Annotated in this window: 64 protein-coding genes and 1 tRNA gene (1 of these 65 cut by a window edge); 32 read left to right on the forward strand and 33 right to left on the reverse strand. The window is 43.4% G+C overall.

The annotated features are described in order from the left end of the window. A partial coding sequence (locus HZC34_03000) for a hypothetical protein (protein MBI5700799.1) occupies positions 1-3,575 on the reverse strand: 3,575 nt, incomplete at its 3' end. A gap of 119 nt (positions 3,576-3,694) precedes the next feature. Between HZC34_03000 and HZC34_03005 the strand changes: the two genes are divergently transcribed. From HZC34_03005 to mfd, 11 genes are all read left to right on the forward strand, one after another. Continuing rightward, the gene (locus HZC34_03005) at positions 3,695-4,012 is read left to right on the forward strand and encodes a nucleotidyltransferase domain-containing protein (protein MBI5700800.1); all 318 of its coding nucleotides are present in this window, start codon (positions 3,695-3,697) and stop codon (positions 4,010-4,012) included. Beyond that, complete coding sequence (locus HZC34_03010) at positions 4,013-4,408, forward strand: HEPN domain-containing protein (protein ID MBI5700801.1); 396 nt, start codon at positions 4,013-4,015, stop codon at positions 4,406-4,408. 260 nt (positions 4,409-4,668) lie between these two features. Then, complete coding sequence (locus HZC34_03015) at positions 4,669-4,995, forward strand: nucleotidyltransferase domain-containing protein (GenBank protein ID MBI5700802.1); 327 nt, start codon at positions 4,669-4,671, stop codon at positions 4,993-4,995. 1 nt (position 4,996) lies between these two features. Beyond that, positions 4,997-5,374 (forward strand): HEPN domain-containing protein, encoded by a 378-nt coding sequence (locus tag HZC34_03020; GenBank protein MBI5700803.1) that lies wholly within the window; start codon positions 4,997-4,999, stop codon positions 5,372-5,374. Positions 5,375-5,589: 215 nt separating this feature from the next. Beyond that, complete coding sequence (locus HZC34_03025; protein MBI5700804.1) at positions 5,590-6,294, forward strand: hypothetical protein; 705 nt, start codon at positions 5,590-5,592, stop codon at positions 6,292-6,294. Positions 6,295-6,327: 33 nt separating this feature from the next. Then, the gene (locus HZC34_03030; GenBank protein ID MBI5700805.1) at positions 6,328-7,212 is read left to right on the forward strand and encodes a hypothetical protein; all 885 of its coding nucleotides are present in this window, start codon (positions 6,328-6,330) and stop codon (positions 7,210-7,212) included. Next, positions 7,188-8,243, forward strand: a complete 1,056-nt coding sequence (locus tag HZC34_03035; GenBank protein MBI5700806.1) for a hypothetical protein — start codon at positions 7,188-7,190, stop codon at positions 8,241-8,243. The genes HZC34_03030 and HZC34_03035 overlap by 25 nt, the downstream gene beginning before the upstream one ends. Before the next feature lie 9 nt (positions 8,244-8,252). Next, the gene (locus HZC34_03040) at positions 8,253-8,909 is read left to right on the forward strand and encodes a hypothetical protein (protein ID MBI5700807.1); all 657 of its coding nucleotides are present in this window, start codon (positions 8,253-8,255) and stop codon (positions 8,907-8,909) included. Continuing rightward, positions 8,906-9,817 carry a hypothetical protein gene (locus tag HZC34_03045; protein ID MBI5700808.1) on the forward strand — a complete coding sequence of 304 codons (912 nt, stop codon included), beginning with the start codon at positions 8,906-8,908 and terminating at the stop codon, positions 9,815-9,817. The genes HZC34_03040 and HZC34_03045 overlap by 4 nt, the downstream gene beginning before the upstream one ends. Positions 9,818-9,821: 4 nt before the next feature. After that, a complete protein-coding gene (locus HZC34_03050; protein ID MBI5700809.1) occupies positions 9,822-10,388 on the forward strand; it encodes an aminoacyl-tRNA hydrolase in 567 nt (188 codons plus the stop codon). Beyond that, on the forward strand, positions 10,385-13,393 hold the full coding sequence (gene mfd / locus HZC34_03055; GenBank protein ID MBI5700810.1) for a transcription-repair coupling factor: 3,009 nt from the start codon (positions 10,385-10,387) through the stop codon (positions 13,391-13,393). The genes HZC34_03050 and mfd overlap by 4 nt, the downstream gene beginning before the upstream one ends. On the opposite strand, the gene HZC34_03060 is transcribed toward mfd, so the two are convergent. From HZC34_03060 to HZC34_03070, 3 genes are read right to left on the reverse strand one after another with little or no spacing between them, the layout of a single operon-like run. Further along, on the reverse strand, positions 13,383-13,700 hold the full coding sequence (locus HZC34_03060) for a hypothetical protein (protein ID MBI5700811.1): 318 nt from the start codon (positions 13,698-13,700) through the stop codon (positions 13,383-13,385). The genes mfd and HZC34_03060 overlap by 11 nt on opposite strands. Next, positions 13,697-14,182, reverse strand: coding sequence for a hypothetical protein (locus HZC34_03065; protein ID MBI5700812.1), 486 nt, complete (start codon positions 14,180-14,182; stop codon positions 13,697-13,699). The genes HZC34_03060 and HZC34_03065 overlap by 4 nt, the downstream gene beginning before the upstream one ends. Then, on the reverse strand, positions 14,175-14,387 hold the full coding sequence (locus HZC34_03070; GenBank protein ID MBI5700813.1) for a hypothetical protein: 213 nt from the start codon (positions 14,385-14,387) through the stop codon (positions 14,175-14,177). Before HZC34_03070 ends, HZC34_03065 begins: the two co-directional genes overlap by 8 nt. A gap of 129 nt (positions 14,388-14,516) precedes the next feature. Here HZC34_03070 and HZC34_03075 point away from each other — a divergent pair, with 129 nt between their 5' ends. The 7 genes from HZC34_03075 (at position 14,517) to HZC34_03105 (ending at position 24,441) form a co-directional block, all read left to right on the forward strand. After that, the gene (locus HZC34_03075; GenBank protein ID MBI5700814.1) at positions 14,517-17,141 is read left to right on the forward strand and encodes a hypothetical protein; all 2,625 of its coding nucleotides are present in this window, start codon (positions 14,517-14,519) and stop codon (positions 17,139-17,141) included. 78 nt (positions 17,142-17,219) lie between these two features. Continuing rightward, complete coding sequence (locus HZC34_03080) at positions 17,220-17,591, forward strand: nucleotide pyrophosphohydrolase (protein ID MBI5700815.1); 372 nt, start codon at positions 17,220-17,222, stop codon at positions 17,589-17,591. Continuing rightward, entirely contained in the window at positions 17,581-19,377 is a 1,797-nt protein-coding gene (locus HZC34_03085; protein MBI5700816.1) for an ATP-dependent metallopeptidase FtsH/Yme1/Tma family protein, read from the forward strand. Before HZC34_03080 ends, HZC34_03085 begins: the two co-directional genes overlap by 11 nt. 12 nt (positions 19,378-19,389) lie before the next feature. Continuing rightward, positions 19,390-20,250 (forward strand): glutamate formimidoyltransferase, encoded by an 861-nt coding sequence (gene ftcD / locus HZC34_03090; GenBank protein MBI5700817.1) that lies wholly within the window; start codon positions 19,390-19,392, stop codon positions 20,248-20,250. Positions 20,251-20,307: 57 nt separating this feature from the next. Continuing rightward, positions 20,308-20,907 carry a hypothetical protein gene (locus tag HZC34_03095; GenBank protein MBI5700818.1) on the forward strand — a complete coding sequence of 200 codons (600 nt, stop codon included), beginning with the start codon at positions 20,308-20,310 and terminating at the stop codon, positions 20,905-20,907. After that, complete coding sequence (locus HZC34_03100) at positions 20,907-21,683, forward strand: nucleotidyl transferase AbiEii/AbiGii toxin family protein (protein ID MBI5700819.1); 777 nt, start codon at positions 20,907-20,909, stop codon at positions 21,681-21,683. The genes HZC34_03095 and HZC34_03100 overlap by 1 nt, the downstream gene beginning before the upstream one ends. 25 nt (positions 21,684-21,708) lie before the next feature. Then, complete coding sequence (locus tag HZC34_03105; GenBank protein ID MBI5700820.1) at positions 21,709-24,441, forward strand: valine--tRNA ligase; 2,733 nt, start codon at positions 21,709-21,711, stop codon at positions 24,439-24,441. Here HZC34_03105 and HZC34_03110 read toward each other — a convergent pair whose 3' ends face one another. From HZC34_03110 to HZC34_03140, 7 genes are read right to left on the reverse strand one after another with little or no spacing between them, the layout of a single operon-like run. Continuing rightward, a complete protein-coding gene (locus HZC34_03110) occupies positions 24,442-25,245 on the reverse strand; it encodes a TIGR00282 family metallophosphoesterase (GenBank protein ID MBI5700821.1) in 804 nt (267 codons plus the stop codon). Positions 25,246-25,273: 28 nt separating this feature from the next. Then, a complete protein-coding gene (rny, locus tag HZC34_03115; protein MBI5700822.1) occupies positions 25,274-26,821 on the reverse strand; it encodes a ribonuclease Y in 1,548 nt (515 codons plus the stop codon). 33 nt (positions 26,822-26,854) lie between these two features. Next, on the reverse strand, positions 26,855-27,928 hold the full coding sequence (gene recA / locus HZC34_03120) for a recombinase RecA (GenBank protein ID MBI5700823.1): 1,074 nt from the start codon (positions 27,926-27,928) through the stop codon (positions 26,855-26,857). A gap of 44 nt (positions 27,929-27,972) precedes the next feature. Beyond that, positions 27,973-28,518, reverse strand: a complete 546-nt coding sequence (locus HZC34_03125) for a CinA family protein (GenBank protein MBI5700824.1) — start codon at positions 28,516-28,518, stop codon at positions 27,973-27,975. Further along, entirely contained in the window at positions 28,487-28,990 is a 504-nt protein-coding gene (pgsA, locus tag HZC34_03130) for a CDP-diacylglycerol--glycerol-3-phosphate 3-phosphatidyltransferase (GenBank protein ID MBI5700825.1), read from the reverse strand. The genes HZC34_03125 and pgsA overlap by 32 nt, the downstream gene beginning before the upstream one ends. Continuing rightward, positions 28,987-30,219 (reverse strand): 30S ribosomal protein S12 methylthiotransferase RimO, encoded by a 1,233-nt coding sequence (rimO, locus tag HZC34_03135; protein MBI5700826.1) that lies wholly within the window; start codon positions 30,217-30,219, stop codon positions 28,987-28,989. Before rimO ends, pgsA begins: the two co-directional genes overlap by 4 nt. Next, positions 30,216-30,707, reverse strand: coding sequence for a YajQ family cyclic di-GMP-binding protein (locus HZC34_03140; GenBank protein ID MBI5700827.1), 492 nt, complete (start codon positions 30,705-30,707; stop codon positions 30,216-30,218). Before HZC34_03140 ends, rimO begins: the two co-directional genes overlap by 4 nt. Positions 30,708-30,802: 95 nt before the next feature. Between HZC34_03140 and HZC34_03145 the strand changes: the two genes are divergently transcribed. Further along, the gene (locus tag HZC34_03145) at positions 30,803-31,942 is read left to right on the forward strand and encodes a 1-deoxy-D-xylulose-5-phosphate reductoisomerase (protein ID MBI5700828.1); all 1,140 of its coding nucleotides are present in this window, start codon (positions 30,803-30,805) and stop codon (positions 31,940-31,942) included. Here HZC34_03145 and HZC34_03150 read toward each other — a convergent pair whose 3' ends face one another. Then, positions 31,943-32,596 (reverse strand): hypothetical protein, encoded by a 654-nt coding sequence (locus HZC34_03150; GenBank protein MBI5700829.1) that lies wholly within the window; start codon positions 32,594-32,596, stop codon positions 31,943-31,945. Between the two features lie 88 nt (positions 32,597-32,684). Here HZC34_03150 and HZC34_03155 point away from each other — a divergent pair, with 88 nt between their 5' ends. Beyond that, positions 32,685-33,380 carry a DUF4163 domain-containing protein gene (locus HZC34_03155; protein MBI5700830.1) on the forward strand — a complete coding sequence of 232 codons (696 nt, stop codon included), beginning with the start codon at positions 32,685-32,687 and terminating at the stop codon, positions 33,378-33,380. Here HZC34_03155 and HZC34_03160 read toward each other — a convergent pair. Then, positions 33,377-33,913, reverse strand: a complete 537-nt coding sequence (locus tag HZC34_03160; GenBank protein ID MBI5700831.1) for a hypothetical protein — start codon at positions 33,911-33,913, stop codon at positions 33,377-33,379. The genes HZC34_03155 and HZC34_03160 overlap by 4 nt on opposite strands. A gap of 37 nt (positions 33,914-33,950) precedes the next feature. Between HZC34_03160 and HZC34_03165 the strand changes: the two genes are divergently transcribed. Then, the gene (locus HZC34_03165) at positions 33,951-35,576 is read left to right on the forward strand and encodes a 2,3-bisphosphoglycerate-independent phosphoglycerate mutase (protein ID MBI5700832.1); all 1,626 of its coding nucleotides are present in this window, start codon (positions 33,951-33,953) and stop codon (positions 35,574-35,576) included. 33 nt (positions 35,577-35,609) lie between these two features. Here HZC34_03165 and HZC34_03170 read toward each other — a convergent pair whose 3' ends face one another. From HZC34_03170 to HZC34_03195, 6 genes are all read right to left on the reverse strand, one after another. After that, positions 35,610-36,317 carry a hypothetical protein gene (locus HZC34_03170; GenBank protein MBI5700833.1) on the reverse strand — a complete coding sequence of 236 codons (708 nt, stop codon included), beginning with the start codon at positions 36,315-36,317 and terminating at the stop codon, positions 35,610-35,612. 40 nt (positions 36,318-36,357) lie between these two features. Then, on the reverse strand, positions 36,358-36,576 hold the full coding sequence (locus HZC34_03175; protein MBI5700834.1) for a helix-turn-helix transcriptional regulator: 219 nt from the start codon (positions 36,574-36,576) through the stop codon (positions 36,358-36,360). Between the two features lie 117 nt (positions 36,577-36,693). After that, positions 36,694-36,767, reverse strand: a tRNA-Gln gene (locus HZC34_03180). Continuing rightward, on the reverse strand, positions 36,753-37,277 hold the full coding sequence (locus tag HZC34_03185; GenBank protein ID MBI5700835.1) for a hypothetical protein: 525 nt from the start codon (positions 37,275-37,277) through the stop codon (positions 36,753-36,755). The genes HZC34_03180 and HZC34_03185 overlap by 15 nt, the downstream gene beginning before the upstream one ends. Positions 37,278-37,435: 158 nt before the next feature. Continuing rightward, entirely contained in the window at positions 37,436-38,350 is a 915-nt protein-coding gene (locus HZC34_03190) for a hypothetical protein (GenBank protein MBI5700836.1), read from the reverse strand. After that, a complete protein-coding gene (locus HZC34_03195; protein ID MBI5700837.1) occupies positions 38,347-39,612 on the reverse strand; it encodes an acetate kinase in 1,266 nt (421 codons plus the stop codon). Before HZC34_03195 ends, HZC34_03190 begins: the two co-directional genes overlap by 4 nt. A gap of 41 nt (positions 39,613-39,653) precedes the next feature. On the opposite strand from HZC34_03195, the gene HZC34_03200 reads away from it, so the two are divergent. After that, positions 39,654-40,607 (forward strand): aspartate carbamoyltransferase catalytic subunit, encoded by a 954-nt coding sequence (locus HZC34_03200; protein ID MBI5700838.1) that lies wholly within the window; start codon positions 39,654-39,656, stop codon positions 40,605-40,607. 49 nt (positions 40,608-40,656) lie between these two features. Here the strand turns inward: HZC34_03200 and HZC34_03205 are convergent, their stop codons facing one another. The 7 genes from HZC34_03205 to HZC34_03235 all read right to left on the reverse strand — a co-directional run bounded on the left by HZC34_03205 (position 40,657) and on the right by HZC34_03235 (position 43,320). Next, positions 40,657-41,088 carry a hypothetical protein gene (locus HZC34_03205; GenBank protein MBI5700839.1) on the reverse strand — a complete coding sequence of 144 codons (432 nt, stop codon included), beginning with the start codon at positions 41,086-41,088 and terminating at the stop codon, positions 40,657-40,659. After that, the gene (locus tag HZC34_03210; GenBank protein ID MBI5700840.1) at positions 41,069-41,356 is read right to left on the reverse strand and encodes a hypothetical protein; all 288 of its coding nucleotides are present in this window, start codon (positions 41,354-41,356) and stop codon (positions 41,069-41,071) included. The genes HZC34_03205 and HZC34_03210 overlap by 20 nt, the downstream gene beginning before the upstream one ends. Positions 41,357-41,778: 422 nt before the next feature. Then, positions 41,779-42,429 (reverse strand): endonuclease III, encoded by a 651-nt coding sequence (gene nth, locus HZC34_03215; GenBank protein MBI5700841.1) that lies wholly within the window; start codon positions 42,427-42,429, stop codon positions 41,779-41,781. A 4-nt stretch (positions 42,430-42,433) separates the two neighbouring features. Further along, complete coding sequence (locus HZC34_03220) at positions 42,434-42,616, reverse strand: ferredoxin (protein MBI5700842.1); 183 nt, start codon at positions 42,614-42,616, stop codon at positions 42,434-42,436. 13 nt (positions 42,617-42,629) lie between these two features. Continuing rightward, positions 42,630-42,872, reverse strand: a complete 243-nt coding sequence (locus HZC34_03225) for a glutaredoxin family protein (GenBank protein MBI5700843.1) — start codon at positions 42,870-42,872, stop codon at positions 42,630-42,632. A 9-nt stretch (positions 42,873-42,881) separates the two neighbouring features. Further along, on the reverse strand, positions 42,882-43,139 hold the full coding sequence (locus HZC34_03230; protein MBI5700844.1) for a hypothetical protein: 258 nt from the start codon (positions 43,137-43,139) through the stop codon (positions 42,882-42,884). After that, complete coding sequence (locus HZC34_03235) at positions 43,126-43,320, reverse strand: DUF1858 domain-containing protein (protein ID MBI5700845.1); 195 nt, start codon at positions 43,318-43,320, stop codon at positions 43,126-43,128. Before HZC34_03235 ends, HZC34_03230 begins: the two co-directional genes overlap by 14 nt. A 59-nt stretch (positions 43,321-43,379) precedes the next feature. Between HZC34_03235 and HZC34_03240 the strand changes: the two genes are divergently transcribed. The 7 genes from HZC34_03240 to hydE all read left to right on the forward strand — a co-directional run bounded on the left by HZC34_03240 (position 43,380) and on the right by hydE (position 49,429). Next, positions 43,380-44,417: a 4Fe-4S dicluster domain-containing protein gene (locus HZC34_03240; protein MBI5700846.1), complete on the forward strand. Its 1,038-nt coding sequence runs from the start codon at positions 43,380-43,382 to the stop codon at positions 44,415-44,417. Further along, entirely contained in the window at positions 44,414-45,250 is an 837-nt protein-coding gene (locus HZC34_03245) for an FAD/NAD(P)-binding protein (GenBank protein MBI5700847.1), read from the forward strand. Before HZC34_03240 ends, HZC34_03245 begins: the two co-directional genes overlap by 4 nt. Continuing rightward, the gene (locus HZC34_03250) at positions 45,247-46,002 is read left to right on the forward strand and encodes a cytochrome B (GenBank protein MBI5700848.1); all 756 of its coding nucleotides are present in this window, start codon (positions 45,247-45,249) and stop codon (positions 46,000-46,002) included. Before HZC34_03245 ends, HZC34_03250 begins: the two co-directional genes overlap by 4 nt. Then, on the forward strand, positions 45,989-47,311 hold the full coding sequence (locus HZC34_03255) for a Ni/Fe hydrogenase subunit alpha (protein MBI5700849.1): 1,323 nt from the start codon (positions 45,989-45,991) through the stop codon (positions 47,309-47,311). The genes HZC34_03250 and HZC34_03255 overlap by 14 nt, the downstream gene beginning before the upstream one ends. Further along, positions 47,298-47,783: a hydrogenase maturation peptidase HycI gene (hycI, locus tag HZC34_03260; GenBank protein MBI5700850.1), complete on the forward strand. Its 486-nt coding sequence runs from the start codon at positions 47,298-47,300 to the stop codon at positions 47,781-47,783. The genes HZC34_03255 and hycI overlap by 14 nt, the downstream gene beginning before the upstream one ends. A gap of 95 nt (positions 47,784-47,878) precedes the next feature. After that, positions 47,879-48,121: a hydrogenase maturation nickel metallochaperone HypA gene (locus tag HZC34_03265; GenBank protein MBI5700851.1), complete on the forward strand. Its 243-nt coding sequence runs from the start codon at positions 47,879-47,881 to the stop codon at positions 48,119-48,121. Positions 48,122-48,124: 3 nt separating this feature from the next. Next, positions 48,125-49,429: a [FeFe] hydrogenase H-cluster radical SAM maturase HydE gene (gene hydE / locus HZC34_03270; protein MBI5700852.1), complete on the forward strand. Its 1,305-nt coding sequence runs from the start codon at positions 48,125-48,127 to the stop codon at positions 49,427-49,429. Here the strand turns inward: hydE and ribD are convergent. Genes ribD through HZC34_03290 form a run of 4 tightly spaced genes read right to left on the reverse strand, consistent with a single transcriptional unit; the run spans position 49,422 to position 52,501 of the window. Next, the gene (ribD, locus tag HZC34_03275) at positions 49,422-50,537 is read right to left on the reverse strand and encodes a bifunctional diaminohydroxyphosphoribosylaminopyrimidine deaminase/5-amino-6-(5-phosphoribosylamino)uracil reductase RibD (protein MBI5700853.1); all 1,116 of its coding nucleotides are present in this window, start codon (positions 50,535-50,537) and stop codon (positions 49,422-49,424) included. The two genes, hydE and ribD, sit on opposite strands and share 8 nt — an antisense overlap. Next, positions 50,516-51,163 (reverse strand): ribulose-phosphate 3-epimerase, encoded by a 648-nt coding sequence (locus tag HZC34_03280; protein MBI5700854.1) that lies wholly within the window; start codon positions 51,161-51,163, stop codon positions 50,516-50,518. The genes ribD and HZC34_03280 overlap by 22 nt, the downstream gene beginning before the upstream one ends. Then, on the reverse strand, positions 51,160-51,543 hold the full coding sequence (locus tag HZC34_03285; protein MBI5700855.1) for a PASTA domain-containing protein: 384 nt from the start codon (positions 51,541-51,543) through the stop codon (positions 51,160-51,162). The genes HZC34_03280 and HZC34_03285 overlap by 4 nt, the downstream gene beginning before the upstream one ends. 1 nt (position 51,544) lies before the next feature. Beyond that, positions 51,545-52,501, reverse strand: a complete 957-nt coding sequence (locus HZC34_03290; protein ID MBI5700856.1) for a protein kinase — start codon at positions 52,499-52,501, stop codon at positions 51,545-51,547. Positions 52,502-52,582: 81 nt separating this feature from the next. Between HZC34_03290 and HZC34_03295 the strand changes: the two genes are divergently transcribed. From HZC34_03295 to HZC34_03305, 3 genes are all read left to right on the forward strand, one after another. Then, positions 52,583-54,331 (forward strand): alpha/beta fold hydrolase, encoded by a 1,749-nt coding sequence (locus HZC34_03295; protein ID MBI5700857.1) that lies wholly within the window; start codon positions 52,583-52,585, stop codon positions 54,329-54,331. A gap of 99 nt (positions 54,332-54,430) precedes the next feature. After that, positions 54,431-54,616 (forward strand): hypothetical protein, encoded by a 186-nt coding sequence (locus HZC34_03300; GenBank protein ID MBI5700858.1) that lies wholly within the window; start codon positions 54,431-54,433, stop codon positions 54,614-54,616. Between the two features lie 11 nt (positions 54,617-54,627). After that, positions 54,628-54,837, forward strand: coding sequence for a hypothetical protein (locus tag HZC34_03305; protein MBI5700859.1), 210 nt, complete (start codon positions 54,628-54,630; stop codon positions 54,835-54,837). Here the strand turns inward: HZC34_03305 and HZC34_03310 are convergent. The 3 genes in view from HZC34_03310 to galT are tightly spaced (at most 14 nt apart) and all read right to left on the reverse strand, a layout consistent with a single transcriptional unit that may run on beyond the window. Continuing rightward, positions 54,834-55,625 carry an NAD(+)/NADH kinase gene (locus HZC34_03310; protein MBI5700860.1) on the reverse strand — a complete coding sequence of 264 codons (792 nt, stop codon included), beginning with the start codon at positions 55,623-55,625 and terminating at the stop codon, positions 54,834-54,836. The two genes, HZC34_03305 and HZC34_03310, sit on opposite strands and share 4 nt — an antisense overlap. 2 nt (positions 55,626-55,627) lie before the next feature. Beyond that, on the reverse strand, positions 55,628-56,125 hold the full coding sequence (locus HZC34_03315) for a hypothetical protein (GenBank protein MBI5700861.1): 498 nt from the start codon (positions 56,123-56,125) through the stop codon (positions 55,628-55,630). Positions 56,126-56,139: 14 nt separating this feature from the next. Next, on the reverse strand, positions 56,140-56,347 hold the 3' portion of the coding sequence (gene galT / locus HZC34_03320) for a galactose-1-phosphate uridylyltransferase (protein MBI5700862.1). The gene runs 806 nt beyond the window's last position; only the last 208 of its 1,014 coding nucleotides appear in the window; the start codon falls outside the window, past its right edge; its stop codon occupies positions 56,140-56,142.

Below are 56,347 nucleotides of genomic sequence, written 5' to 3' on the forward strand. Positions count from 1 at the left end.
AATATCCCATCAACATAAACTTTGAAGTCATTTCCTTTTGCGGCTACCTTATAAACATGAAAGTCTGATGAGGTATCCATTTGATATTCTAACTTGGAAAACCCCTCCCAGATTTTATCATTCCGGATCATGAGATAAAATGCCTTAACTCCGTCAAAAGTACCTAGCGTTCTGTGTGCCGTAGATAATGACTCGTCTATTGCCCCGCCTTTAACTCTTCCTTCGGTAACCCATCCATTAGCATGAGAAAAACTTGTTGGTCTTTCGAAATAACCATCGTCATCTTTCCCCATTGTTGAAACATGCAGAACGCTGTTCAAGAACTCTTTCACTGCCCAACCAGCAGGTGCAGTCATTGTCCATCCCGCCGCTTCAGGCATTAGTCCAGACGATGCCTCATATTTGTATGTCCAAGCGCTGCTATCTTCTGCAACAGAGAGCGTCCCATTTGTGGCCACAGTATCGGTCTTTACCCCCCCCGTAAAATCAGTATCTGTAAATGTCCCCGGTATGCACTTTTTCTCTGTCGAAAATCCAACAGGCTGTCCTGCCGACTCATTGGCGCACGAATCCTTCGCCCTTATCCTCGTATAATATGTTTTTCCATAATCAAGTATTCCCGAGCCAATTGTGAATTTGTTCGCGCCCGTAAGATTGCACTGCGTAAATACAGCAGGCGCCGAGAAATTTGCCGCTGTATTCACATCAAGACACACATCCGCAACTTTCCCACCAGGATCTTTATCGATAGGCTGTGTCCACTCAATTGTCGGCGTAAGCGGCACCCAGGTTTGGCCGTCTTTTATGGATGTTATAGCCACCGGCTCCGGCGGATTGTCGCATTCCGGTATGAGTTTTGTCGTAAACGAGTAGACAGGCGACGCTTTTGTTTGGTTGCAAAGGTCTGATGCTACAACCTGCCACCAATATGAAACAGGCGCCTTTCCTTTCTCGCTGTAGCTTAATGTTTGGGCTGGCACGCCGTAAACGTTTGCGGAAACATTCATCTGGTTTATGATGGGCTTTGCGCAGTCCTGCGTATTGCATACCAATACCTGGTATGCCGCCTTGTCCCCCGGATCTTTGCTCGCATCCGACGGGTTCCATTTTAATAAAACGTTTGCGGGATCAATGTTTTGCGCTTTATCGGCAGGGGACGCAAGCGTAAAATCAGTCGGAGGGTTATTGCAGTATGCAGAGGCTTTTGTCGTAAAGCAAGCGGGGGCACTTTTTGTTTTGTTAGGCACAGGCTTGCAAGCATCGGAATCTTCGATCTGCGCACAATACGCCGTATTGTAGCTTAAGCCATTCACAAATTGCTTGTCGGATGAAAGCCCGCACTTTGTAAACGGCACATTGCTTGGATTATTCTTTTCATAAACATTCAAACAGGTCGAGACCGTGTCTCCGACGGTTGCAAAATCCTGGTCCCCGCCAATGCTCCATGTCATGGTCTGGTCGGTCGGAAGCCCCACTGCATTGTTATTCGGGCTTAATATGATCGATTGGACAGGCGGATTGTCGCACGCGCTTATTGTGCTAAATTGCAAAGGATCGCTCTGCGCCATGTTAGGCTTTGGAAGGCACGAGTCGTATGCTTTAACAATAACCTCGCATTTCATCTCGGGTGCAAGGCTTGAAGGATCGATCGAATATTCCCCTGCTTTAACTCCGCATTGGTTATTGACTATTGCGGCGCCGTTGCATGAAACGCTCAAACACATGTTTACGGAATCGCCCTGATCGATGTCGCCATTGTTGGCAATTTGGAATTTGGCATTCTTTGGGTCAACACTTTTTAGCTGGGCCATCGTCATAGTCGGCTTGTTTGGCGGATTGTCGCAAACAGGGGCAAGCTTGGTCGTAAACGAATACACAGGCAAATTGCCAGCCTTATTATTGCATGAGTCATAAGGCTCGACCGTCCAATAATAAGGAGTACTGTACTGCGCGTTCGCAAGGTCAACGCTCTTTTCTGTTTGAGTAATCCCGTTGATATCAACGATCGGATTTGATAGATCATTTTTTCCTGAAACAACCAGGCGGTATTTAATATTATCCTGCGGGTCAACATCCGTTGCGCCGTCCCATGAGAATTTAACCGCGAACGGGACGCCCGTCTGGCCGTCGCTTGGCAGGATCAAGTTCCCGGCGTTAGGCGAATGGTCGCAAGGGCCGGCGGGCTTTAATGTCTTAAAAGACACGACTCCACTGCAGGCTTCATTGCCTTTAGGCGCAGAACACATGTCTTTCGCGCAAACTTTTGCATAATATTGAGTGTTAAAAAGCAAAAGAGTCGAAGCCGGCACTTGGTATTCCGAAGCATCTCCTATGCAAGCATTGATCTCGGTTGATTTAAAAGTTTGGTCCTGCGAAACGTATACGCAGTAATTTAATTTATCTCCATATTTTACAATATCAAGATCGGTTGACGCGTTCCATGATATTTTAGGCGTGCCGGAAACATTTGTTTGCCCGTTAGGGTATGTAATCGATGGGGCAGTGGGGCCATTGTCGCAATAGCCGCTTGTCGTAAAGCTTGTTATATTTGATTTTAGAAGATTCGGTTCAGGACAGGCGTCTTGCGCGGTTGCTTGGAAATAGTATGTTTTATCTTTCCCAAGGGCATTCGGGTCGGATTGGTATTGAGCCGCGTCCAAACCGCATTTGCCTATTATTGGGTTTGCAAAAGTCTCGTTATCGGCAACTGATACGCAGTATGTAACTTTGTCGCCATAAACACTGTCAGGATCGCCGTTGTTTTCCCATTTGAATTGAATAGGCTTTGTGGGATCGAGCTTCTGGGCTTTGTCCTGCGGCAATAGAACCGAAAATTTATTCGGTGGATTTTTACAGATATTCAAACCGGCGTCGTATTCATCTTTTCCGCTGTCAATTTCATCTTTAGGATAAGTTGCGTCGACCTCCCCGTCGCCATCGGTATCTACTTCAATATATGTTTCTGTTTCAGGCGCAATGTCTATTTCAGGAATAATATCAGGCTTAATATCAAAGGTTTCTATTGCATCCGGGGTGTCTATCGCATCCTGGGTATCTTTTCCCCCTATTTCATCTTCCTTAAATACATCAATTACGGTTTCTATTATATCGGTAAACGCATCGCCCCTTCTTCTAGTCCCGTCATCTGTCCTGGGGAAGCTGTCGCCTGTCCTTGGGGAGCTGTCTTCTTTTGTTTCAGCCAACGAAAATGCGTCTGCTGTATCTTTTGGAGGATTAGCCCCGTTAAAAATTTCATTGGCAATATACCCGCATGCGGTAAGGCCGGAGGCCGTAGCCGCGGCGCCTTTTATGAACCCGTCAAAAAACGCGAAAACGCTTGATTGTTCCGCGCGGCCGAAGTTTGTCTTGACGGAAACGGGTCTTTTGACCTGTTTTCCTGTTGTCCTGTTTTCCTGTTGGTCTGTTGACCTGTTATCCTGTTGACCTGTTTCCTCGGCTTCGCATACCATAGCCCTTGCGTCGTACCATCCGCCCCTAGGCGCTTTGCTTTTCTCTTGGTACTGCGCTTTCCAATAATTTATGTCCAGATAGCTTGTCCAGCTTACTTCAACCATATTTATTTATCGTAAGGTGATTTGGGAAATTTCAGTTTGGGGAGGGGGATTTTAGCAAGTTCTATGGACTGGGCTTCCGGCTATTGTTTTTATTGTTATTCTTCGTGTATAATAACGGCATGAATATTAAAAATGATCCGCTTCTTAATAAATTTGTCGCAGAGTTAAAAGGGCGCTTTAAAAACAGGCTGAAAAAAACACTGCTTTTCGGTTCGCGGGCAAGAGGCAGTCATACGGCTGAATCCGATTATGATTGTATTTTGCTTTTGGATGATGTGCGGGCGGAGGATAAGGCATTTGTGGATGAGCTTGAATCAAAAATACTCCTTGAGGATTTCGTTTTAGTATCCGCTTTCTTAATGACAGAATATAAATTTGAATCCAAGAAATATGAACCTTTCATAATGAACGCCAAAAAAGAAGGCATCTTATTATAAATGGATGAAAAATTAAAGCCACAAATTAACGCGATGATGCAAAAATCCGAGGAAGCGTTAAAAGACGCCTCTGTTTTATTTGATCTTGGCAGTTATGGGGCGGCTGCTTCGCGGGCTTATTATGCCGTTTTTCATATGCTTCAAGCTGTTTTGTTGGTCAAAAATCTTTCATTTTCAAAACATTCAGGCGTTATCGGAGGGTTCTCTAGACATTTTATAAAAGAGGGCCTCTTTCCGCGTGAATATGCTGGGAAAATTAAAAATCTTTGGAAAAACAGGGAAATTGGGGATTATGAATATGAAACAAAAATTAGCAGCAAAGATGCCCGAGAGTCAATCGAGGAGGCAAACTTGATCGTAAATAGCCTTAAGAAATATATAGAAAGTAAATTTTAGCGGTTAAATTCAGGTCTGGAGCCTCAGCTGCGATCCCGTTTAGTTATTTGATTATTAATTAACCCCCCTTTTTCTTCGTCTCATGATTACCTCTGGCATGGGAATTGCCTATGGGGAGGGGAATTTTTGGGACGCATGGGAAAGGGCTATCAAGGGATCAGGTTTCGGGCATGAAAACGTAGGACTATCTTGGGATTTATGGCAAAAGGCAATTGCTTTTCAAGGATAATATTGGTAATATTCTTTAAAAAGAGGGGAAAATGGGACAATATCAAAATAGGCTTTTTTTCCTGAAAGATCTAAAAACTGATCTGCAGGAACTATATCATCAAAGATTCAAGGGGATGTTTTTATTCGGCTCGTACGCGCATGGGAATGAAAAACCCGAATCCGACGTGGATATCGGCGTAATTATCGATGATTACAGCGATGTTTGCGGTGAAATCGATGCAATGGGGGGGATCGCGTCTTCGCTTTCTTTGGAAAATAACATTGTTATTTCACTCCATCCTTTCCGAGAAAAAGACTGGATAAATAAAAAAACACCGCTAATTTTAAACCTGAAAAAAGAAGGGATCGCAATTTAACATGTCCGAAGAAATAAAAGCATTGCTTGAAAAAGCTGGCGAAAGCATCAAAGCGGCAAAATTGCTTCTAAGCGAAGAACATTGTGGCTTCGCATCAGGCAGGGGATATTATGCGATGTTTTACGTGGCCGAGGCTTTACTTTTATCGAAAGAACTGGCATTCTCAAAGCATGCCGGCGTTATTTCCGCGTTTGGAAAACACTTTATTAAGACGAACATTTTAGATCATAAGTTCCACCGTTATTTGCTTGATGCTTATGAATACCGTGAGATCGGGGATTACGAACCCCTTGAAAAGATTTCAAGAGCTACGGCTGAAGCGGTTATTTCCCATGCTGAAGAGCTGCTGGCAGCGGCAAAGAGCTATCTTAAGTTATAATCCCACAGCTATCCCTTTTTATTATTTGATCATCAATTAGGGTCATACCCCCTCTATTTCTCTCCCTTATGAATTTGAGGCGGGGTAATATGAAATGGGATGTGGGTCAGGAAGCGAGATCGCAATTATTTCCTGACTTCCGCACTTTCCCCTTAAACAGCTAATTTCCCTAGTGAAATGTTGCGATTTGGGTGTTGTAAAGTTAAAATTGAGGTATGTTTGTCAGGAAATTACGCAATCGCAGCGGATCAACCAGCGTTCAAATCATCTCAAAAGATAGCGGTAAGTATTGCGTCGTTGAAACCCTTGGCACATCTAAAGATTCTGATGAAATAAAAAAGCTGGTTATTGAGGCAAAAGATCGAATAGATCATCCGGCTGGCCAGTCTTCACTGTTTTCGATTTTATCAGAAACCGATATCGCTATTAAAAACTTTGTAGAAAACATAACAAATCTGCAGATTCGCACCATCGGCCCAGAACTCATCTTTGGAGCCTTGTTTGACCGTATTGGATTCGGGATTATCAAAGATAAATTGTTCCGCCACATTGTCCTTGCCCGTTTAGCATATCCAACCAGCAAACTTAAAACTGCCGATTACTTGTACCGATACCGTGGAATAATGGTAGAAGTAGAAGCGATTTATCGTTTTCTGGATAAGTTATGTGATAAAAACAAAGAAACAGTTGAGCGCGTGGCCTTTGAATACACCAAGCGGACGTTAAAAAATATTTCCGTTGTGTTTTACGATATGACTACTCTGTATTTTGTCAAATTATGCTGGGGTTGCTGGTTGGACAGAATGGCTATCCCATTGGCTACAATACACACTTTACAGTGTCATTTAAAAATATTTGGGTGTTGCAACGCGGAAGTCAGGGGTAAAACCCTCTCGGCCATCGATCGATCGATTAGTTGACAGCCTGCTTATAATCTATATAATGTAAGCACCTTGAAAAAGATAGTATTTATCCTGTTCTTTTTTCTGCTGTGCGCTTTTTCGCCGGCGGCGGCGGCGTCATCAAGCGCTAGCGCTTCGAACAGTTCCGAAGGGTTTTCTTCCTTGTCGGGACTTTTGACGAGCTCATCGTATAGCGGGTTTTCATCAGCCGGAGAGGATGTGAATGAAACGCTTACAAGCGCTTCCTACCATTCTTGGAGCGGCCTTGCCGCAATTATTTATGCGCCCTCAATTTCCAGTTCCGATGCCGCGGCTCCCCGCATCTCCAATATCAAGTTCAACGGCTTTACCATTAAAAACAATGATGATGTTAGCGCGAGCCCCGCGATCACGGCTGCGATCACCGATGAATCGGGCATAGACACGACAAAGACATCGATCGAAGTTGATGGTGTATTGGCTTCGGTTGGCTCCCTAGCTTCGCCAAATTCATTCAGTTCGGCGACCGGAAAATTGGCTTACAGCCCGTCGTTTGCCGATGGCCAGCATACATTTAAGATCTACGCGTATGATCTTGCCGGAAATTCTTCGTCATCCGAAGCGCTAACTTTTATTGTATCCGGAGGCGACCTTAAGATCGAAGGGAGCGTGGTCAATTATCCAAACCCATTTTCTCCTCCCGCGCAGGCCACAACGATAACTTACATGCTGAACAAAGACGCAGACGTTATGATTTACATTTTTAATATTATAGGCCAGCTTGTCAAAAAAATTGAAAAATCCTCCGGGTCCGAAGGGGCAAGAGCGGGATATAACCAGGTTTCTTGGGATGGGATATCGGATTTCAACGAAGTGCTTCCAAACGATGTGTATTTATGCAGGGTCGTTTCCGGCGGCAAGGTAATAGGAAAATGCAAAATAGCAATCTTAAAATAATATCATTAATTTTATTTGTCATTTGCCATTTGACATTTGTCATTTCGCCGCAAGTATTTGCGGGGGCATTGGATATTTCAAGGATCGGTTTCGGCGGAAGAAGTTTGGGCTTGGGCCGCGCCCAGGTTGCGGGCCGCGATATCGGGGCGGCTTTTATAAATCCGGCGACTCTTGCCGACTTCAATAATTTCAGGATGACCAGCATGTTCGTTAATTTAGCGGAAGAGGCAAATTACAGCATGATCGGAGCGGCTTTGCCCCTAAAAGAAGGGGCGTTTGGCTGTCTTGGGGTCGGATATATCGGGGCTACGGTATCAGGGATCATCACTACGACCTCTGAAGTCAGGAGCGCAGCCACTGGGACAACCGATTATAAAAATGGCTTATTTATCCTGTCATACGCCAGGGATATGGGCCCTGCGGTAAAATTCGGCGCGGCCGCAAAATTATTTAGCCGCAGTTTTGATGCTGTCCAAAATGCCGCGGCAACAGGCGCCGATATGGATATCGGGTTTCTTTTCCTCCCCCAAAATAATTTAATTGCCGGATTAACGCTGCAGAATATCCTTTCGACCGGGCTTGCTTGGAAAAACGGCACAAATGAAGATATTCCATCGTCTATCAAAATGGGGATAAATTTTAAACCAAGAAATAATATGACCTTGCTTTTGGATGTCGATTCGGAACGCGGGATACACTCGGGGCTTGAATGGAATCCCCGGGGATATTTGCTTCTTCGCGGAGGGATAGAATCTGTGCCGACTGGAACAAACGCTTCGGCCGTTAATTATTCATTAGGCGTCGGGCTTCAAGTGCGAGGATTCAGTTTTGACTATGCTTACTACATAGATTCTATCGTATCGACAAATTCTTCGCATTATTTTTCTATCTCGTACGATATGCCCCAAAGAACAATAGAGAGCAGGCATATTATGCCGGCGGCAAAGCCTGCTATGCCAGAGACCAGGCCTAAGATCGCATCAAAAACTTATCCCAAAAGGAAGCTCAATTATTCAAAAAGTGTGTTATAATTCCCATCAATGAGATATTTCTTATGCCTCCTGTCTATTGTTCTTCTAGCAACACAAGCGTTATCTATGGGGAACAGCCCCGCGGCTCCGGCTAAAAGCAGTTTGAATATGCTTGAAAATTTCGAGGACGGGAATTATGCGAAAGATCCGGAATGGTGGAATTTTGGGAATATTGACCTATCGATTATCGATAGGCCGGCGCAAGGGAAGCATTCCCTGTCGGTAAAAGGCCGCGCATCGGATTGGTATGTTGGCGGCATAGGAGTATATCTGCTTGCTCCGGATGCCGATTTTTCAAATTATTCCGGCTTGGAGTTTGATGTATTCGGCAGCGGAGAGAAGAGCGGGACAATAAAGATAGAGCTGTATGATGACGATAACGGCAATAACCAGATCGAGGCGGATCCGGGATCGTATGCCCCGCGTTATGACGATAAGTTCATATCCGAATTAAAAGTGGATTGGAGCGGCCATAAGCATATTGTTATTCCATTTTCCGAGTTTATCGACAACAATCCTGAAGCCGGCGATAACATTTGGAATCCCGCCAAGACAAAAACTTCGGGAGGACTCCTGCAGATGCAATTCATTTTCCTTGCCGCAAGCAAAACAGGCAATATCGGCCTGGTCCTTGATAATATCGGATTTTATAAAGGCACAAAATGAAGTTTTTTTTTAATAACCTGCGGCTAAATTCACCCTTCGCAGTAGCACTGCTACGGAGAACGGGCGCCGCGGTTCCCATAATTTTATTTATTTTTGCAATACCCGTATTCGCTGACATTACCCCATGGGCCGATGTTTGGACCAATGGCGCTTATTATTCGACTAATGGAGAGAACAGCAATTTCCGTGCGGTGCAATTGCGCTCTGAAGGGCGGTTCGGTTTTAATTTTGGCGAGAGTTCGCCCACAAAACCATATATTGTTTATTATGGATCTTACGGCCAAGACCCGAATTATTGGAATAATAATTTAGCAGTTGGCGGCGGCGTAAGATCTATGCCTTTTGTTTCTTTTGAAACTACAAGCTGGGCCCTCGAGTGGATAAGGGATACCAAAATTTATGCCGAGATATTAACGCTAAACTTCTTAAAGGGCAAGGCAACAGCCGAAGCGAATGGCGTTAAAACCAATGATTACCGCATAGGCATCGACATCTGGCACGAATGGAACCTCCAAAATGCCAAGGCAAAAGCGCCATGGGCCGAAATGTGGACGAGAATAGATTATAGGAATACGAATTTCTACGACCCAATGTCCGGATTAGATAAATTCCAGAACTTCCTTGGCTATTTCCAATTAAAAATAGGAAGACATTTGCCAGGAGGGGTCAGGCCGTATCTTGCATCCTATCTTACGATCTCCGGATTAAAAAAAGTCTGGCTTAATAATTTGTATTATGGGGCAGGGATCAGGATGGAGCCTTTCCGCGACCAGGAGAATTCGCCGGAACTATTAAGGAAATTCAAGATGTATATTGAAGGGTTAAATATTTCATATCTTGCAGAGCTTGATCCGACAAGGCCTGTAACCGACATGAGGTTCGGCATCGAATTCACGTACGGGCGATAATATTATGTATTTAATTGCAGGCCTTGGGAATCCCGGGCCCAAATATATAAATACAAGGCATAATATCGGCTTTATCGCCTTGGAAGCTTTATCTAAAGATCTAGGGTATAAAGAATTAAAATTCAAGCACAAATGCGATTCCTTCATTTTGGAAGCAAATTATTCGGGAAAGAAACTGATCCTCGCTGAACCCCAGACTTTTATGAATAATTCAGGGATCGCCGTTTCAAAATTGTTGAACTTTTATAAGATCGAGAAAGCTCATTTAATTGTTATATATGATGATCTCGATCTAGAGGTCGGGACTTTAAGGATAAAAGAAAGCGGGAGTTCCGGCGGGCATAAGGGAGTCGATTCGATAATCCAAAATATTGGCACTTCGGAATTTTCGAGGATAAGGATCGGCATAGGCCGCGATTCTCATTTTGCCGATATGGCTGATTATGTTTTAAGCCGAATACCAAATGAACAAAGTGAGATACTGTCTAATGCGGCCATTACAGCTTCCGATGCGGTGCAAGAAATTATTTCAAACGGCATCGCGTCCGCAATGAATAAGTATAATAGATGATCGCCTCTTTATTAAACAGCCTTCTTCAAGATCAGAATTTCATTCGTTCAGTTTCCAGTAAAAAATTTCAAGGTCTGGTATCCGGCGCTAAAGCTGCGGTCCTTTCGGCCCTATCGATAAAACACAAAAAGATATTTATTGTCACGCAATCTACCGAAGAATCCAATTGGTTAAAACAAGAGATCGCATTGTTCAACGATAAGGTCGGGATCGATATACTTCCTGCGCCCGATGCAATGCCCGGCGAATCAAGCGTGTCGCCTGAAATCATAGGCCAAAGGCTTTCTATTCTAAATAAATTATCCAAGCCCGATCAAAACATAACGATCGCGCCTCTTCGCGCTATCTTATATAAAACAACGGAAAAGATAGACAGGAAACTATCATTACGAAAAAATAGCCGATTAAATTCTGAAAAATTTATCGCAGAACTTATTTTGTTTGGATATAAAAGGCTTCCGGTCGTGGGAGAGCGTGGGGAGTTTTCGGTCAAGGGCGGGATCATCGATGTTTTTCCGACAAATGCCGAAAGCCCGATAAGGATCGAGCTATTTGGAGATGATATCGAATCGCTAAGAAGTTTTGACCCGGTATCACAGCGATCAAAAGCGCCAATTGATGAAGCTTTAATCCTTCAGAACGACGAAAAAAGGGAAAAATGCTTGTTTCAAATATTGCCTAAGGATATTTTGGTTGTTTTAGACGAAGAACCAATGCTAAAAGCAGCCACTGAACGATTCGAAAAAGATTCAGATCTGTTTTCCGAGGCAAAGCATGATATCTGTTCGTTTTCAGAAATTAGAAGCCAGATCGATAGTTATGAGAAAATAAATTTTACATCCTTTTTAGAGCCTGGTTTCGAACCTGTCTTTTCAGCGCCTGGAACATTCGCCGATAAGCTCGATGATATTTTGAAACTCAAAAAGAAAGTCATCGTAGTTACACAGCATGCGGCAAGGCTTCCAGAGACCCCATCAATTATTGGCCAATTGCGTGGCGGATTCGAATTCAACGATCACATTGTATTGACAGACAGGGAGCTTTTTAATATCGAACCGAGGAAGCCTAAGATACATTCAAAAAAGAACGAAGGCGTCGGCGAAGATATCCGGTCGGAGTTTAAAAACGGCGATTATATTGTCCATGAAGATTATGGGGTTGGCATTTATCGCGGCCTCCAGAAGATCGAAGAAGGGGAATTTGCTTTAATTGAATTTGCCGAGGGAGACAAACTTTATGTCCCATCAAATCTTATGGGGCGGGTCGAAAAGTATGTTTCAGAAGACAACTATAAGCCAAAGCTTTCAAGGATGGGAGGCAATTCATGGAAGGTTCTCAAGGCGAAAGTCAAAAGATCCGTCAAAGATCTTACTCGCGAACTATTATCTCTCTATGCAGAGAGGAGAAAAGCACAAAAAAATCCATATCCTCGAGACGATATCTGGCAAAAGGAATTGGAGGATAGTTTTCCTTATGAGGAGACCGATGACCAATTAAGATCGATCGCCGATGTTAAGCGCGATCTCGAGTCGGAAGCGCCTATGGACCGCCTTCTTTGCGGGGATGTGGGTTACGGGAAAACAGAAGTGGCCCTTCGAGCCATAGTAAAAGTCGCATCCTCGGGCAAACAAGTTGCCGTATTGGTCCCGACTACAATATTAGCCGAACAACACTTTCATTTTTTCAAAGATAGGCTTGCATCATTCCCATTTCGCATAGCTTCCCTTTCACGGTTCAGGAGCAAGCAAGAGCAGAAAGAGATCGTCGAAAAACTTAAAGCCGGAGAAGTCGATATTGTAGTTGGGACGCATAGATTGCTGTCGAAAGATATTGTTTTTAAGGACTTGGGTCTGCTTGTGATCGATGAAGAACATAGATTCGGGGTTTCGGCTAAAGAGAAACTTAAAAAGATCAAGAAAAATATCGATGTCTTAAGTATGACGGCAACGCCTATCCCGAGAACTTTATATTTTTCACTATCTGGCGCGCGCGACCTTAGCCTAATTCAGACGCCGCCTGCCGATAGGTCGCCTGTCAGGACGTATGTTGTAAATTTCAATCATTCTTTGGTCAGGGAAGCCATCTTGCGCGAATTGGACAGGGGCGGACAAATATTCTTCGTCCATAATTATATTGAAACAATAGATAACCTCGCTTTAATATTGAAGCAATTGATCCCGGAGCTTCGAGTAGCGGTAGCGCATGGGCAAATGCTCGAAGCGAAGCTCGAAAAGACCATGGAGGAGTTCCTAAACAGGGAACATGATGTATTGCTTTGTACATCGATCATTGAATCTGGGTTAGATATTCCAAATGTTAATACAATTATTATTGATAGGGCAGATCGGCTGGGGCTGGCACAGCTTTATCAATTAAGAGGAAGAGTTGGAAGATCGCCGGTCAGGGCTTATGCTTATTTTCTATATCATCAGGAAGAAGCCTCAACTCAAACCGCTCTTGCGAGACTTAAGGCTATACAAGAATTCACGTCACTTGGTTCCGGATATAAACTTGCGTTGAGAGACCTAGAAATTAGGGGATCAGGCAATCTTTTGGGGGCGCAGCAGCATGGCCATATGCTTGCGGTAGGCTTTGATCTCTACTGCGAGCTTTTGGAAGAAGCGGTCAAAGAAGTAAAGGGCATTAAAGAGCCGACTCCAAGACAGGTAATTATAGATATTAGGGAAGACGCCTATATCCCGCAAGATTATGTTGAGGATGAACAGCAAAGAGTTGCGCTATACAGGAGATTAAATCTTTTGAGCGGCAATAAAGAGGTGGATGATCTCAAAGATGAAATGCGCGATAGGTTCGGCAAGATCCCGATACAATTAACAAAATTATTCAAAATATTATATTTAAAGGTCAGGGCGCAGCAAGCAGGTATTCGGTCAATAAAAGGCGATGGGATAGCGCAGGTTCAATTCTCCGACGGGCGCGTAAAAAAATTCAGGCTTTCTTCCCAAGACAAAATAAAAGAGATCGGGGAGGCTCTTAATATCTGAATTTATTTTTCATGCCTTGAACGATCTTTTGGCTTCGAATTATTGCGATGGGCTTCTTTTCCAGGTCTTTTATTACAACCGCTTGGTCTGTTATCTCGACTTTCCCGTGCTTCACATCGTCTATTGTTGTTTTTGAAAGATACAGGGTTGCCAAAAGATCTGCAATTTCAGGGTTTAACTCATCGCCAAAGAAAGTTTTTGGTTCGATCTCTATTTCCGTATGGGCTCCCTTGATCCGCCCGTGCCTGCGGTAATTTTTCCAAACTTTTTTTAATTCATCTTCCAACAATTCCAAATGGCTTTTCATTTTGCGTCCCCTTTCAAGAGCTCCCTTTCTTCAATAGCTGATTTAACCAAATTTGGGTCTATTCCGCAAGCGGATAAAAATTTTACAAAATCCAATATTTCGATCGATGCTAGGTCTTCTTTTGTTTCAGGCAATTTTGGGCTGCACCCGTTCGGATTGTGCCAAACATCGGGAGCCGTTAGCGAGTCTGTTTTGCTTCCCTTGTCGAAAATTATATCCATGCTTTTTGTGCGCTGTATTTTTAAGAACAAGCTGTACAATGACGATTCAAGGGCCGGGTCTTTCGCCATTCTTGCAAGTTTTTCCTTATCGATGTGGACTGTATTGTCTTCGCTTGGGGTCAGCCTTCCTTGCAATTTTATTTCCTTGAATAACCCATAAACCGCGGTTGCTATCTGCTGGGGCTTCAATCCCAAGCTTGCGAGGTACTGTGGCAGTTGTTCCGATGTAACAGATAATAACCTTTCGTCTGTCTTAGGCATTTTCCGCCTCCGGGCTTATTGTAAATCTTATGCCGCCAAGCCCTCGAGAAGGTTCGAGCATTTGCGTTACTATCGCCCCCAGCGCATTGTCGGGAATTTTGGGGGTCCCGGCAAAAGGCGTACTGTTGGCGCTCTCTCTCACTTGCCGAGTGATATCTGTCGGCTTAAAGCCGATATCGATTGGTTTTGTTTGGATGTTGCTCATGGCTTACCCGCTTATTTATCGAAATCCACGGCCTAAAACTTGCATAAAATATTTATTAAATTGCCTGTTTACATTATAATAATAAAGGGTATAATCAATATTATTAAACAGCAGCCAGGAGGCGTAAATATGGTAAAAAAGTTATTGGTTCTGATGGTACTGTTCGGTTTTGCGGTCATTCAATGGGGATGCGGACAAGTTGCCCCCCCGGCATCAACCGCGACGGCTGTTCCGACAACAGTAACATTTAGCGGGGCGGCATCCGCGTCATCGTCCGACCTTGCAAAACTTGGCGCGACGACTTTAGGGATCGAAACGCTAGCTGAAAAAAATGACAGGATATCAAAATTAAAAGCAAAAGGTTTTGACGAAGGCAGTATAAGAGCCCTTGATCTTAGGCTCCTTGCCGGAGCCGATGTTACAACTGCGTTATATAAGATCAATGCCGATGGTTCATATACAAAGGTCGCTGACGGTGCTATGACCGATGGGACATATACATGTACCAATTCTGCTTATAGCACATCCGAAACGTATGTCATCAGGACCACAAAAACCTCGACTACCGCGAGCAAGGAGCTTTCTGTTGATGCAATAGTTGATGAAAAAGCCACTACTTCAAGCGTTACCGGAATGACCTCAACCCCGCAAACAACGCTGTTGGTAAAAATCATTGTTGAACAAGTTATAAAAGCTACCGGATCGGCAAAGATCGAGCAGGAAATTATTCAATATATAAGCACACTCGTAAAAAATAAGATAAGCTACCTTGTTACAGCGGAGGGTTTGTCTCTTACAACGGTTAAATCAACGACCGACACCGAAAATGAACTGCTAAAAAGCGCCGCGATAACGGCTTTTACAGATTCAGTTATTGAAGCCGCTATCAAAGCGGTCAAGTTCAATGCCGGATTGTCCAAAGGCGCGAGCAGCCTTGCGGACGCGAAGAAGATCATGAAAGAAATATTCACTCTCATAACAGGCAGTCCTACAGGCATCCCTGAAACCATCCTTAATTCGTTCGCGCAATCTTTTTATGAAGGCAAAACAAAAACAGTGGATCAGATCGCGGCCGCATGCAATAAAGCTGTTTTTCAGACAGACGGCACGGCGGTTACAGGCCTTTACACCGGAGCTTCCGTTGCAACTATGATCCAAACCACGCTGGAAGCTGTCTATGCCGCGAAGCCGGCAGCCTCTGTCGCGGCAAGCGAAGGGCCAAAGTTTGAAGTTAAAAACCAAAGCCCGATCGTCCAAGCTGTTTTCCCGGCATCTTCATGGGCAGGCAAATCGATCAGCGGCAGTACCGCATTAAATGTCCCGCAAATTGTCGCAATGATAGAAGCCTTGGGTAATGTTGCATTTGCCGTGAACTACAAGTTCAATCATCCTGCAGCAGCCGTAGAGATGGGATTTATGTCGGGTGTTGCCGATGAATTCTCGATAATGCATTCGGAGCTTCGCATAGAAAGCTGGGAAAATTGGCAGGGCTTCCATCCGACAAGTGAATCGGACAGGCCAACAGTTTCTGCGATCCTCACATCTTTTATGGAAGTCGGGAATATTATTAATCCTAAAGCCGCTACGACAAATATTACGGCGAAACTTATTTATCAAAAATCGACAGGGGGGACTCGCACGATAAATTACACTGCCCAATCAATGTTTGGGCCCAAAGCAGTTTCCGCTTTCGCCAGGCTAACGGCCAAGGAAGCCAAAATATTGGCAGCCCCTATAGGCCCGCCTCCAGGATTCAAGGTCTTCCAGATCTCTCCATGGGGAGGGACCCCTGGAGCCACTCCTGAAACGTATACCGACTATTTATTGGGAGGATTAGCTACAATAGAAGTTTATAACGGTTCGACATTGATCATTAGCAAGACAAATATTTTGCCTGCTGTTGACCTGACCAATGCTGTAATTGATTTCAAAAATCCTTATCCGAACATTTTCCAATCGAGCAATCCGCTTATTTCAATATTTGAAATAGGTTCAAAACCTGTTTGCTCATTCTCGTTCGGCGTCGGGATTCCGACGATCGCGTTCGATGGCTTGACCGCGGCTTACGCTATTGAGATCCGCGAAGTCGATGCAACAACAGGTATGCCAAAATTTGAATCCCAAGCGGTTTTTTCCAGCTGGCATAAGCAGGAATTCCTTAAGGGGACGCAAGGAGAGACCACAAGCCTTAAGATCCCTGTTGCTCTTAGTACGGCAGGGACATATACTATAATGGGAGCCGTTGTGGGCATTAATTCCGATGGTTGGCCGGTCATATCGGGTCCCTGGAGAAGCACTCTTTTCAAAGTCGGATCTGCGGCAACTGTTGCATCAAAAGTTGTAACGATCGAAGGGACGGTTACGCCTCCAACTACTCCAACCGCAGGAACAACTGTTAAGGTCGGATTATTTAAGATGGAATGGGATATGAATTTTGTAAGCGGCACGATCACTCCGAAAACAGTTGTAACAACCAACGGCGCTTATAGCATGACCATTAGTTATTCTGACCTTGCGACTGCCGGCAACGGAGGGTACGATACGATTGCTTGGGAAGACAGCAATGGGAATGGCAAGATAGATGGTTCTTTAGGTGAAAGGCCATTCTTCCCGGCAAAACATCTTGGGTATTTCGGAGGCACGTTGAATGCCATGGATAATACATTTAAGCCTTTGGGGGCTGTGACATCAACGCAGAACAATACAGGCTACGATATTAATATGGGATTTGCGTTCTGGGGACCGAAGCCATAAAATAAGCAAGAGTTATTCAAAAAGAGCCCTCCGAAGCTTTAGCGTAGGAGGGCTTTTTTATGATATAATTGTAATGAAATGAAGGATTTCGATAGGCTTGTTAAGGTCGTCCAAACCCTTCGCAAAAAGTGCCCCTGGGACAAAAAGCAAACACATAAATCACTTAAGCCGTACATGGTCGAAGAGACCAATGAAGCGATAGAGGCGATTGATGAAGGGGACCCCCGAAAACTTTGCGAAGAGCTCGGCGACCAGCTTTTGCATATTGTTATGCATGCGGAGATGGCGCGGGAAGAAAAAGCTTTTTCCATGGAAGACATAATAAACGGGATCTGCGCAAAAATGATGCGCCGCCATCCGCATGTTTTTTCGAAAGACAAAAAGTATAAGAATATCAGCGTAAAGAAAGTGTTAAAACTTTGGGAGGAGATCAAAAAAAATGAAAGATAATTTGCGGGGATTTATGTTCTGGGGATTGATCGCCCTTATCGGGATATTGATGTTCGCCCCGCTCTTCCCCAATCCAAACGCAAGCAAAGAGATAGCATTCTCGGAATTTTTAAACCTTGTGGACAAGGGAAAGATAAAGACAGTAACTGTTGCGGGAGACCTAATCGGTGCGACATTAAGCGACAAGGCCCAGGTAAAAACACATGCGCTGAATTATCCAAACCTCGTGCAATTGCTTCGCGACAAAAATATTGAGATCAAAGTCGAAGCTCCGGTCGAGAACAGCTGGGTGTTCGGGCTTTTGGCCCAAATTATCCTGCCTCTTTTGGTTTTTGGGTTCCTATGGTGGCTGCTTATGCGGCAGGCGCAATCGGCAAACAGCCAGGCGTTCTCGTTCGGCAAATCCCCAGCGCGGATAAATGAAGGCAAGTCGACCGTAACCTTTGTTGATGTCGCGGGCGTTGACGAAGCAAAAGAAGAACTTGTTGAGATCGTTGATTTCCTGAAATTTCCCGAGAAATTCCAAAAACTCGGAGCAAAGATACCCAAAGGACTCCTTCTAATGGGCGCGCCCGGGACCGGCAAGACTCTTTTAGCCAGGGCGATCGCTGGAGAAGCAAGCGTTCCGTTCTTTTCTATATCCGGGTCCGATTTTGTCGAAATGTTCGTCGGTGTCGGCGCGTCTCGCGTAAGGGCTGTTTTCCAGCAGGCAAAGAAACAAACCCCATCTATAATATTTATGGATGAGATCGACGCAGTCGGACGCCACAGGGGGGCGGGAGTAGGCGGAGGCCATGACGAAAGAGAGCAAACGCTCAACCAGCTTTTGGTTGAAATGGACGGCTTTGATCCAAAAACGAATATAATTGTTATCGCGGCAACGAATAGGCCGGATATCTTAGATCCAGCGCTTTTGAGGCCGGGACGGTTCGACAGGCAAGTTGTTCTCGATAAACCGGACCTGAAAGGCCGTGAAGACATATTAAAGATCCACGCAAAAGGCAAACCGTTCGCATCGGATGTCGACCTGAAAGTTGTAGCGCGCAGGACCCCTGGCTTTACTGGCGCCGATCTTGAAAATGTACTAAACGAAGCTGCGATACTTGCCGCTCGCGCCGATAAAACCGAAATATTCATGAAAGAAGTTGAAGAGGCGGTCGACCGTGTTATGGCGGGGCCGGAAAAGAAAAGCAGGATAATTTCAGATAAAGAAAAATTGATCATTGCCAATCACGAAGTAGGCCATGCGCTATTATCGAAACTTCTTCCAAACGCTGATCCTGTACACAAAATATCGATCCTTCCTCGAGGTCTCGCTCTTGGATATACCCTGGCTTTGCCGCTCGAAGACAAGTATCTGATCTCCAAAAACCAAGTACTTGACCAAATAACAGTTATGCTTGGCGGCAGGGTTGCCGAAGAAATGGTCTTTAATGAATCGACTTCCGGCGCATCAAATGACCTCGAAAGAGCGACGGAACTTGCAAAAAAAATGATCTGCGAATTCGGCATGAGCAAATTGGGGCCAAGGACTTTTGGCGGAAAAGACAGGCAAATATTTTTGGGCCGCGACATAGCCGAAATGAAAGATTATGGCGATGCGACAGCCGATGAGATCGATCATGAAATCGAATCGATCATTGGCTCATGCTTTGATCGAGCCAAAGATGTTATGTCCCATAATAGGGCGCATTTGGACAATATCGCAAAAAAACTGCTTGAAAAGGAAACGCTCGAAGGCGAAGCGCTGGATGAAGCTTTGAAAGAATTAACTCTTCCCGCATAAACCGAGGAAAACATGATATTAGAATGTGTTCCGAATATTTCCGAGGGGATAGAATTAGATGTTGTTTCTCAAATTTCCTCGGCGATCAAGAATATTAAAGTCAGGAATATCCACTCTGATCCCGATCATAATAGGTCTGTCTTGACCTTCTTTGGGACACCAGAAGAGGCCGTAGAAGCCGCGTTCCAAATGACTTTGCGCTCAATGCAGCTTTTAGACATCAATTCACATCAAGGAGGCCACCCTTTTATTGGAGTCGTTGACGTTATTCCATTTATTCCCTTTAAGGACGCAACAATGGAAGACGCAAAAACTGCGGCGCATAAGCTTGGGGAAAAACTTTGGAAAGAGCTAAAACTCCCAATTTATTATTATGGCGAAGCCGCTAAGATAAAAGAAAGAAAAGACCTCCCATATGTTCGGAAAGGCGGGTATGCGGTTTTAAGAGAAGAAATTTCAAGGCCAGAGCGAAAGCCTGATGTCGGAGAAGGGCTTCATGTGACGGCTGGAGCAACGGCAATAGGGGCTAGAGAGTTTTTGATAGCATATAATATTAATTTAAATACAAACGACTTAAGCATTGCGCAATCAATTGCAAAAAATATCAGGGAATCCCATGGGGGACTCAAAGGCGTGCGCGCATTGGGTCTCCCATTGGATAGCCGGGGGATCACACAGGTTTCCATGAATATTGTCGATCACAAAGAAACTTCTCTTGAAGAAGTTTATGAAAGCGTTGACGGATGGGCTAGGGAGTATAAAGTGGAAATAATTGGATCAGAGCTTGTAGGCATGATGCCAAAGGGCGCTTATAGCCGCGGGATCGAAAAAAAGTTAAAGATTACAAACTTTATATTGGAATTATTGATTTGACAAAAGCGAAGGCGCCTGTTATTATCGTTTCACAATGTTATTAAATATAATAATAAAATGAAATATAATGACTTTCGTAAAAATATAAAAGGGCCGCTTTTTACAAGCCAAGATATAAGGCTTGGCGGCGGCAGAGTCTTTTTGTACCAGCTCTCGCTTTGGCAGAAACAGGGCCACATCATCAAGCTTAAGAACGGCATATATGCTTTCAGCGAAAAGGTAAATGACCTGGCGCCGGAGGAAGTAGGAGGCGCGCTTTACGGCCCGAGCTATGTCAGCCTGGAAAAAGCCCTCTCAATATATGGTCTTATACCGGAAATGGTTTACTCTGTAACGATGGTAACCGCCAAGACCACGCGCAATTACAAAACAAAAATGGGGAATTTTATTTTTCGGCATGTTAAGCCTTCACTCTTTTTTGGCTATAGGCAGCTGCAAGGAAGGTCGCGCGCCTATCTGCTAGCTGATCCTGAAAAAGCCCTTCTTGACACTTTATACCTTAATTGCTTGAAGGATATTTCCGATCTTAAGTCGTTAAGATTAAATTGGCCGGCCGCCAGAAAGGCCATAAACAAAAAGATATTCAAACAGTATTTGTCAAAATATAGTTCTCAAGCAATGGCAAGGATCGGCGCCTTGGTCTTGGAGAGGATATAATGCTCGATTTTAAGCAGATCAAAGAATACTTTGACCAGCCGTTAGCCCGGCATAGCCAGAAAGGGATGCTGGTCGAATATCTGCAGTATGAAATTCTCGATTCGCTCTATAAGCAAGCGGGATCCGAGAAATTGAGCTTTATCGGCGGTACTGCCATAAGGATCATCCATAACAGCCAGCGATTTTCCGAAGATCTCGACTTCGACAATTTTGGCCTTAATTATCCGGCTTTTAAAGGTCTCATGGGGAAGGCCATGGCGGAAATGAGGGCCAAAGGCTTTGAGTTGGAAACAAAATATCTGCAAAAAGGCGATAATTACCATCTATATGTGAAATTTTCGCGGCTGCTTTTTTCTTTCGGTCTCTCTGGCCATGGAGAAGAAAAGATATTTGTTGCGATCGATGCGCAAAAAAAGAAAAAAACCTTTAAGCCCGATATCATCCTGCTCAATAAGTTCGGAGTTTTCCGCAACATAGCCGTAAATCCTCCTTCGATCTTATTGGCCCAAAAATTATTGGCCGTTTTATACCGCCGGAGGGCAAAAGGGCGGGATTTTTACGATGTTTCGTTCTTATCGGGGAAAGTTAAACCGGATTTTGCCTATATTGAAGCCCTGACAGGGCTTGATAAGAAGCATTTTACCGAAAAGGCCGTCAAACATTGTAAGAAATTGAATTTTAAAGATCTTGCTAAAGACGTAGAACCATTCCTTTTTGACCCAAGCCAAAAAGAGAGGGTGCTTCTTTTTTACGAGAGTTTGCCTGCAATTCTTTGATTGATATTATGATAATATTATTACCATGACAGAACTTTCAAAAACATATGATCCCCAAAAAGTAGAGCAGAAATGGTATAAATTCTGGGAAGAAAATGGTTTATTTAAACCAAATACTAAGGCTGAAGTGCCATTTACGATCGTAATCCCACCTCCAAACGTCACAGGCTCTCTACATATGGGGCATGCTTTAGATAATTCTATCCAAGATGTCCTTATTCGCTATAAAAGGATGAAAGGTTTTAAAACACTGTGGATCCCGGGAACTGATCATGCCGGCATCGCAACTCAAAACGTTGTTGAACGAGAACTAAAGAAAGAAGGGAAGCGCAAAGAAGACTTAGGACGCGAAAAATTCCTAAAAAAAGTATGGGAGTGGAAAAAAGAATACGGGAGCCGCATAACTTCGCAATTGAGAAGGCTTGGCGCATCTTGCGACTGGTCCCACGAACGATTTACCATGGACGAAGGGCTATCTCGAGCGGTCAAAAAACAATTCGTCCAATTATATAGCGAAGGGTTGATATATAGAGGCAAGAGAATTATTAACTGGTGCCCTCGATGCAAAACCGCGCTTTCCGATATTGAAGTCGAATACGAGAATAAGAAAGGCTCCCTTTGGTTTATCAAATACGGACCAATAACCGTCGCAACAACCCGTCCCGAAACAATACTTGGTGATACGGCGATCGCTGTTAGCCCAAAAGATGATCGTTATAAGCATTTATGGGGCCAAACAGTTGAGCTTCCGCTTGTTGGCCGAAAGATACCAATAATCAAAGATGACCTAGTTGAGCTCGAATTTGGCACGGGGGCTGTAAAAGTAACTCCTGCCCACGACCCAAATGACTACGAAATGGGGGAGCGCCATAATCTTCCGAAAATAAATATTTTAACCCCTGATGGAAAGATTACGCTCAAGGAATTCACGGAAGAGAGGGAGAAGCAGGGATTAGCAGGGTTGGAGGGTTTGGATCGGTTTAAGGCTCGTGAAAAAATAGTCGAGATGCTTAAAGAAAATGGATATCTGGAAAAGATCGAAGATTATCAAAATTCGGTTGGGCAATGCTACAGATGCAAAACTGTAATTGAACCATATCTTTCGGATCAATGGTTTGTAAAAGTAAAACCTTTAGCCGAAGCGGCTATTGCCGTTGTTGAAGAGAGCAAAATAAAATTCGTTCCCGATCGATGGACAAAAGTTTATCTTCAATGGATGACAAACCTTCGCGATTGGTGCGTTTCACGCCAATTATGGTGGGGGCACCAGATACCGGCATGGTACTGCGGCGGAATGACAAATGACAAATTACAAATGACAAATGGATGTAGTGAAATTATAGTTTCGGAAACAAAGCCGGATAAATGCCCGAAATGTGGCGGAACGAATTTAGTACAAGATCAAGATGTCTTTGATACATGGTTTTCATCGGCTCTTTGGCCTTTTTCAACGCTCGGGTGGCCCGACGAGACCGAAGATCTAAAAACACACTATCCGACCTCTGTTCTAGTGACCGGATATGACATTATTACTTTCTGGGTATCGAGAATGATCATGCAGGGGGTTCACTTTATGGGGAAAGCGCCATTTCATACTGTATTTATCCACGGATTGATTCGAGATATAACAGGCAAGAAGATGAGCAAATCTTTGGGGAATGTCATTGATCCAATAGACATAATAGACCATGCTGGAGCCGATGCTTTGCGATTTGCTTTGATCTCTTTGGTTTCGGGCGGCGGGCAGGACATCAAGCTTGCCGAAGAAAAAATAACCGAAGCCAGGAATTTCTCGAATAAGATATGGAATGTGGCTCGCTTCGCGGCGCTTAACTCACCCCCTTTATCCCCCTCTCTTAATAAGAGAGGGGGAAACCCGACGCAGAAGGGAGGGGGTGAGTTAGCCGATCAATGGATCCTTTCTAGATATAACAGAACGATCAAACAGGTTTCCGAATATATTGACAATCTCCAAGTAGGTGACGCGGCAAAGCTTCTATACGAATTTATATGGTCAGAGTTCTGCGACTGGTACATTGAAATTTCAAAAATCAGATTATACGGGACCGACGAGAATGCAAAAGCAACGGTTCAATCCGTTCTCTCATACATATTAGAGGGCACTTTGAAGCTATTGCATCCATTTATGCCGTTTGAAACGGAAGAGCTTTATCAACAAATAACTTCCAGTAATAAACATCCAACATCCAACATCCAACATCCAACTTCAAATGAAATGCCGGATCCGAAAGATTCAATAATGGTCCAGAAATATCCGGAATCGAATGAGAAGCTTATTAACGGCGATATCGAGAAACAGATGGATCTTGTTTTCGAATTCATTAGGACTATACGAAACCTAAGATCAACTTTTAATATTGTTCCCGGTGTTAAGATCAAAGTATTTATTGAGAAGGAACTAGGCGCAACAACCCAGTCATATATTAAAACACTCGCAAAGATCGCTGAATTTGAGATTTCAAACGCTTATCCAAAACATTCTATTATCTCAAAAGTTGAGGATATTGAATTTGCGATACCGATCGAAGGGCTGGTCGATTTTGCGAAAGAATCCGAAAGGCTCAAAAAAGAATACAATAAACTTGCCGTCGAGATCGAAAAAGTGAAAACCAGATTAAATGACGAAAACTTCAAGAAGAACACGACAGAAGGGTCAATTGCGAAAGAAAATCAAAAGTTAAAAGAATATGGCGAGAGAATTGGGCATCTTGAGTCATATGTAAGCACCCTGCAATAATTAAGCTTCTTTTAGCTTCAATGCATCAGTGATCTTAAAAATTCTCTTAATGTCCAATGCTTTTCCCGATTTCTTATCTATTGTGATAACAACCGCATTAAATAGTCCTGGGCCATAGGTGGTTGGTTCAAATTTTTCGGGCATTTGGGTAATGAACCTCTTGATTATTTGTTCTTTGCTCATTCCAATGATCGAGTCTTGCGCCCCGACCATCCCAACATCGGATATAAATGCAGTGCCGCCTTGCAATATCCGCTCATCTGCTGTCATCACATGCGTGTGGGTACCTACAACCGCTGATACGCGGGAATCCAAGAAATATCCCATCGCGCATTTTTCCGATGTTGCCTCTGCATGGATATCAACCAAAATTATATCTGTTTGCTTCTTAACTTCTGGGAGGATCTTTTCGACCGCCTGGAAAGGGCAATCCATGCATTGCAGGAAAACCCTGCCTAATAGGTTTATAATCCCGACTTTAATGCCGTCCCATTCAAGGACCAGGTGGTCAAGTCCCGGCGTCCCTTGCGGGAAATTGGCCGGCCTTACCATGCGGTCAAAGGTTGCGATCTTTGTTATAACTTCTTTTTTCTCAAAAATATGGTTGCCCATTGTAATAATGTCGATGCCGCTGTCGAGAAGTTCATTATATATTTTTTCGGTGATGCTGTAGCCATGTGCGGAATTTTCTCCGTTTGCAACGGTCAAGTCTATCGAGTATTCGGATTTTACGTCTGGGAGAACCTTTTTCAGTACTGCTCTGCCGTATGATCCGATAATATCGCCAATAAATAAGATATTTATTAATTGTGTCATTGTTAATTATTAATTGTTATTTGGCGACATCCGTTGACCTGGTTTCCCTAATGACTGTGACCTTTACTTCGCCCGGATATTCAAGCTCCGATTCGATCTTCCGCGCTATGTCATGGGCAAGTTTTGCCGACATCGCGTCATCGATCTTTTCAGGCTGGACGATCACCCTCACTTCGCGGCCCGCTTGGATCGCGAAACATTTTTCAACGCCGTCAAATGATTTTGCAACGGTTTCAAGCTTTTCTAAGCGTTTGACATAAGCCTCGAGCGAATCACGTCTCGCTCCCGGCCTTGCGCTTGATATTGCATCAGAGACCATAACAAGCACTGCTTCAATTGTTTGCGCAGGTACATCGCCATGGTGGGCTTCTATCGCATGAAGCACTTCAGGGGATTCTCCCGCTTTTTGGGCGAAGAGAACTCCAAGCTTAATATGTGTGCCTTCTACTTCTTGGTCGATCGCTTTTCCGATATCGTGGAGCAGAGCGGCTCGTTTTGCAAGCTTAATATTTACCCCAAGCTCTGCGGCGAGCATCCCCGCCAAATGCGCCATTTCAATTGAATGCTGGAGGACATTCTGGCCGTAGCTTGTTCTGAATTTCAGCCGGCCCAGGAGCTGTACCAATACCGGCGGGATCCCATGGATATCTGTTTCTAGGGCAGCTTTTTCTCCTGCCTCCCACATCGCCGCTTTTGCTTCTTCTTTCGATTTGTTATACATTTCTTCAACGCGGGCAGGGTGGATCCTCCCGTCAACGATCAGTTTCTGAAGCGTTCTCTTGGCTATTTCACGCCTTAATGGGTCGAAACTTGAGAGAATAACCGCTTCAGGGGTATCATCAACAACAAGATCCACTCCGGTCGATGTTTCAAACGCGCGGATATTGCGTCCTTCGCGTCCGATTATCCTTCCTTTCATGTCGTCAGACGGCAATTCGACAAGCGTGGTCGTTGTTTCAACAACATGGTCAACCGAACATCTCTGGATCGCGGTTGCCAATATCTCCCTTGCGCGCTTTTCAGATTCTTTATTGATATTTTCTTCATTCTGCTTTATCTTTATCGCGGATTCGCGCTCAAGCTCTTTTTCTAAATTTTCAAGCAATAGCTTTTTCGCTTCTTCTTTTGGAAGGGAGGCTGCTTTTTCGAGCTCTTTAATGCTTTCGTCCCTGATCTTTATAAGCTCTTCCCTGACTTCTGCGACTTCTTCTATCTTTTCATTGAGTTTTTTGTCGCTTGCATCCAGGGCCTTTTCCTTTTTGTCCAAATGCTCTTCACGTTGAATAAGCCTTCTCTCAATGCTTGAAAGCTCCGATTTCCTGTCGTGCGTTTCCCTTTCAAATTCCTGCCGGAACCTTACCGACTCTTCTTTTGCCTCGAGGAGGGCTTCTTTTCTTTTGGTTTCAGCTTCCCTTTTTGCATCTTCAAGTATGCGCTTTGCTGTTTCTTCCGCGACTTTAATTTTCCCTTCGCTGAATTGCGTCCGTACCAAAAGATATGCGACGGCTAATACAAAAACTATTACCGCGGCTATCCCAAAGTATATTAAATATTGTAGTTCCATTTTTATTTCACTCCCTATCTGATCTGATTGTTATTATGCCCTTGCTTGCCTTGTTGCCTTCTTTGCCTCTTCTTTTGACGAAACAGCTACAGGCTTCTTTGCGGCATTAGTGCCTTTATTCTCTATTTCGATATTTTTTCTGATCTGTGCTTCCAGCTTTTTGGCCAATGCCGAATGTTCTTTAAGGAATATAAGGCTTGCGTCATATCCTTGCCCTAATCTTTCCCCCTCAAAACCGTACCATGAACCGCTTTTTTCGACTAAATTGAATTGGAGCCCCATATCTATGAGTTCCGCCTCGTGGGATATCCCTTCGCCATGGATCAACACAAAAGTCGATGCCCTAAATGGCGGCGCAACCTTATTTTTCACAACTTTTACTTTGACGCGCGTCCCGATTATTCTTTCTCCTTCTTTTATTTTCTCTTGCGCCCTAACATCAAGCCTTACCGATGAATAAAACTTCAGCGCGCGGCCGCCCGGTGTTGTTTCCGGGTTCCCGAACATAACGCCGATCTTTTCCCTTAGCTGGTTGATGAAAATAAGTACAGTCTTTGACTTAGATACGACAGCGGTAAGTTTCCTTAACGCCTGCGACATCAAGCGAGCCTGTAGGCCCATCTGGGCATCGCCCATTTCGCCTTCGATCTCCGCTTTTGGCACAAGCGCCGCGACGGAATCTATCACTATGATATCAACGGCATTTGATCTGACCAATGTTTCGCATATCTCCAATGCCTGTTCTCCAAAGTCCGGCTGTGAAATAAGCAAGTTGTCTATATCTACCCCAAGTTTTTTGGCATATGCAGGATCCATTGCGTGTTCGGCATCGATAAATGCCGCTGTTCCGCCTCTCCTTTGAGCTTCCGCAACCGCTTGGAGCGATACCGTTGTTTTTCCGCCTGATTCCGGGCCGTATATTTCAATTATTCTTCCTCTTGGGAATCCCCCAACACCAAGCGACGCATCAAGCCCTATGCTTCCTGTTGGTATTACCTCGATATTCAACTTTGTCGCTTCACCCATCTTCATGATCGAGCCTTTACCGAAGTTCTTTTCTATCTGTGATATCGCCATTCCTAATGCTTTTGATTTTTCATCTGACATTTTTATTCCCCCCTTTTTATTTCTACTAGCAATTTCTATGCCAACTAAATCTCGCCGCCCAAAGCGAACCATAAAAGCCCAAGAGCCGCTTGGGAGGCTTTTTCTCTGATCTCCGCCCTGCTTCCCTGGAGGCGAAGCTCTTTCCATTCGATCTGATTGCCGATCGCAACCGCGGCATAAATAAGACCTACGGGTGCCGGAGGCAATGGGTCGGGTCCTGCGCAGCCTGTGATCGCAAGCCCTATATTGGTCTTAAATCTGCGCCTTATACCGTCGGCCATAAGTTCGGCAACTTGAGAGCTAACAGGCCCTTCTTTTGCGATAATAGCCGCAGGGATCCCAAGTTCCTGTATCTTTATCCTATTGCTGTAAGAAACTATCCCGCCAATAAAATAATCCGAACTTCCGGACAGGTTTGTAAGCCTAGCCGAAATAAGACCTCCGGTAATTGATTCAGCGACCGATATAGTCTTATGATTTTTTTTCAAAAGCTCCGAAATTTCCAGGTCGGTAGTTTTTCCGACCATATTCAGCAGTTTAGAAAAAAAATCCTCTAATTTAACCTCGAGAGGTTTTACCTCTTCTTCCAATATATTCAACTCCCGAATATAAAGACATTAATACAGCGATCCATAATACTATTTCCGCGTATTGCAGTTTTAGGATCAACATTAAGACAGCAATAATTTGAATGACCGTTTTGATCTTCCCCCCAATACTTGCCGAGATCACGCCGCCTGTTATGGCCTTGTGGCTGCGCCATCCGGAAATTAAGAGCTCTCTTGCCGTTATCAATACTACCGGCAGGGCAGGGGCTAATCCCTTTTCAGTAAGCACGATCAAGACGCTTATTACAAGTATCTTGTCGGCAATAGGGTCCATTAATTTTCCAAAGTCCGTAACCATGTTAAGCTTTCGGGCAATATATCCGTCAAGCGCGTCAAGCAATGACGCGATCGAAAAAATAATAGCCGCCCAAAGCCCAAGGTTCTGGTACAAAAGTGAAATTATCAGAGGGATTAATACTATCCTTAATACGGTTAAGAGATTTGGAAGGTTCAAGTAGTTTTGCTGGCGACAAGATCATAAGGCGAAGCATTGGTAACCTTTGCCCTAATTATTTCTCCGACCTTGAAACCAGAACCATTAACTTTTACAGAACAATCGATTTCCGGAGAATCCATGTAGGTTCGGCCTATATAGCAACCGCCGACAACGCTTTCCAATAATACATCAAATGAATTTCCTATCAATTTTTTGTTCAACTCCAGAGAAATCTTTTTCTGTAAAGCCATTAATTTATGGAACCTTGAATCTTTTACCTTTTCGGGAACCTGCCCCCTCATATTGTAAGCAGGCGTCCCTTCCTCTTGACTGTACTTAAATACTCCCAACCTTTCAAATTTCACTTTTTTAACAAAATCTACTAATTCTTCAAAATCACTTTCAGTTTCACCCGGAAACCCTACGATGAAACTCGTCCTCAACACCAAATTCGGTATTTCCCTCCTAAGTTTATCTATTAAAGCGACAATTTCGGCACGAGTTATGCGCCGATGCATATTTTTTAAAATATTATCACAAATATGCTGCAATGGCAAGTCAAGATACTTTACGATCTTGGATTCATTTTTGATCACATCAATCAATTGCGCACTAACATGTGCAGGGTGAGCGTACATGACTCTTATCCATTTGATCCCTTCTATTATAACGATCTTTTTTAGCAATTCAGGAAGATCGGGATATGCGGCAGTATCTTGTGCGATCAATATTATTTCTTTTACCCCTCGTTTTGCCAGGCCATCTACTTCTTGAATAATATCGAACGATTCCCTGTTTTTTCTTAGGCCTCTTATTGAAGGAATTGTGCAATATGAGCAATTATTATCGCAGCCTTCGGAGATCTTTACGTATGCGGTCCAAGGAGGAGTCGCTTTTATGCGGGGCAAATAGCTTTCAAAGAGCCCAGTTGTTTTTATTGTTCCATCAGCTTTTAATTCGCCGGAAACCTGCGAATAAACTTCGCGGTTTCCTTTCTTATCATATTCCAGCAAACATCCAGCAACAACAACCTTGGCTCCTCTTCTTTTGTTTTTAATTGCTTCATTTATTGTTTCAATCGATTCTTTACGCGCGGATTTTAGGAATGCGCATGTATTTACAACGATCAAGTCCGCTTCTTTTTGAATAGTTGTGATCTCATATCCTAATTCAGCGAGTTTTCCCATGAGAACTTCAGAATCGGTCAGATTTTTTGGGCAGCCAAGAGATATTATGAAAGCTTTCATCTCATATTGACGAATTGGAGTTCGATAGGAAGGTTTGCTTTTCTTAATCCTTGGATAACCGCCTGCAGGTCGTCAATTTTTTTGGCTGAAACCCTAATTTGATCGCCTTGGATCTGTGTTTGGACTTTTAAGCCCCACTCTTTGATCCTTTTGTTTATATCTTTTGCCTGGTCTTGTGAGATGCCCTGTTTAATTGTAATTTCTTCTTTAGCGGTTCCGCCAAGCGCCTGGTCAACTTTTCCATATTCAAGGAATTTGAGTGATACTCCGCGTTTGACGAGTTTTCCTTGGAGGATATCTACCACGCTTTTAAGTTTATATTCGTCATCCGAAATTACGGTCAACTTTTCTTCGGCGCGCTTCATTTCGGTCTTTGTCCCCTTAAAATCGAACCGGTTTATAATTTCTTTCATAGCCATTTGCGTTGCGTTGTCCACCTCGGTCATATTAATCTTTGAAACTATATCGAATGAATTGTCTTGTGCCATAAAATAATTATAACACAAATCGTTGTTCGGTTGCGCGCCGTGCCTGCCGGCAGGCAGGACTGGAATCGTTAGGCGTCTAATGGTAAAATATTTCTATGAAAAAAAATATATCGATCTTGGGTTCAACTGGATCTATTGGAAAACAAACGCTCGAAGTCGTATACGCTTTCCCAAGCTCTTTCCGAGTTGCCGCATTTGCCGCAAAAGATGAAGTGGAACTTATTGCCGCGCAAATTAAAACTTTCAAGCCTTCTTTAGTATCGGTCGCGACAGAAGAAGTAAAAACAAAAGTCGAAGCTTTGATCGCCGGTGAAAAAGTTAAGATAGCAGTAGGTGAGGCGGGACTGAATGAAGTTGCTTGTTTTGCCGAATCGAAACTTCTGGTTGTTGCGATCCCTGGCTCATTGGCATTAATGGCTGTTATGAAAGCTGTTGAAGCCGGAAAAGATATCGCACTTGCCACAAAGGAAGTATTGGTATCATCCGGCGACCTCTTTATGGAAGCGGTAAAAGCCGCTAAAGTTAAAGTTTATCCGATCGATTCCGAACATTCGGCGATCGCACAATGTTTGACCGGAGAAAAAACCGACAAAATTAAAAAAATAATTCTTACCGCGTCAGGCGGACCATTTTTAAAAACTCCTATAGAGAAACTTGAAAAAATGACAGCCAAAGAAGCGCTCGCGCACCCTACATGGAAGATGGGGCCCAAAATTACAATTGATTCCGCGACTCTTATGAATAAAGGATTTGAAGTAATAGAAGCGCATTATCTTTTTAATTTGCCGTACGAACAGATCGAAGTTGTCATCCATCCGCAAAGCATAATTCATTCGATGGTCGAGTTTGTTGACGGATCGATCAAGGCACAGCTTGGCGCGCCTGATATGAGGGTTCCGATACAGCTTGCATTGTTCGGCATGGAAAGGGCGCAAAACAGGTGGAATCGATTGGATTTCACAAAAGTTAGAGCTTTAACTTTCGAGAAACCCGATCTAAATAAATTTCCGTGTTTAGGTTACGCTTTTGATGCAGGTAAAAAGGGCGGGACACTGCCAGCAGTCGTTAATGCCGCGAACGAAGAAGCGGTAAAGTTATTATTGAAGGGCAAAATATTGTTTGGCGATATTCCGGTAAAGATCAAGAAAGCGATGGAGACCCTGCAACTCATCGAAAAACCAACCCTTGCCCAAATATTTGAAGCCGACAGCTTTGCCAGGTCGCAGGCTATTTAACTAAAACGCCAATCTTGCCCCGCCTGCGGCTATGTACCCGTCCAATGGCAGTTCAGAATTATCTGTTGCTTTGATGCTTGTCCTTTGGTATCCAACCTCGGCATACCCTCCAGTATTCGGGCCAAAAGCGAACTCGACGCCAGCTCCCCCGTATCCGCCAATACCTGCAAAGCTAGCAGGAGCCGCAGCTACAACTGCCGTTGATTTGCTTGCAATATAATAATCGCCTTCCGCGGCGACATAAGCATTAACAAATCCATGGGTGCTCCCGTAGTCGCCCCAATAGGCCAAATACATCCTTCCTCCAAACCCGAATTTTATTGCAGTATAACTGTCATTGACGCTTCCGCTGCTTGTAGCTAACTTTTTTGAAATTATCCCAAAGCGCGGGCCGACATCGAGATTTTCATTTAATTTTGCGTCAAATTCAAGGCCAAGATCAAAAGTCGAATCTTTGTTTACATTGATATTATCTGTCGGTGAAATGATGCCGGCCCTTAAACCTAAGCGGTAAGATTTTCTATTTGCCATGCTATACAGGTCTTTTACGGAAATAGTCGCTGTCCCGACTTCCGCCGCTGTAACTTTTGATGTGAAGAAACCAAGAGACATAAGGAACATTGCTAAGGTCAGCGCAACAAATATTCTTTTCATTATTATTTACCTCCCGGGCAATTTATAGGCAATTATAGGCTTTAGATTTTATGGTTGTCAACGGGAATTATTATATTATAATTGTCGTATGAAGAAAGCGGCCGCTGTTATTGTTTTAATCCTCCTGCTTGCTCAAGCTAGCGCGTTATCCGAAATCAGGGTAGGGATCAAAAAGATCGCTTCCGAAGGAAAAGATTATATTATTGATATTTCATATCCCGCAGTCGGGAATTATAAAAACAAGATCGCGCAGGAAAAGTTCAACAACGAAATTAGGGCGATATTTTCCAATGCAAGCTCTGATTTTATTGGAAGCTTGAAAGGCGTTGAAAATAAATTCCAGATCGATGCAAAAAACGGCTATTATTCGACTTTTGAGGTGGTTGATATTAGAGGCGGTATAATAAGCATTTTATTTGAAGAGAGCGCATATTACAGGGGAGCCGCCCATCCAACGCACAATGCCCGCTCAATAAATTATGATCTGCATTTCGGAAAAAATATCGCGCTCAAAGATATTTTTAGGCCTGGGACCAAATGGCTGGAGTATATCTCGGACTATTGCCTAAACGACTTAAGAAAGCAGCTTGATGGATATTTTTACGAAGATGGGGTTGGGCAAAGGGAGCAGAATTTCAAAATTTTTAATTTCACAAAAAATGGGGTACTTTTCACGTTTGACGATGAGCTTGCGGGGCATGCCGCGGGCGACCAAAGGGTCTTGATCCCATATGGAAAATTAAAGAATCTCATGGAGCCTAAATATTTATTGGGAAGAATTTAGCCTTTATTCTTTTTATTGTAGCCTTCTTCGTATTTTTTCCGTTGTTTCGACAGTTTTTCCCAAATATTTTGCGGAACTAACGGGCCAATAAACTCATAGATCGCATCAGCATCTTTTGGGTCTTCAAGATGGCTTGGGATCTTAGATTCCTTTCCGAAGGCGAATGCTTTGAGGTAGGCATAATCTCCGCCAATGATGCGTTTTTTCTGCAGTTCCCAGGTTCTTGTAAAAGCCTTCTTTTCGCGCATCAATTTGTAGAGCGCCTCAACATCGGTTTTCTGCGCAATAAATTGTTCGACCCATTTAGGGGTCCCTGCGCCTTCATAGTCCGGGAAATATGTGATCGCGCCTTCGCCGCCGGCGTTTAACTCTATCGAATATTCAAAATGCGCGGGAGGAGGCATTGAACCTGCTTGCCAAGAATATATTATCTTAAAATCGGCCGGCATATTTGGATCCACATTGCTTGAGTTGTACATATAGAATATCCCCCCCATTGCCAATAATAACAATAATAGAATAATAAATTTCATGGCTCAAATTATATCACCGAAATGATATAATTTATATATGAATAAAATTACACCGGTATATTTATGCATAATGGACGGCGTAGGAGTAGGGCCTAGCAACAGAAGCAACGCGGTCTTTGATGCAATTAAAGACGGCAAAGCCCCATATTTGGCCGAACTTTTTTCAAGGCCTTATTCGAGGCTCGAGTGTTCGGGGCGTGCTGTCGGCTTGCCTGAAAATACGATGGGAAATTCCGAAGTGAATCATTTGAATATGGGCGCCGGGCGCGTTGTTTACCAGTCGATAGAAAGGATAAATGCCGCGATCGAAGATAAAAATTTCTTTAAGAACGATGCTTTGATAAAAGCATGCGATAACAGCAAAAAGAACGATTCAACTTTGCATTTAATGGGAATATTACAGGGCCATGGGGGTACTGTCCATGGAAGCATCGCACATCTTCTTGCCCTGCTTGAGTTTTCAAAAAAACAGGGACTAAAAAAAGTTTCGATCCACTTATTCGGAGATGGACGCGACACAAATCCTAAAGCTTTAGGTGAAATATACCTCAAGATGCTCCAAGATAAAATTTCGGAGCTTGGCTTGAAAGATATCGCTAAAATTAAAACGATAATGGGAAGAGAAATTGCGATGGATCGCGATACCGCTTGGGATAAGACGCTTATTGCAATGAATGCCTTGATATCAGGGGAATGTTTTGCAACTGCAAATACTGCGGAAGAGGCGATTACTAATTCCTATTCAAAAGGGGAAACCGACGAATTCATAAAGCCCGTTAAGATCGGTGATTATGCGGGTATGAATTCTAACGATTCTGTTATCTTTTGGAATTACAGGCAGGATAGGGCGATGCAATTGACGATCGGATTTAGGGAGAAAGACAAAAAGTTTTTCAATTATAAAAAAGGTACAAACCCAATTTCTGAAAACTTATTTAATGAGATCGAGAAGCTTCAAAATAAAGTTAAAGATACCGTATTTGTCGCGATGACGGAATATTACGAGGGGATAAACGCGCTGACCGCATATCCTGAAAAAGAAATACCAAATACGGTTGGCGAGATTGTTTCAAGAGCTGGTTTGCTGCAATTGAGGATCGCGGGGACAGAAAAATTTGCTCATGTTACGGGGTGGTTTTCTGGAAGAAGAAGCTCTCCTTTCGAGGGGGAAGACAGGATATTGGTTCAGGACCCGACACTTAAGGCTCGGACAGAAGATGGGAAGCATTATGATTATGTCCCGGAAATGACAGCCTTTAAAGAGACTGAAGCAGTATTAAAGGCGATGGATAAAAAAAATTATTCACTCATTGTCCATAATTTCCAGAATGGGGATATGGTCGGGCACACAGGGAATTTGGATGCGGCAGAAAAAGCAATTGCCGCAGTATCTAAATGTTTGTCGCAAATTGCCCCAAAATGGCTTTCCAAAGGCGGTATATTTATTCTAACCGCCGACCATGGAAATGTGGATGAGATGGAGATCAAGAAAGGCAGTGGAGAAGTTGTTAGCACCCAGCATTCGCTAAATCCTGTTCCATTTTGGGCATTGGGGCAAAATATTAATCCTCAAAATGGAAAGATCCCTGATATTGGTGTAACTGTTCTGGAACTAATTGGATTAGAAATTCCGAAAGAGATGACCGCGAAGCCGCTGGTTTAATCTGACTGCATTTGAAAATATTCGAACAGATTTTCATCCTTCTCTGTATTGATCCGATACTCTTCTGTAGAATCTTAAAACATCTTGATCATCACAAGTCCCATTATAATTTTGCAATCCCTTGGGATGTTCCCCGGAGTAACAAACTATAGGCCTATCTGGAATGACCGGCCCAATAGAAACATATGGCGGAATCAATCGACTTGTACCAAGATTTAAAACCAAATTAATATCTGTTTGTTTTGCTCTGATTAAGATATGATTAATTTTTGCAGTATCATTTTTTCTGATATACCAGTTTCCATCTTTAAAACATATTGTTCCTTCATCAAGAACTGCTCCATTCGGCAAGCGAACACCGTTTCCGGTTATTTTTACCCCCCCATCCGCAAACTTAATCTGTGCACCATTTAATCTTTTTGTAAACGCTCGTTCTTGATCTGCGGTAAATTTAACACCATTTTCTTTCATCAACATTAGTGCAGTTAACGCCTTGCCAAATATTTTTGGATCATTAGAAGAAAGCATATCTAAAAGTGGTTGTATAAACCTGGGGCTACAGGCGCCATTTTCAATAATATAGTCCAGTGTTTTTTCTGTTTCTGCAGGGTTGGCGCCTCTTAGTTTACCAATAATTGCCTCAGGGGAAAGAGCTTCGTCTTCCCCGCTTACTTTTGGGGCTGTAGATACACATTGGCCAACCACGGGGCGGCCATCTAAGATGATCTTAGGTGGTGTCATTCTATATATATTTATCGGACTATATAGGCAAATTCTTGCGCTAAAAAGAGGATATTTTTACTAGGTCGTCTAGGCTTACGGAGAGCCCCTTTGCTATCTTTATAAGAGTGTTTATTGAAGGGGTTTTTATAACGTCAGATTCAATCTTAGATAAAGTAGTAAATGGGATGTCAGCTCTTTTTGATAAGGTGTCTTGAGTTAGCCCTCTTTTAGCACGCCACTTCTTAATTTGAATACTTATTAAAGATTTACTTTTCACGCTTTACCTTTACTCCATATAATGGTAGCATCATGCTGAATATAATTCAATAAAATCGGTTCGAATATTTTCGTAAATAGTTAGCCAATCCCTAAAAACGGCGCCGCTTTTAGGGATTGGCTGGCGGGTAGGGATTTGAACCCCAATAAATACCTCCAAAGGGTATTGTCCTACCATTAGACGACCCGCCAACGATAATTATTTATCCCTTCGATCCAGCCTCTTATTTCTCTGTTTAAATGAGTGTTTTTTATGACCCGAATATTCAATAATCCGAAATATTCCCTGCCAATCCTTTTTCGGTTTGTTTTAACTTTAAATTTCTTAAAATATACCAACGGGAAACGATCTATTTTTTCGCCCAAGCAATTCGACCAATATTTTTTGACTTCGCCCAAATTATTTGCGCTATTTTCATGGATATATATTTCATATTTTATATCATGAAGAGATACATTACAAACATCAATTAGCCATTTCCTGAAAAGTAGAAGCATAAATGGGTCGGAATTGCTGAATCTGATCCCTGTTGACCGGCCATTGTCCATTTCTTTCGCCCCCTCTGCCCAATAAAGCATTATTCCCATAAGCCAAAGGTCTTTCTTGTTGATTGAAATGTTGGCGACCTGCTTTTTTGCTTTTTCCATGATCTCTTTCGCGATGTTCATCCTTTTGTTTTTTTGGGCTTTTGCTCCGCGCAACCCTGCTTCTATCCTTTTCTGGGTTATTCTCTGCTTTTGTTTCCTGCTTAATCCAACCGACCCTAGCCATAATGATAAGGTGGATTTTGCGACAGGGACTTTCGTTAATATCTCCCGATACGAATGACCTTTTTTTCGCAGGGTAATAGCCGTTTTGTTTATGCCCTCTCGGGGGCTGTAAGTTCAAAGACTTTTTTAAATAGCTCTTCATCATGCGAAGAAAATTGCACATCGCGCCTTGCCATCGCTTTTTTGGCCGATTGCATAGCATCTTCCAATTTATACGGGATATTGCCGCCGCCCCATGAAAAGGCGGGGACGAATTTCTTGTAATATGCCTGACCGAACAAGTTGGCCGCAGGCCCTATTACGCATCCGGTATATATTAATGACCCGATCGATGATTTAGCATGGTCGCCTATCAAGCAACCCATGAAAGTTTGCCCGGAATCCACAAGCTTTCCGCCAATATAAACCTTTACTCCTGAATAATTGTTCTTTAGATTCGAATTTGTAGTCCCCGCGCCTAAGTTTACCCATGGGCAAATATACGAATGTCCGATAAATCCATAATGGCCTTTGTTCACATAATCCATAAATATAGAATGGACGATTTCGCCCGCGATCCTGCAATTCTTTCCTATATATAGAGGGCCTCTTAAAAATGCATGTGGATGGACTATTGTTTTTTCGCCTATGAAAATGGGGCTTTGCGTTGCATCAATTACCGCGCATGCCGAAATTACGGAATCTTTGCCGATATGGATATCTTTTTTGTTGATCAATACTGCCGTCTCGTGGACTTTTCCCAATATCTCAGGCCTCATTATTTTAAAATCGTTTTTCATATCGTCCGAGAGATTTGAAAGCAAGTCCCATGGATATCTTAGCTCTTGATCAAGTGATTTTCTTTTAATATGTTCCGCAACGGTTGTCGCTCCGCAAATAAGGTCTTCGACTTCCCTGAAATAGGTTAGGGGAAAGAAGTTCTCTTTCTGAAGGGCAACCTGCGAGTGAACCCTGCCTGCCGGCAGGCACGGCTCGCGGTTCCCCTTTTTCTTATTCTTTGTCATTTAGACCTCCGATAGGCGGGGGATTCAAAGGAATATGTGAAATTTGTATGTGTTTTATATCGCCCTTCAAGTATCGCCACAACATCTTCGATAAAAACACTCTCTTCGTCTGTTGGGATCACAAGGACTTTCACAAGAGAATTCTCGAGCGTAATGTCCGCTTCTTCCCTCTTGACTGCAAGCTCATTCTTGATCTTATCGAACTTGATCCCGATGTTTTCGAGCCCCGTGAGCACTTTTTGCCTAAGCTTGAAATCAAGTTCCCCGGCGCCGGCCGTAAATACTACGGCATCCACGCGCTCAAGCGCCGCAGAATACGAGCCAATATATTTTTTTAGCCTGTAGGCTTCAATTTCTTCTGCAAGCCTGCACCGCACATCTCCGCCTTCGGCCGCTTTTTCGATGTCGCGCCTATCCATGTATTTCCCGGTGATCCCGAGCAGTCCGCTTTTTTTATTTAAGATCGAGTCGAGCTCTTCAACATAGAACCCTTCTTTTTCGATCATAAACAATATGATCGCAGGGTCCAGGTCGCCGCACCGAGTGCCCATGACCGCTCCCTCAAGAGGCGTCAGCCCCATGCTGGTGTCGACCGATACGCCGTTCTTTACAGCGGCGATAGATACTCCGTTGCCGATATGCAGAGTAATTAGATTTGTTTCGCTTGGTTTTTTGTTAAGCATTACAGACGCTCTTCGTGAGACATATAAATGTGATGTACCGTGGAAGCCATAGCGTCGAACTCCATACATCCCGTACCATTCGTAGGGAACAGCATAGAGGAATGTCGCTTCCGGCATTGTTTGATGGAAAGCGGTGTCAAAGACCGCGATCTGCGGAATATTCGGGAATAATACCTGCGCCGCTTCTATCCCGGATATATTTGGCGGATTATGAAGCGGGGCCAAGTCTTTTACGTCAATTATCGCCTGAAGGACTTCTTTTGTGATCAAGACGGAACTTTTGAATTTTTCCCCTCCGTGCACGACCCTATGGCCGACAGCATTAATATCCGATAGGTCTTTTACTACCCCGTGTTCCAGGTTTGTTAATATGCTGGCAATAAGTTTTAGGGCTTCTTCGTGGTTTAGGCATTCTTGGTTCTGGATGTAGGGTTCTTTCCCCGGTATTTGGTGTTTTATAAAGGATCCTTGGATGCCGATCCTTTCTACCGCACCCGATCCAAGAATAGAATTTGCTTTCCAATCGAAAACTTTGTATTTAATTGACGAGCTGCCACAATTGAGGGCTAGTATTTTCATCTGCATTTATGATATAATAAATAAAGGTTATTTTCAAGGCAATGAACAAGGTTAAAAGCCTTAAAACAAAGGATCTTCTAGGACTGCGCTTTCTTGCCGCAGAAGATATCAATTTAATCCTCGACACAGCCTCATCAATGAAGGAAGTCATGCAGCGGCCTGTTCGCCGCGTCCCCGCACTTTTGGGAAAAAACATCGTCACCCTTTTCTATGAACCATCGACCCGCACCCGCACAAGCTTCGATGTAGCCGCAAAAAACTTGTCCGCGAATACGACAAACATTGCATTAGCGCAAAGCAGTGTAACAAAGGGTGAAACATTAATTGATACCGCAAGAAATCTGGAAGTCATGGGTTATGACGGCGTGATCATTAGGCACTCAATGTCCGGAGCTCCGCATTTATTGGCAAAAAACATTAAGGGATGTGTAGTCAATGCGGGGGACGGATGCAACGAACATCCGACGCAAGGGCTTCTTGATATTTTCACGATGCAGGAGAAAAAAGGAAATCTCGCAGGGAAAAAGATCGTTATCGTCGGCGATATTTTGCATTCAAGAGTTGCCCGAAGCAACATTTGGGCGCTAACAAAGCTTGGAGCAAAAGTTACTCTAGTGGCTCCACCAACCCTACTTCCTGCAGGTATTGAGACGCTTGGATGTAATGTCAGTTACAAACTTGATGATTCGATAGGGGATGCGGATTTTATAAATGTATTAAGAATTCAGTTGGAAAGACAAGGCGAAACATTCTTCCCATCACTTGAGGAATACCACAAACTTTACGGTATTACATCTGAAAGACTGAAAAAAGCGCCAAAAGATGTAGTTGTTATGCATCCGGGCCCTGTCAATCGCGGGGTAGAGCTCTCATCTGAAGTTATGGACGGGCCTTTCAATGTGATACTTGAGCAAGTTACAAACGGCGTCGCGGTCAGGATGGCTGTGCTTTTTCTTCTACTCTCCGGCAAAAAGCCGATGCTGTCTTCGAAATGATATTTATAAGGATTTTAGCTTGTTTTTAGCAGATATAAACTTTTGTCTATTAATCTAGATGCTTATAAACCGCCATTTTAAAATTCCGCAGTGTTTGATCGATATTAGTAACTAGAGGTTTAAGTGCTTCCCATTTAAGTGCGAATCCGTAACCATGAATGAAAAAGTGCCTGAATGAAAGATATTCCGCCAAAGTGGCGCAAAGGTCAGGAGAGAGAATGTCTGCTTCAACGGAAGCTTTTAATAGATCTTTATGCCAAGACACTCCTTCTTTTGCTTTTATCTTTTTCAATGCCAGCAGTCTTTTTAGGATGTTTTCTATCCCGTTATAAAAATTATGAATGAAAGTTGCGAAAGCTGCCAGTTCTCCAGTGGAATAATCAAACCTGCCAAGTTTATATATTACAGCAATTTCTGCCAATGTTGCATCGATGTTCTCAAACTCTGCTTCGCAATATTCTTTAATCTGATTCTTTGTCATAGACAACTTTGCCTTCCTTGAGAATGAGATCGACGAATTTCCCCTTTCTATCTGTAACGTCAATCAAATCAACATTTTTTGACATGGACATCAAGAGCTTGCCGTAAAAGCTAAAAAAATTTGAAGGCGCTATCCCTGCCACGGCGAAATCATAATCATTGACTTTTGCTGGGCTTTTATATAATGTTGATCCAAAAAGATAAAGTTTACCAATCCCGAATTCTTTGGCGATATTAACTGCTTTATCAAGCTCTTTTTTGGGTATCACGATCCATCTCCTTTGAAAATAATTAAAAAAAGTGAAATTTTCTAAAACATCCAACGATAACATATTGTACCAGATTAACGGGGTTTAGGTAAAGTTAAACAGGAGGAAAGGCTCGAAAACAAATTATTTGACCTTCTTGATTTATTGGGATAAGCCTATTTTGTTCTCCGTCACCTGAACAACGACAACCGCAACAACAACGACCCTGGGTTTCGCTTTAGCATCAATGCGGTTCGTTTGGCCGAATACTTAGAGCTGCCGGAGTCTGTATCTTCAAGGAGATATAGAGTATGCAAAATTAAGTTCATGGCTTATTCCTGTTCCTCCTGCGCTTCTTGAGCTTCGGAGGACGAATTAAAAATTACTCGGCTTTGGTGAGTAGCCCTGTTTGAAAAAGCGGGATTGAAAGCTAAAGCTGGGCATTATTTCGAATAAAACTGTTTCATGAAATAGCTATAAGACGGGCAGAGCTTACTTACAACACACTTCGGGCATAAAGGTTTTCTCGCTATGCAGACATTTCTTCCGTGAGTCACAATGAGATATGCGAATTTTCCCCACATTGCGTACGGTACGATCTTCATCAAGTCTTGTTCGATCTTAACAGGGTCAGAATTCTTTGAAAGTCCGAGCCTTTGCGAAAGTCTTATCACATGAGTATCAACAGTTATGCCTTCTATTTTATTGTAGGCGTTATATAGAACGACTGTTGCAGTTTTTCTCGCGACACCCGGCAATTTTATTATATCTTCCATATTGTCCGGAACTTTGCCTTGAAAATCGGAAACTATCATCTTTGCGGCATTAATTATGTTCTTTGCTTTATTCCTGTAAAATCCGGTAGATCGGATCTCGGATTCGAATATTTCCCGATCTGCCTTGGCGTAATCTTTGGCAGTTTTGTACTTCTTAAATAGAGTTTCGGTCGCAATATTTACTCTTTTGTCCGTGCATTGGGCGGAGAGAATTGTCGCGACAAGAAGATCGAGAGGAGTTTTATAGTTCAACGCTACTTTTGCGTTAGGATATTCTTTTTTTAAAAGCGCGGTAAGCCTCGATACTTTTTCGTCCATTTATTTACATCGAAACTTCGATCGCATCAACGGGGCACATGTCCGCGGTTTCCTCGAGATTGTGGGTATCGCAGGATTGTTTTAGGACTTCGGCTTTGCCGTCGGAATCGAATACAAAAACTTCGGGGCACGCATCGACGCATATCCCGCACCCGATGCATAATGCTTCATCTACAACTACTGTCATTTTATTTCTCCTTTTATTGGGGCAATCCGAGGATTTTTGCTATTTCGGGCTTATTGAAACCTATTATTATCTTACCATCAATTTCAACGACCGGCACGCCTAATTGTCCCGATTTATCTATCATTGCTTGGGCCTGTGATGGATCGGCCTGGACATCAATATCTTGAAAAGCAATATTATTTTCCGTTAAATATTTTTTTAAGATCTTGCAGTAAGGGCAGGATGGGGTCGAATAAATTATAACTGAATGGGCCATTGCTTTCTCCTATAATCTTACGTCAAAAAATCCGCGCTTTTCGCGTTCGATTATCCTTTTTTCACAATCACCGGGGCATTCAGCGATGTTCGGGTCGCCGCAAAGCGCGCACCTAAGCAATTTTTTTCCGCTTTCGATCTTGATCATAAGCTGTGCAAAGCAGTTTGGGCACGTAACCCTTTCCCCGTCCTCAATATTGCTTGGAAGCTCGAACTCATGGCTGCAAACCGTGCATTTTGTCTTGAAATTGTGGTTATTGTGATTCATTAATAGCCTTCAAGAGCTCTTCGGCGTTTATCCCGTGGACATCGGCTGCTTGTTCAAGAGTTTCGCCTTGCGCGATAACGCATCCGAGGCAGTGCATCCCATGCGACATAAGGACCGGCCCGGCCTTCGGGTTATGCTTTATGATCTCGGCAATGGTCATTTCTTTTGTTGCTGTAAACATGCTATAATTATACTTGTAAACTTCCAAACTTTCAATAGTTTAGCAAGAAAGGCGGGATTATGCAGTATGCGATAATCAATAAAGATAAAGTTGATGATTTTATTACCCGCCTCGCAGTCCAGGAAAAAGTTTATGCTCCAGTAGCCCGCGGATATGATAATTATTCGTTCGAAGAAGTGACATCAGGGAAAAATGTAGTTTCCGGCCGATATATCCCAACGATCCTCCCACCAAAAAAATACTTCATGCCCCAGCGCGAAACTCTTTTGGAATATAACCTAACCGAAGGCCAAAATATGAATGCGGTAGTTGAATACGAAAAAATGGCTATTTTCGGCGTGCATACTTGCGACTTGGCCGGTATCCAAGCGATGAATATGGTGTTTTCCGAAAAACCAGCGGACATAAATTATTTGATCAGAAAGAACAAGATAACGATCATCGGGCTCGAATGCATCGAATATTGCGACCAAAATGCGAGCTGCACGCTGGTCCATAACCATCTGCCGAATGGCGGGTACGATATGTTTTTTACGGATATCGGCGATTCTTTCTTTGTGCATGTAGCGACCCAAGCAGGCGAAGAGATAATCGAGAAGACAAAGGTGTTTTACGATGCCGACGCCCCCCATATGAGGCTGCTCGAGCAAGTCCGCGAAAGAAAGAAAAAAATATTCCACGACGAAGTCCCGATCGAATATCATGAGCTTCCCGAACTTTTCCAAAAAAGCTTTGATTCAAAAGTCTGGGATAATTTGGATAGCCGTTGCATCGCTTGCGGAAATTGTACCGCAGTATGCCCAACCTGCTATTGTTTTGATGTCAAAGAAGAGCCCGATCTTTCGCTTGTCCAAGGCAAACGATATAGGATATGGGATTCGTGCCAGAGCGAGCCATTCGCAAAAGTTTCCGGCGGCGAAAGTTTTAGGAAAATGCAGGGCGCAAGGCAGAGGCACAGGTATTTTCGTAAATTCAAATACCAATTTGACAAGTATTCCAGGCCGCATTGCACAGGATGCGGCAGATGCACAAGAGCTTGTATGGCAAAGATCAATTTAAAAGAAACCCTTAATGCATTGATCGCGGAGCACGCGTGAAAAAAGTAATTTTAAAAGATTCCAAATACGAAATTAAAAAGGGCAGGGTCGTAAGCGTTAGGCAGATGACCGACATGGAAAAGCTTTTCGAGATCGCTCTTCCCGGGAACCGGAGTTTGGACCATGAGCCCGGGCAATTTGTTGAAATGTCGCTTTTTGGCGTGGGTGAAGCGCCTATCTCTGTTTCCTCATCTCCCACAAAGCGTGGATCATTCGAAATGTGCGTAAGAAAAGTCGGGAAATTTACGAATGCCCTCCACAATCTTAAAGCAGGCGATGAAATAGGGGTCCGGGGCCCATTTGGAAAAGGTTTTCCGGTAAAACTATTGGAAGGAAACGATCTTTTATTCGTCGCGGGCGGGCTTGGGATCGTCCCGCTTCGGTCCTTGATAAATTTCGTCATCGATAATAGAAGAGATTTTGGAAAAGTGAACATTCTTCTTGGCTGTAAAACTCCCGACGACATGCTTTTTGGCGATGAAGTGGAAAACTGGCAAAAGCGCATAGATGTCAGCTTCAACTGCACCGTTGACAGGAGCGATCCCGATTGGAAAGGCAATGTTGGTTTGATAACATCGCTTATTCCCGGAGTTACATTGGCGCCAAACAGGACTTTTGCTGTTGTTGTCGGCCCGCCTATAATGTATAAGTTCGTTATAGGCGAGCTTTTGACAAAAAAGATTCCATCGCGGCAGATACTGGTTTCTCTTGAGCGGCATATGAAATGCGGCCTTGGGAAATGCGGCCATTGCCAGATCCAAAATTACTATTGCTGCCAGGATGGGCCGGTTTTTTCGTACGATAAGATAAAAAATATAAAAGAGGCTATATGACAAGACCAAAAGTCGCATTTTTCGATTTTACTTGTTGCGAGGGCTGCCAGCTCCAAGTTGCCAATATGGGGGAAGCGCTTGTTGATGTCCTCAATTTAATTGAGGTCGTCGAATTTCGTGAAGCGATGTCCGAGAAGTACGATGGAGAGCTCGATCTTGCGATCATCGAAGGAAGCATAACAACTCCGCATGATGTAGAAAGAATAAAAAAAATAAGAGCCAGATCTAAAGCTGTATTGGCGTATGGCTCATGCGCAACGATCGGCGGGGTCAACGGGATGAAAAACGCTTTCGATCTTAATGATATTCGAAAATATGTCTATGGCAAAGATTATGAGAAATTCGATACGCAAGAGACCAGAGCGGTCCACCAAGTTATCAAAGTCGATTATTTCGTAAACGGGTGTCCTGTTTATATCCCTGAATTTGTGACCGTTCTCAAAGCAGTTCTAGCCGGGCTTCCATACGCAGTTCCCGATCATGCAGCGTGTCTGGAATGCAAACTAAATGAAAACGTCTGCATGTATGATAAGGGAATTGGATGCTTGGGCCCTGTTACAAAAGCCGGATGCAATTCTTGGTGCATCAATAACGGTAATATATGTTATGGCTGTAGGGGAATGGTAACAAACCCGGCAGTCAACGGGGCTCGTGATGTTCTTACCAAATATAATATCCCGATGGATATGATCGTAAATAAGATGAATATGTATAACAAATGCAGGGAGATCGATCAAAATGCGAAACGTTAAAGTAAATGTCGAATATTTAACTCGAGTCGAGGGCCACGGGAATATTGTCGTAAATGTAAAAGACGGGAAGCTTGAAACATGCGAACTTCGGATAGTCGAGTCACCTCGTTTCTTTGAAGGTATGCTCCGAGGGCGATCAATATTTGAGGCCCAGCATATTACATCTCGAATTTGCGGGATATGCGCTTGCGGGCATTCGCTCGCTTCAATTCAAGCCGCTGAAGATGCGATCGGGTTTACGCCATCTCTTCAAACGATAAAACTTAGAAAATTCCTACTTCACATGGAAAATCTCGATAGCCATGTCCTTCATATTTATCTGTTGGTTGCACCGGACCTGCTCGGTGTTAAGAGCTTTGTTCCATTGATAGGATCTCATGAGCAAGTTGTAAGAAGGGCCCTGCGCATGAAAAAGACATGCAATGATATCTGCGATATTTTAGTTGGACGCCATGTCCATCCAATATCATCGATAGTCGGCGGATTTACAAAGCTTCCAAAAGAGAAAGATATTGATGCGATGCTCGATCATTTATACAAAATGCGCGCTGATATGAATGAGACGGTCGCGCTCGCCGCAACACTAAAATTTCCGCAGTTCGAAAGGGACACGGAATATGTCGGGCTTGTAAGCGATGATGCGGAATATCCGATGCTTTCGGGCGATATCGGATCAACAGATGGCGTCAGACTGAAAAAAGTCGATTATAAAAAAGCGACAAATGAGTTTATTGTTCCCCATTCAAGCGCGAAACATTCAAAATTAGGCAGAGGATCGTTCATGGTTGGAGCGTTGGCACGATTTAACCTTAATTCTGCAAAATTACATCCAAAAGCCAAAGAAATTGCAGCCGCGATCGGCCTAAAACCGAAATGCACAAATCCATATTTGAATACCGCCGCACAACTAGTCGAGAGCGTCCATTCCCTTGAAGATTCGATAAGTATTCTTGAGGATCTAAAGAGAACAGGCGTTAATTACCACGAAGAGATCATTGTCGGGCTAAATGAAAAAGGGACGATCCCTGTTAAGGCCGGTAATGGCGTCGGGGCAGTTGAAGTCCCGCGCGGGATCTTATACCACAACTATGAAGTCGATGATAAGGGGATAATTGTTAATGCGAACTGCATAATACCGACTGGCCAAAATCTGAACAATATCGAGCAGGACATGAAAAAGCTTGTTCCTGAAATATTGGATAGGACCGACGAAGAAATAACATTGGCGCTTGAAATGCTTGTCCGCGCTTATGACCCATGCATCTCTTGTTCCGCGCATTTCCTGGATGTTAAGTTTGTTAACCGCTGATGTAAAAAAATTATTTACTTCCGATGATCGCGGGATCACTTTAATAATAACTATAGGGAATAGTTTTCGGTCGGATGATGGAACTGGGCCTTATATATTTTCAAGATGCGAAATTCGAATTCCTAAATCCGAAACAAGTTCTAAATATACAATAATAAACGCAGAAGATAAGCCTGAAAATATTATAGATGAAGCGATAGCGTATAAGCCCGCGAGAACTATTATAATAGATGCGGCAGATTTCGGCGGAAAACCCGGGGAGGCGAGGATAATAGACCAGGAAAATATACCAAACACAACTTTAAGTACACACACTTTCCCAATTCCTATAATTGCCAAGATGTTGGAAAAAGATACCGGCTCAAAAGTTGTATTTTTAGGCATTCAACCTAAGAAGATCGAGTTTGGCGAAGGATTGTCAGTTGATGTTAAAAAAACTGCAGAGGAAATAATTGCCTGCATTAATAAATAGTTGTTATCCTGCGACTAAACGTCGCGGCTAACAAAAATCTGAGGAAACCGCGAAGTTTATTCGCAGGTTTCCGACAAATATGAGGAGGCTGAATTATGCATGAAATGCATTTGATAAATGACCTATTTGCCGATGTGTTAAAACATGCCAATGAAAACAAAGCAAAAAAAGTTACAAAATTATATCTACAAATGGGAGATTTTACGGAAATAAATCCCGACATCTTAAAATTCCATTTTAACGAGTTAGCTAAAGGGACGGCAATTGAAGACGCAGTTATTGATATAAAGCAAAGCGATAAGAGAGAGATAAGGCTTTTGTCTTTCGACTGCGAATAATATATGTGTTACGCGATACCGGGGAAAGTTTCTCAAATAGGCAACAAAAAAGCGACAGTTGATTACTTCGGTGAACAGAAAACTGCGATAAACGAGATCGAGGATCTTAAAATCGGCGATTATATCTACGCACAGGGCGGCTATGTTATAGAAAAAATACCGGAAAGCAAAGCTCTCGAGATATTATCCGTTTGGCGCGAAACATTTTTCGACCTCCACGATCTTGACCTTAGGCTTTCGCGCCTAGAACTCGAGAAAAATGGGATCGACAGGAAACTCGGTCAAATTCTGGATAATGCCGCGGAAGGGCTCGCATTAAAAAATTCCGATCTGTTGTATCTTCTAAAGCTTGAAAAAGAAAACGAACTTAATCTATTATTTAAAGCGTCAAATTTCCTAAGAGCAAAACATTTAAGCAATTCTTGCTGTGTGCACGGGATAATTGAATTCTCGAACCATTGTTCTCAAACCTGTAAATATTGCGGGATTTCTATAGAAAACAAAAATATTGCACGCTATAGGATGAGAAAAGCTGAAATTTCAGATACGGCATTTGATGCGATCAATAAAATGGGTTTTAAAGCGCTAGTTCTCCAAAGCGGCGAGGATCCTGGATATTCGGTTGATGACCTTTGCGAGATTGTAAGAGATATAAAATCCCGTTCCGCAGCGCTAATTTTCGTTAGTTTTGGCGAAGTCGGGATCGATGGATTGAAAAAAATATATGATGCCGGAGCTCGCGGCCTTCTTATGCGTTTTGAAACTAGCAATTCAGAATTGTACACTAGAATACATCCGGGATGCGAGCTTAAAACAAGGCTTGGGCATATCAGAGAAGCTTACAAGATGGGATATTTGATACTAACTGGCGGATTGATAGGCTTACCTGGCCAAACAATTGAAGATCAGCTTAACGATATCCTATTAACTAAAGAATTAAACGCCGAGATGTATTCATTTGGGCCTTTTATTCCGCACCCCGATTCGTTTTTAAGGGATAGGCATTCTCCAAAACCAAACGATATTTTGAAAGTTTTGGCTGTCAGCAGAATTATCGATCCTAAGAATGCAAAGATATTGGTTACGACGGGATTTGAAACAGTTGACAAAAAAGCTCGCGAGATCGGGCTCATGGCGGGAGCAAATTCGGTCATGCTAAATGTTACTCCAAAGAAATATAAAAAACTTTATAGTATCTATCCTAATCGCGCGCATGAAAATGAAGAACTTCAGGAACAAATTGGGACAACGCTTTCGCTTTTGAAGAGGTTGGGGCGAGCTCCCACTGATCTGGGCGTTTCTATCTGATAATGTAGCCTTCGAGCATTAAATCTTCTCCGACTCTCTCGCAAGTCAGATCTTTTAATTTTATGGCTCTGGATAACTTATCGATGCCGAGACCTTCTATCGGTGTTTTTGCTTTTTCCCCGCCAATAATCTTTGGCGAAACAAAAAAGTTTACTTTATCAACAATGCCGGATGATAATGCGTGAGCATTCGTGAGGCCGCCGCCCTCGATCAATATGCTCGCTATTTTTCTTTTTCCAAGCTCTTTCGTCAAATGATCAAGGTCAAGCAAGCCCTTTTTTGTTTTGATCTTGAGGACTTCCGCTTTTGTCTTGAGTATTTTTTGTAACTTTGCTTTTGGCGCATTGTCCGAAACGACCAATATGGTGTTTTCCGGCTCGATCTTTAATACTTTTGAATTTAGAGGGATCCGAGCCCTGGGGTCCAAAATTATCTTGATCGGATTCTTGATCTTGCCCGCAATTTCTCGAACAGTGAGTTCGGGATCATCTTTTATTACCGTATTTATCCCGACCAAAATCGCGTCGACAATATTTCTTAGATGATGCCCGCGAATGCGGGACTCGATGCCCGTTATCCAAAAACTATCTCCTGTCCTTGTGGCGATCTTCCCATCCATGCTCATCGCGGCTTTTAATATGACATATGGCCGGCCGGTCGTTATATGCTTTATAAAAACTTCGTTTATTTTTTTTGCTTCGTCTTCGAGCAAGCCGACTTTAACTTCGACGCCAGCTTCCCGCAGATCGGCGAATCCTCGCCCGGCAACCGACGGGTTAGGGTCTTGCATGGCGGCAATTACTGTTTTTATCCCGGATTTGATTATGCTTTGGGTGCACGGGGGATTATTTTTCTCCTCAAAGAAGCAGCATGGTTCAAGATTAACATAAAGTGTTGCACCCTGCGCCTCATTCTTTTCCTGCGCCTTTTTTATGGCCCAGGCTTCGGCGTGCGGCGTTGTAACTTCCGCATGGTAGCCGCTTGAAATGATCTTGCCGTCTTTTACAATGACCGAGCCGACCATCGGATCGGGCGATGTCCTCCCCTCCATCGATTTGGCAAGGCTTATCGCCTCGCTCATGAATTTTATATCGTCTTCAGTCCACATATGGCCTTCTTATAATCATTCGAATAAAAAACCGCGGAACCAGCGACCAATATATCGACTCCGGCGTTTATGGCATTTTTTGAATTGTCCAAATTGACCCCGCCGTCTATTTCAATATCGACTTTCAACTTACGCCTAACGATCTCCGATTTTAGGCGTTTAACCTTGTCCAAGGCTTCCGGTATGAACTTCTGGCCCTCGAAGCCTGGGTTGACAGACATTATAAGGACCATTGCGACCTTGTCCAATACATGGAATATGGATTCGATCGGTGTTTTTGGGTTAACAACAACGCCCGGCAGAACATTATTTTGCCTGATCAATTCTATGTCTTTGTCCAGGTCCTTTGATGTTTCCGCATGGATCGTGATAATATCCGCGCCAGCTTTTGCGAATACCGGAATGAACCTGTCGGGATTTTCGATCATTAGATGAACGTCCAAAGGAAGTTTTGTGATCTTTTTGCACGCTTTAACGACAAGCGGGCCGATCGTAATATTCGGGACAAAATGCCCGTCCATTACGTCTATGTGTATCAGGTCGGCGCCTGCAGACTCAACTTTTGCGACCTCCTCTTTCAGGAAGCCAAAATCCGCAGACAATATTGATGGCGCAACTTTTATCATTTTGTCTCTCCTCCATTGATTACTTCTATTTTTAGGCCGCTTGAATTTTGTGATTCCATTGTTAAGTTGGGGCTTATTACAACTGTAGGCGGGATCGGGTTCTCAACTCCGCTTTTCCCGATATCAATGCTCACAAATCTCCCGATTTTTACTGTTTTCCCGGGTTCCGGCCGTTGTCCTGTCACGATATTCGATTGCGAGTTGCGCGAATCTATATTAGCTTTAAGGCCCATCCTCTCGAGCCTTAATACCGCTTCATTCTCGCTTAATCCAACGACATCCGGGATCGTAGTTTCCGGAAGCGGCGCAAAATATCCAAAAAAGATTAGCGCCGATAATAGCGCCCCTGCCAAAATAATTATCAAAATAGTTGTTTTCATTTTATCTCATCAATATAGAATTGATTATGCCGTAAATGATCCCTGCGGCCGCGGAAAGAATGATCACAATCAAGAGGAAGAAGCTCCTCTTCCGCTCTTCTTTGATGATTTGCACCTCTTTTTCTTTGGGATGGGGAGTGTTTTCAAGCTCGATTAGCGGGAAATCAAAAGCGCCATGATCTTCGATTATTGATTTATGCTTGATGCTCTCTCCAAGTTCATTGATATTTTTGAATCTCAATAAGGGGTCGACTTGAAGGCATTTTGCCATGATCTCTTGGAGGTGCCTTGGCGCGCTGTCAATCCGCTTATATCTGGAATAGAACCTGTCGACAGGATTTGCGTAAGGGCTTTTTCCCCCGAGGAGCTTGTAGAGTATTACACCGAGCGAGAATATATCGGATAATGTTGTTGCCCGGCCTCCCGCCAATTCTTCGGGGGACAGGTTGTCGTCATTGAGCAGGATGGCCGCGGCTTTTTGAGGGATCGCTTCTTTGACCTCCCCTTCGATAACAAAATCGGCAAGCTTAACGCCGTCCTTATTTATGAATATATTCGTCGCTTTTAGCGCTCCATGTACAATGCCTTTGCTGTGCGAAGCAAAAAGGCCTTCACAAATTTCAAGCAGGATTTTCTCAATATCTGAAATTTCGAGGCGGTTAGTTTTCGAATATTCCTCAAGGTTTTGAGCTTTAATGTACGGCCTCACGAAATAAAATCCCTGCCATCCGTAATCCCCGTCAAGGAGCGGCACGATCCGGGCGCCTGAAAACTCCTGGAGCAATTTAACTTTCTGCTTCATAGTTTTAATAAGCGATGAATTAAGCGTCCCGCGCTTGTAGATCTTTATGATCACCGGCTGTTCTCCCGAAAGCGTTGTTCCATTATATGTAAGAGAGTACGGGTTTTCGCTTAATTTCTTGCCAGTTTTGAACCTGCTTTTGAGGAACTTGTCCATTGCCCAAATTATATCATAATAATAAAGTGAAATTATTTTATAAAGCGCACGAAAGACTATTGTAAGAAAGAAAGGGGAAAAATGGACATATCGAGAATCCCAAGCGCCAGACGATTCCTATTGAGGGGGACTGCATTGGCGGGCAATGCCGCATATAGGGCGGCAAGTTTGGTTTGGGGACTTCAGATAAGAAAAGCTGTAAATCTCCACCCAAATTCGTTTGTTCCTTCGCCGGATAGCGTTGAGGCGCAATCCCTGCACCGCATCGGTCCAATGCTCCAGCATGTCATAAAAGAAATGACAGGCGCGGAAATCCAGATCGCTGAAATCAGGCGAGTGCTTATTGAAGGCGCAAAAAAAGGCCTCTTGCATAATTTTGGTGAAAGAGTTTTTATTAATGAACACAGGGCAGGGGATCTTCTTGCCGCGCTTAAAGTTGATGTCGGCCGCGAAGCGGAGTTCAAAGATCTAGCAAGAAAACATTATCTATTAAGGGATTATTTTTTGGGCGAACAAGCGGGCGGTTATTTTGCAAGCAATTTAAGGGAGCTTCCCCGTGGATATTACAGCGACAGGAGTTATGCCGTCCCAACCCGCGACGGAAAAACCCTAAAGTTTCAAAGAGTGATAAACCAGGACAGGGTAAAAACAAACGATGGCAGTCCATCCATACTTTTGCTGCCGGGAATCGCCTGCAATCACAGGATTTTCAACTTAAGCGATTCGGATTCCCTTGCAATGGACCTGGCGGACCTGAAAAATTGGGTCTACCTTTTTGATCCGCGCGGGCTTGGTGAAAACAAGGGAGCCTTCGATCCGCACTGTTTTATTGATACCATTGCGCGAAATGATTTGCCGGCAGTTTGCGAATTCATTTCTAAAAGGCCGAATCCCCAAAAACCTGTGATCCTTATCGGCCACAGCATGGGCGGGCTCATTGCCGAATTTATGCTTGTAAGGCGCGCGTACAAATTGCAGGAAGTTCTTTCAAAGATCGTTCTTCCAGGAGAAAACTCTTTTAACATCAGAGGAAAGGCCAGGCCTGAAATTGAAAGATATCTCGATAATGTCGAATCGATCTGTGAAAGAGATGGGCTTGACCACGATCTGCCGGCTTTGATCGCGGAAGCGAGGGAGCATCTTTCTGTATTAAGATCGGTCAAGGGACTTATTACTCTTGGATCGCCAAAAATATTCGACAAGAATTCCCATCCTCTTTATCCCCTTCTTCTAATGCTGAATATTATTATGCCGCTTCTTGGCCAGGAAGAAGTCCCTGTCGACATTGTAAAGCAATTAGTAAGGGTCTTTCCGCAGATTTCGCTTGGGGCGCGTCTGCTTATCAATGCTGAAAATTTTGATGATCCAAACGGGTTCCTTGCTAAATTTATAAAAGACGGGTGCGACAGCTTTCCCCTTGGCGTTGGTCTGCAATTCTTGAAAGCGATCTATTCTGGGAAAAGCGTCAGAGGAATGGGAAAAAGCAAATATGACTATGCCATGAATATCGATTTGCTCCCGGTTGACATCCCGATCTATCAAATCGTTGGGGCAGATGATGTCTTATGCCCGCCCTTTGCGCTGTCGTTCATTGATCCTCAAATGAATGATAATAAAAACCTGAATTTATCAGCCTATCCCCAATATTCCCATGCTGAAAAACGAGTTTATCGGATCTCGAAACGAGGCGATATCCCAGCAATTGGGCCAAACCCAAATAGAGCGATGGGTTTTGTGGTGGATGGCGTAGGGCATATCGACCTGCTTTTTGGAAAAAGATATGAAGAACTGATCAAGCCGCTACTCATGAGGCTTGTGGCGACCATATAATCGTGAGTTGAAAAGTGAAATTCGTGAGTTAATTAGACGATAAATATACAGGACAGAGTATCAGGTTATCAGGGAATCGGGATATCTGGGGAAATTAAAATGGACACAACAGATAAACATTTTGATAAATACAGCATAGGCAACAAAACCTACACGAAGCCTGTCGACCTTGGGCCAAAAGCATGGGGAAGGATCCAGGAAAGCAATCCCGGTCGTTTCGTGGATATCTTGTCGGGTAAATTTTCGGAAAAATTACCAGAGAAAAAAGTTAACATTAACAAATAGGGGCGAGTTTTGTGGATAAGACACAAAAAGTAATTGAATATATCAATCATCATCTTATGGCTGATTATCTCCAGAAGCTTGTTAATGTCAAAATGGGGAAAATAACTTTATTTTCCGTAATGCCATTCACTGGCGCGCCAAATGTATCCGATCCGCATTATTATATAAAGATATTAAACCCTGAATTAGTGGCCGAACTCCTAAAGAAAGACCTGAATTAGCCCCAACCGAGCTTTTTGCGAAGCAATCCCCATAGATCATATTCTTTAAAGCGGATGAACTTTGTTTTTTCATTTGCTATTTCAATTGTAACTTTGTCGTCAAGATTTAATACTGAAATTTCTTGCCCGTCGGTCGTCAAAAGAACCTCGTCGCCTTTTAATATTTCAATAGTACATTTTTTCTCAAGAATAATCGACCTGTTGGCCGCCCTGTGCGGGCAGATCGGCGACAGCACATAAGCTTTTACAAAAGACGGAAGTATCGGCCCCATTACGGCAAAGTTGTAAGCAGTTGATCCTGTCGGGGTTGCGGCTATAAGCCCGTCTGAAATATAATCCGCAAGATGCTCATTCCCAAGGCTCGCGCGTAATTTTATGGTCCTGGATATTTCCTTCCTGCAGATGACGGCATCGTTTAGGGCCAACAATTCCTTAACGACTTTATTTTTGCGGATAACCGAAGCTTTGAGCATCAGCCTTTCATCTATTATAAATTTTTTATTCTTAACCTTGGCAAGCGCTTCGCTTATTTCGTCCAGAGAGATCTCGGATAGCATTCCAAGCCCGCCCAAATGGACGGGCAAGATCGGGATATTATTTTTGCATGCAAACCGAGCGGCGCGAAGGATCGTCCCGTCGCCGCCAAGGGTTAAAATGAGATCAACCTTGTCCATATTATTTTGCGAGGTCGTAACTTTAAATAAATGGAAAAAGTCTTTTGCAAGCTTTGCGGCCGTTCCCGCGATAAGGTCATCCTCTAATTTATATATTATCCCTAATTTCTTCATGTTTAAAACAGCTTCAGCTGGGCCATCAATGCGATGATAGCTCCAACAGCCAATATAATAGATAATACGACCAATATTGTAAAGAATGTTTCTTTTTCGGGTTTTGGGAATTCAAAATCAATTTCATGAAGTTCACGCCGGTTCAGGCCCAAAAGCAGAAGGGCGTGCAAAGGATAGGCTTTTTTGAGTTCTATGAATTTTCTATAGGAAATCGGGTCCATTACGTCAACGTCGGCTTGTGAGACGACCTTTACGATATATTTTTTGTTGAGCTTTTCCGCTTCAAAATCCGCGGATATTTTTCCCAGATGGGTCTTCCCGTCGATAATTACAACCAAAGGGGCGGATTTTTGTCTGCTTAATATGGAAAATCCGTTCTTTTGGAGAAAACCCTCCGCATCGGACTCGTTAAAATCGGGTATGAACTTCGGGTTCCTGTCAAATATCAGTCTATATAGGGCCAAGAATATCAATAAGCCTAAAATGATGCCGAGAAGCAAAATAATCGAGTATATCAATTTGGCGTATCTCTCAAGAACTTGGCGGCTTCTTCCGGAATTACGGTATTTATGTATATCCCCGAACCAAGCTCAAACCCTGCGACAGCGGAGACCCTGGGGAGTATCTGGATGTGCCAATGGTAGAATTCCACATCCTTTTCGTGGCAGGGAGACGAGTGGATGACATAATTGTAATCGGGATTTTTTAGCGAATGATAAATT

It is taken from the genome of Candidatus Saganbacteria bacterium, from assembly GCA_016223245.1.
Taxonomy (GTDB): Bacteria; Margulisbacteria; WOR-1; order XYC2-FULL-46-14; family XYC2-FULL-37-10; genus JACRPL01.

Bases quoted from the DNA above. Each gene is read 5' to 3' on its own strand.
- ribD (MBI5700853.1), bottom strand. From the start codon at position 50,537: ATGTGGACTGAAGACGATATAAAATTCATGAGCGAGGCGATAAGCCTT.
- HZC34_03230 (MBI5700844.1), bottom strand. From the start codon at position 43,139: ATGAATCACAATAACCACAATTTCAAGACAAAATGCACGGTTTGCAGC.
- HZC34_03240 (MBI5700846.1), top strand. From the start codon at position 43,380: ATGCAGTATGCGATAATCAATAAAGATAAAGTTGATGATTTTATTACC.
- HZC34_03075 (MBI5700814.1), top strand. From the start codon at position 14,517: ATGGTAAAAAAGTTATTGGTTCTGATGGTACTGTTCGGTTTTGCGGTC.
- HZC34_03285 (MBI5700855.1), bottom strand. From the start codon at position 51,543: ATGAAAACAACTATTTTGATAATTATTTTGGCAGGGGCGCTATTATCG.
- nth (MBI5700841.1), bottom strand. From the start codon at position 42,429: ATGGACGAAAAAGTATCGAGGCTTACCGCGCTTTTAAAAAAAGAATAT.
- HZC34_03005 (MBI5700800.1), top strand. From the start codon at position 3,695: ATGAATATTAAAAATGATCCGCTTCTTAATAAATTTGTCGCAGAGTTA.
- rny (MBI5700822.1), bottom strand. From the start codon at position 26,821: ATGGAACTACAATATTTAATATACTTTGGGATAGCCGCGGTAATAGTT.
- hydE (MBI5700852.1), top strand. From the start codon at position 48,125: ATGTGTTACGCGATACCGGGGAAAGTTTCTCAAATAGGCAACAAAAAA.
- HZC34_03070 (MBI5700813.1), bottom strand. From the start codon at position 14,387: ATGAGCAACATCCAAACAAAACCAATCGATATCGGCTTTAAGCCGACA.
- HZC34_03105 (MBI5700820.1), top strand. From the start codon at position 21,709: ATGACAGAACTTTCAAAAACATATGATCCCCAAAAAGTAGAGCAGAAA.
- HZC34_03235 (MBI5700845.1), bottom strand. From the start codon at position 43,320: ATGTTTACAGCAACAAAAGAAATGACCATTGCCGAGATCATAAAGCAT.
- HZC34_03295 (MBI5700857.1), top strand. From the start codon at position 52,583: ATGGACATATCGAGAATCCCAAGCGCCAGACGATTCCTATTGAGGGGG.
- HZC34_03040 (MBI5700807.1), top strand. From the start codon at position 8,253: ATGAGATATTTCTTATGCCTCCTGTCTATTGTTCTTCTAGCAACACAA.
- HZC34_03080 (MBI5700815.1), top strand. From the start codon at position 17,220: ATGAAGGATTTCGATAGGCTTGTTAAGGTCGTCCAAACCCTTCGCAAA.
- HZC34_03150 (MBI5700829.1), bottom strand. From the start codon at position 32,596: ATGAAAAGAATATTTGTTGCGCTGACCTTAGCAATGTTCCTTATGTCT.
- HZC34_03165 (MBI5700832.1), top strand. From the start codon at position 33,951: ATGAATAAAATTACACCGGTATATTTATGCATAATGGACGGCGTAGGA.
- HZC34_03095 (MBI5700818.1), top strand. From the start codon at position 20,308: ATGAAATATAATGACTTTCGTAAAAATATAAAAGGGCCGCTTTTTACA.
- recA (MBI5700823.1), bottom strand. From the start codon at position 27,928: ATGTCAGATGAAAAATCAAAAGCATTAGGAATGGCGATATCACAGATA.
- HZC34_03290 (MBI5700856.1), bottom strand. From the start codon at position 52,501: ATGGACAAGTTCCTCAAAAGCAGGTTCAAAACTGGCAAGAAATTAAGC.
- HZC34_03045 (MBI5700808.1), top strand. From the start codon at position 8,906: ATGAAGTTTTTTTTTAATAACCTGCGGCTAAATTCACCCTTCGCAGTA.
- mfd (MBI5700810.1), top strand. From the start codon at position 10,385: ATGATCGCCTCTTTATTAAACAGCCTTCTTCAAGATCAGAATTTCATT.
- HZC34_03145 (MBI5700828.1), top strand. From the start codon at position 30,803: ATGAAAAAAAATATATCGATCTTGGGTTCAACTGGATCTATTGGAAAA.
- HZC34_03220 (MBI5700842.1), bottom strand. From the start codon at position 42,616: ATGACAGTAGTTGTAGATGAAGCATTATGCATCGGGTGCGGGATATGC.
- HZC34_03025 (MBI5700804.1), top strand. From the start codon at position 5,590: ATGTTTGTCAGGAAATTACGCAATCGCAGCGGATCAACCAGCGTTCAA.
- HZC34_03190 (MBI5700836.1), bottom strand. From the start codon at position 38,350: ATGACAAAGAATAAGAAAAAGGGGAACCGCGAGCCGTGCCTGCCGGCA.
- HZC34_03195 (MBI5700837.1), bottom strand. From the start codon at position 39,612: ATGAAAATACTAGCCCTCAATTGTGGCAGCTCGTCAATTAAATACAAA.
- HZC34_03085 (MBI5700816.1), top strand. From the start codon at position 17,581: ATGAAAGATAATTTGCGGGGATTTATGTTCTGGGGATTGATCGCCCTT.
- HZC34_03155 (MBI5700830.1), top strand. From the start codon at position 32,685: ATGAAGAAAGCGGCCGCTGTTATTGTTTTAATCCTCCTGCTTGCTCAA.
- HZC34_03035 (MBI5700806.1), top strand. From the start codon at position 7,188: ATGCAAAATAGCAATCTTAAAATAATATCATTAATTTTATTTGTCATT.
- HZC34_03310 (MBI5700860.1), bottom strand. From the start codon at position 55,625: ATGAAGAAATTAGGGATAATATATAAATTAGAGGATGACCTTATCGCG.
- HZC34_03170 (MBI5700833.1), bottom strand. From the start codon at position 36,317: ATGACACCACCTAAGATCATCTTAGATGGCCGCCCCGTGGTTGGCCAA.
- HZC34_03065 (MBI5700812.1), bottom strand. From the start codon at position 14,182: ATGCCTAAGACAGACGAAAGGTTATTATCTGTTACATCGGAACAACTG.
- HZC34_03300 (MBI5700858.1), top strand. From the start codon at position 54,431: ATGGACACAACAGATAAACATTTTGATAAATACAGCATAGGCAACAAA.
- HZC34_03140 (MBI5700827.1), bottom strand. From the start codon at position 30,707: ATGGCACAAGACAATTCATTCGATATAGTTTCAAAGATTAATATGACC.
- HZC34_03280 (MBI5700854.1), bottom strand. From the start codon at position 51,163: ATGATAAAAGTTGCGCCATCAATATTGTCTGCGGATTTTGGCTTCCTG.
- ftcD (MBI5700817.1), top strand. From the start codon at position 19,390: ATGATATTAGAATGTGTTCCGAATATTTCCGAGGGGATAGAATTAGAT.
- HZC34_03015 (MBI5700802.1), top strand. From the start codon at position 4,669: ATGGGACAATATCAAAATAGGCTTTTTTTCCTGAAAGATCTAAAAACT.
- HZC34_03160 (MBI5700831.1), bottom strand. From the start codon at position 33,913: ATGAAATTTATTATTCTATTATTGTTATTATTGGCAATGGGGGGGATA.
- HZC34_03205 (MBI5700839.1), bottom strand. From the start codon at position 41,088: ATGACAAAGAATCAGATTAAAGAATATTGCGAAGCAGAGTTTGAGAAC.
- rimO (MBI5700826.1), bottom strand. From the start codon at position 30,219: ATGAAAGCTTTCATAATATCTCTTGGCTGCCCAAAAAATCTGACCGAT.
- HZC34_03200 (MBI5700838.1), top strand. From the start codon at position 39,654: ATGAACAAGGTTAAAAGCCTTAAAACAAAGGATCTTCTAGGACTGCGC.
- HZC34_03060 (MBI5700811.1), bottom strand. From the start codon at position 13,700: ATGAAAAGCCATTTGGAATTGTTGGAAGATGAATTAAAAAAAGTTTGG.
- HZC34_03010 (MBI5700801.1), top strand. From the start codon at position 4,013: ATGGATGAAAAATTAAAGCCACAAATTAACGCGATGATGCAAAAATCC.
- HZC34_03255 (MBI5700849.1), top strand. From the start codon at position 45,989: ATGCGAAACGTTAAAGTAAATGTCGAATATTTAACTCGAGTCGAGGGC.
- HZC34_03050 (MBI5700809.1), top strand. From the start codon at position 9,822: ATGTATTTAATTGCAGGCCTTGGGAATCCCGGGCCCAAATATATAAAT.
- HZC34_03100 (MBI5700819.1), top strand. From the start codon at position 20,907: ATGCTCGATTTTAAGCAGATCAAAGAATACTTTGACCAGCCGTTAGCC.
- HZC34_03250 (MBI5700848.1), top strand. From the start codon at position 45,247: ATGACAAGACCAAAAGTCGCATTTTTCGATTTTACTTGTTGCGAGGGC.
- HZC34_03225 (MBI5700843.1), bottom strand. From the start codon at position 42,872: ATGGCCCATTCAGTTATAATTTATTCGACCCCATCCTGCCCTTACTGC.
- HZC34_03265 (MBI5700851.1), top strand. From the start codon at position 47,879: ATGCATGAAATGCATTTGATAAATGACCTATTTGCCGATGTGTTAAAA.
- HZC34_03020 (MBI5700803.1), top strand. From the start codon at position 4,997: ATGTCCGAAGAAATAAAAGCATTGCTTGAAAAAGCTGGCGAAAGCATC.